Source organism: Streptomyces sp. NPDC004031 (assembly GCF_053604375.1).
Genome location: NZ_JBSGHL010000002.1, coordinates 1 through 56,666 on the forward strand (window position 1 = coordinate 1; position 56,666 = coordinate 56,666).

Annotated in this window: 50 protein-coding genes and 3 pseudogenes (1 of these 53 running past the window's edge); 28 read left to right on the forward strand and 25 right to left on the reverse strand. The window is 72.9% G+C overall.

Annotated features, from left to right (window positions below; translation table 11 throughout):
- Positions 1-454 precede the first annotated feature (454 nt).
- Together ACWERV_RS01230 and ACWERV_RS01235 are read right to left on the reverse strand one after the other, a co-directional pair.
- On the reverse strand, positions 455-964 hold the full coding sequence (locus ACWERV_RS01230; RefSeq protein ID WP_452927195.1) for an HIT family protein: 510 nt from the start codon (positions 962-964) through the stop codon (positions 455-457).
- Positions 965-974: 10 nt separating this feature from the next.
- Positions 975-1,502 carry a GNAT family N-acetyltransferase gene (locus tag ACWERV_RS01235; RefSeq protein WP_452927197.1) on the reverse strand — a complete coding sequence of 176 codons (528 nt, stop codon included), beginning with the start codon at positions 1,500-1,502 and terminating at the stop codon, positions 975-977.
- A gap of 769 nt (positions 1,503-2,271) precedes the next feature.
- On the opposite strand from ACWERV_RS01235, the gene ACWERV_RS01240 reads away from it, so the two are divergent.
- A complete protein-coding gene (locus ACWERV_RS01240) occupies positions 2,272-3,048 on the forward strand; it encodes an AfsR/SARP family transcriptional regulator (RefSeq protein WP_452927587.1) in 777 nt (258 codons plus the stop codon).
- A 44-nt stretch (positions 3,049-3,092) separates the two neighbouring features.
- On the opposite strand, the gene ACWERV_RS01245 is transcribed toward ACWERV_RS01240, so the two are convergent.
- From ACWERV_RS01245 to ACWERV_RS01255, 3 genes are all read right to left on the reverse strand, one after another.
- Positions 3,093-3,842 (reverse strand): flavin reductase family protein, encoded by a 750-nt coding sequence (locus tag ACWERV_RS01245; protein ID WP_452927200.1) that lies wholly within the window; start codon positions 3,840-3,842, stop codon positions 3,093-3,095.
- 57 nt (positions 3,843-3,899) lie between these two features.
- Positions 3,900-6,014, reverse strand: coding sequence for a tetratricopeptide repeat protein (locus ACWERV_RS01250; RefSeq protein WP_452927203.1), 2,115 nt, complete (start codon positions 6,012-6,014; stop codon positions 3,900-3,902).
- Positions 6,015-6,110: 96 nt separating this feature from the next.
- Positions 6,111-7,484, reverse strand: coding sequence for a hypothetical protein (locus tag ACWERV_RS01255; RefSeq protein WP_452927205.1), 1,374 nt, complete (start codon positions 7,482-7,484; stop codon positions 6,111-6,113).
- Between the two features lie 501 nt (positions 7,485-7,985).
- Between ACWERV_RS01255 and ACWERV_RS01260 the strand changes: the two genes are divergently transcribed.
- The 3 genes from ACWERV_RS01260 (at position 7,986) to ACWERV_RS01270 (ending at position 9,480) form a co-directional block, all read left to right on the forward strand.
- Positions 7,986-8,429 (forward strand): RICIN domain-containing protein, encoded by a 444-nt coding sequence (locus ACWERV_RS01260; protein ID WP_398192893.1) that lies wholly within the window; start codon positions 7,986-7,988, stop codon positions 8,427-8,429.
- A 209-nt stretch (positions 8,430-8,638) separates the two neighbouring features.
- Positions 8,639-8,932 (forward strand): hypothetical protein, encoded by a 294-nt coding sequence (locus ACWERV_RS01265; protein ID WP_452927208.1) that lies wholly within the window; start codon positions 8,639-8,641, stop codon positions 8,930-8,932.
- Positions 8,929-9,480: a DinB family protein gene (locus ACWERV_RS01270; protein ID WP_452927211.1), complete on the forward strand. Its 552-nt coding sequence runs from the start codon at positions 8,929-8,931 to the stop codon at positions 9,478-9,480. Before ACWERV_RS01265 ends, ACWERV_RS01270 begins: the two co-directional genes overlap by 4 nt.
- Here the strand turns inward: ACWERV_RS01270 and ACWERV_RS01275 are convergent.
- Complete coding sequence (locus ACWERV_RS01275) at positions 9,455-10,312, reverse strand: class I SAM-dependent methyltransferase (protein WP_452927214.1); 858 nt, start codon at positions 10,310-10,312, stop codon at positions 9,455-9,457. The two genes, ACWERV_RS01270 and ACWERV_RS01275, sit on opposite strands and share 26 nt — an antisense overlap.
- Positions 10,313-10,523: 211 nt before the next feature.
- On the opposite strand from ACWERV_RS01275, the gene cutA reads away from it, so the two are divergent.
- Positions 10,524-10,844 (forward strand): divalent-cation tolerance protein CutA, encoded by a 321-nt coding sequence (gene cutA, locus ACWERV_RS01280; RefSeq protein ID WP_452927217.1) that lies wholly within the window; start codon positions 10,524-10,526, stop codon positions 10,842-10,844.
- Between the two features lie 400 nt (positions 10,845-11,244).
- Here cutA and ACWERV_RS01285 read toward each other — a convergent pair whose 3' ends face one another.
- Positions 11,245-11,889 carry a hypothetical protein gene (locus ACWERV_RS01285; protein WP_452927219.1) on the reverse strand — a complete coding sequence of 215 codons (645 nt, stop codon included), beginning with the start codon at positions 11,887-11,889 and terminating at the stop codon, positions 11,245-11,247.
- Positions 11,890-12,096: 207 nt separating this feature from the next.
- On the opposite strand from ACWERV_RS01285, the pseudogene ACWERV_RS01290 reads away from it, so the two are divergent.
- Positions 12,097-12,441 (forward strand): annotated as a pseudogene (locus tag ACWERV_RS01290) (ATP-binding protein); the annotation flags it as partial.
- 353 nt (positions 12,442-12,794) lie between these two features.
- A pseudogene (locus tag ACWERV_RS01295) lies at positions 12,795-13,442 on the forward strand (IS630 family transposase); the annotation flags it as partial.
- A gap of 28 nt (positions 13,443-13,470) precedes the next feature.
- Here ACWERV_RS01295 and ACWERV_RS01300 read toward each other — a convergent pair.
- Positions 13,471-13,965: a hypothetical protein gene (locus tag ACWERV_RS01300; protein ID WP_452927221.1), complete on the reverse strand. Its 495-nt coding sequence runs from the start codon at positions 13,963-13,965 to the stop codon at positions 13,471-13,473.
- Between the two features lie 158 nt (positions 13,966-14,123).
- Here ACWERV_RS01300 and ACWERV_RS01305 point away from each other — a divergent pair.
- Positions 14,124-14,792, forward strand: a pseudogene (locus ACWERV_RS01305) (transposase).
- Positions 14,793-14,813: 21 nt separating this feature from the next.
- On the opposite strand, the gene ACWERV_RS01310 reads toward ACWERV_RS01305, so the two are convergent.
- Positions 14,814-15,605 (reverse strand): hypothetical protein, encoded by a 792-nt coding sequence (locus tag ACWERV_RS01310; RefSeq protein ID WP_452927222.1) that lies wholly within the window; start codon positions 15,603-15,605, stop codon positions 14,814-14,816.
- Positions 15,606-15,749: 144 nt separating this feature from the next.
- On the reverse strand, positions 15,750-16,073 hold the full coding sequence (locus ACWERV_RS01315) for a hypothetical protein (protein ID WP_452927225.1): 324 nt from the start codon (positions 16,071-16,073) through the stop codon (positions 15,750-15,752).
- A 334-nt stretch (positions 16,074-16,407) separates the two neighbouring features.
- On the opposite strand from ACWERV_RS01315, the gene ACWERV_RS01320 reads away from it, so the two are divergent.
- Positions 16,408-19,608 (forward strand): GH92 family glycosyl hydrolase, encoded by a 3,201-nt coding sequence (locus ACWERV_RS01320; protein WP_452927228.1) that lies wholly within the window; start codon positions 16,408-16,410, stop codon positions 19,606-19,608.
- 75 nt (positions 19,609-19,683) lie between these two features.
- On the opposite strand, the gene ACWERV_RS01325 is transcribed toward ACWERV_RS01320, so the two are convergent.
- The 4 genes from ACWERV_RS01325 to ACWERV_RS01340 form a co-directional block, all read right to left on the reverse strand.
- Positions 19,684-21,354: a glycoside hydrolase family 43 protein gene (locus ACWERV_RS01325; protein ID WP_452927230.1), complete on the reverse strand. Its 1,671-nt coding sequence runs from the start codon at positions 21,352-21,354 to the stop codon at positions 19,684-19,686.
- A 163-nt stretch (positions 21,355-21,517) separates the two neighbouring features.
- Positions 21,518-22,432 (reverse strand): carbohydrate ABC transporter permease, encoded by a 915-nt coding sequence (locus ACWERV_RS01330; protein WP_452927233.1) that lies wholly within the window; start codon positions 22,430-22,432, stop codon positions 21,518-21,520.
- The gene (locus tag ACWERV_RS01335; protein WP_452927235.1) at positions 22,429-23,364 is read right to left on the reverse strand and encodes a carbohydrate ABC transporter permease; all 936 of its coding nucleotides are present in this window, start codon (positions 23,362-23,364) and stop codon (positions 22,429-22,431) included. The genes ACWERV_RS01330 and ACWERV_RS01335 overlap by 4 nt, the downstream gene beginning before the upstream one ends.
- Positions 23,361-24,674, reverse strand: a complete 1,314-nt coding sequence (locus tag ACWERV_RS01340; protein ID WP_452927238.1) for an extracellular solute-binding protein — start codon at positions 24,672-24,674, stop codon at positions 23,361-23,363. Before ACWERV_RS01340 ends, ACWERV_RS01335 begins: the two co-directional genes overlap by 4 nt.
- A gap of 232 nt (positions 24,675-24,906) precedes the next feature.
- Here ACWERV_RS01340 and ACWERV_RS01345 point away from each other — a divergent pair, with 232 nt between their 5' ends.
- From ACWERV_RS01345 to ACWERV_RS01390, 10 genes are all read left to right on the forward strand, one after another.
- Entirely contained in the window at positions 24,907-25,974 is a 1,068-nt protein-coding gene (locus ACWERV_RS01345) for a LacI family DNA-binding transcriptional regulator (RefSeq protein WP_452927589.1), read from the forward strand.
- Between the two features lie 234 nt (positions 25,975-26,208).
- Complete coding sequence (locus ACWERV_RS01350; protein WP_452927240.1) at positions 26,209-27,855, forward strand: endo-1,3-beta-xylanase; 1,647 nt, start codon at positions 26,209-26,211, stop codon at positions 27,853-27,855.
- Between the two features lie 374 nt (positions 27,856-28,229).
- Complete coding sequence (locus ACWERV_RS01355; RefSeq protein WP_398187690.1) at positions 28,230-28,751, forward strand: ATP-binding protein; 522 nt, start codon at positions 28,230-28,232, stop codon at positions 28,749-28,751.
- 18 nt (positions 28,752-28,769) lie between these two features.
- Positions 28,770-29,993: an ROK family transcriptional regulator gene (locus ACWERV_RS01360; RefSeq protein ID WP_452927243.1), complete on the forward strand. Its 1,224-nt coding sequence runs from the start codon at positions 28,770-28,772 to the stop codon at positions 29,991-29,993.
- A 236-nt stretch (positions 29,994-30,229) separates the two neighbouring features.
- Positions 30,230-31,561: an ATP-binding protein gene (locus ACWERV_RS01365; RefSeq protein WP_398187696.1), complete on the forward strand. Its 1,332-nt coding sequence runs from the start codon at positions 30,230-30,232 to the stop codon at positions 31,559-31,561.
- The gene (locus ACWERV_RS01370) at positions 31,558-31,983 is read left to right on the forward strand and encodes a roadblock/LC7 domain-containing protein (protein ID WP_398187699.1); all 426 of its coding nucleotides are present in this window, start codon (positions 31,558-31,560) and stop codon (positions 31,981-31,983) included. The genes ACWERV_RS01365 and ACWERV_RS01370 overlap by 4 nt, the downstream gene beginning before the upstream one ends.
- A complete protein-coding gene (locus ACWERV_RS01375) occupies positions 31,980-32,393 on the forward strand; it encodes a DUF742 domain-containing protein (protein WP_452927246.1) in 414 nt (137 codons plus the stop codon). Before ACWERV_RS01370 ends, ACWERV_RS01375 begins: the two co-directional genes overlap by 4 nt.
- Complete coding sequence (locus tag ACWERV_RS01380) at positions 32,371-33,090, forward strand: GTP-binding protein (RefSeq protein WP_452927248.1); 720 nt, start codon at positions 32,371-32,373, stop codon at positions 33,088-33,090. The genes ACWERV_RS01375 and ACWERV_RS01380 overlap by 23 nt, the downstream gene beginning before the upstream one ends.
- On the forward strand, positions 33,087-34,352 hold the full coding sequence (locus ACWERV_RS01385; protein ID WP_452927251.1) for a cytochrome P450: 1,266 nt from the start codon (positions 33,087-33,089) through the stop codon (positions 34,350-34,352). Before ACWERV_RS01380 ends, ACWERV_RS01385 begins: the two co-directional genes overlap by 4 nt.
- Before the next feature lie 34 nt (positions 34,353-34,386).
- Complete coding sequence (locus ACWERV_RS01390) at positions 34,387-34,698, forward strand: 4a-hydroxytetrahydrobiopterin dehydratase (RefSeq protein WP_398187710.1); 312 nt, start codon at positions 34,387-34,389, stop codon at positions 34,696-34,698.
- Between the two features lie 31 nt (positions 34,699-34,729).
- Here the strand turns inward: ACWERV_RS01390 and ACWERV_RS01395 are convergent, their stop codons facing one another.
- The gene (locus ACWERV_RS01395; protein WP_398187713.1) at positions 34,730-35,734 is read right to left on the reverse strand and encodes a Gfo/Idh/MocA family protein; all 1,005 of its coding nucleotides are present in this window, start codon (positions 35,732-35,734) and stop codon (positions 34,730-34,732) included.
- A 101-nt stretch (positions 35,735-35,835) separates the two neighbouring features.
- Between ACWERV_RS01395 and ACWERV_RS01400 the strand changes: the two genes are divergently transcribed.
- Genes ACWERV_RS01400 through ACWERV_RS01410 form a run of 3 tightly spaced genes read left to right on the forward strand, consistent with a single transcriptional unit; the run spans position 35,836 to position 38,504 of the window.
- Positions 35,836-37,140 carry a multidrug effflux MFS transporter gene (locus ACWERV_RS01400; RefSeq protein ID WP_452927253.1) on the forward strand — a complete coding sequence of 435 codons (1,305 nt, stop codon included), beginning with the start codon at positions 35,836-35,838 and terminating at the stop codon, positions 37,138-37,140.
- A gap of 25 nt (positions 37,141-37,165) precedes the next feature.
- Complete coding sequence (locus ACWERV_RS01405; RefSeq protein ID WP_031523883.1) at positions 37,166-37,360, forward strand: hypothetical protein; 195 nt, start codon at positions 37,166-37,168, stop codon at positions 37,358-37,360.
- Positions 37,326-38,504: a serine hydrolase domain-containing protein gene (locus ACWERV_RS01410; protein WP_452927255.1), complete on the forward strand. Its 1,179-nt coding sequence runs from the start codon at positions 37,326-37,328 to the stop codon at positions 38,502-38,504. The genes ACWERV_RS01405 and ACWERV_RS01410 overlap by 35 nt, the downstream gene beginning before the upstream one ends.
- On the opposite strand, the gene ACWERV_RS01415 is transcribed toward ACWERV_RS01410, so the two are convergent.
- The 4 genes from ACWERV_RS01415 to ACWERV_RS01430 form a co-directional block, all read right to left on the reverse strand.
- Positions 38,471-38,851: a MerR family transcriptional regulator gene (locus tag ACWERV_RS01415; RefSeq protein ID WP_452927258.1), complete on the reverse strand. Its 381-nt coding sequence runs from the start codon at positions 38,849-38,851 to the stop codon at positions 38,471-38,473. The two genes, ACWERV_RS01410 and ACWERV_RS01415, sit on opposite strands and share 34 nt — an antisense overlap.
- A 27-nt stretch (positions 38,852-38,878) precedes the next feature.
- On the reverse strand, positions 38,879-39,808 hold the full coding sequence (locus tag ACWERV_RS01420; RefSeq protein ID WP_452927260.1) for an aldo/keto reductase: 930 nt from the start codon (positions 39,806-39,808) through the stop codon (positions 38,879-38,881).
- 83 nt (positions 39,809-39,891) lie between these two features.
- Positions 39,892-41,106 (reverse strand): YVTN family beta-propeller repeat protein, encoded by a 1,215-nt coding sequence (locus ACWERV_RS01425; RefSeq protein WP_452927262.1) that lies wholly within the window; start codon positions 41,104-41,106, stop codon positions 39,892-39,894.
- Positions 41,103-41,870, reverse strand: coding sequence for a polysaccharide deacetylase family protein (locus ACWERV_RS01430; protein WP_452927265.1), 768 nt, complete (start codon positions 41,868-41,870; stop codon positions 41,103-41,105). Before ACWERV_RS01430 ends, ACWERV_RS01425 begins: the two co-directional genes overlap by 4 nt.
- A gap of 693 nt (positions 41,871-42,563) precedes the next feature.
- Here ACWERV_RS01430 and ACWERV_RS01435 point away from each other — a divergent pair.
- Positions 42,564-43,295 (forward strand): CDP-alcohol phosphatidyltransferase family protein, encoded by a 732-nt coding sequence (locus ACWERV_RS01435; protein ID WP_452927268.1) that lies wholly within the window; start codon positions 42,564-42,566, stop codon positions 43,293-43,295.
- On the opposite strand, the gene ACWERV_RS01440 is transcribed toward ACWERV_RS01435, so the two are convergent.
- Positions 43,270-43,713, reverse strand: a complete 444-nt coding sequence (locus tag ACWERV_RS01440; RefSeq protein ID WP_398187737.1) for an adenylyltransferase/cytidyltransferase family protein — start codon at positions 43,711-43,713, stop codon at positions 43,270-43,272. The two genes, ACWERV_RS01435 and ACWERV_RS01440, sit on opposite strands and share 26 nt — an antisense overlap.
- 258 nt (positions 43,714-43,971) lie before the next feature.
- Between ACWERV_RS01440 and ACWERV_RS01445 the strand changes: the two genes are divergently transcribed.
- The 3 genes from ACWERV_RS01445 to ACWERV_RS01455 all read left to right on the forward strand — a co-directional run bounded on the left by ACWERV_RS01445 (position 43,972) and on the right by ACWERV_RS01455 (position 48,457).
- Positions 43,972-45,222 carry a glycosyltransferase gene (locus ACWERV_RS01445; RefSeq protein WP_452927591.1) on the forward strand — a complete coding sequence of 417 codons (1,251 nt, stop codon included), beginning with the start codon at positions 43,972-43,974 and terminating at the stop codon, positions 45,220-45,222.
- Entirely contained in the window at positions 45,219-46,892 is a 1,674-nt protein-coding gene (locus ACWERV_RS01450; RefSeq protein ID WP_452927270.1) for a lipopolysaccharide biosynthesis protein, read from the forward strand. Before ACWERV_RS01445 ends, ACWERV_RS01450 begins: the two co-directional genes overlap by 4 nt.
- A gap of 254 nt (positions 46,893-47,146) precedes the next feature.
- Positions 47,147-48,457 (forward strand): hypothetical protein, encoded by a 1,311-nt coding sequence (locus tag ACWERV_RS01455; protein WP_452927593.1) that lies wholly within the window; start codon positions 47,147-47,149, stop codon positions 48,455-48,457.
- Here ACWERV_RS01455 and ACWERV_RS01460 read toward each other — a convergent pair.
- Positions 48,426-49,898, reverse strand: a complete 1,473-nt coding sequence (locus ACWERV_RS01460) for a hypothetical protein (RefSeq protein ID WP_452927272.1) — start codon at positions 49,896-49,898, stop codon at positions 48,426-48,428. The genes ACWERV_RS01455 and ACWERV_RS01460 overlap by 32 nt on opposite strands.
- A gap of 181 nt (positions 49,899-50,079) precedes the next feature.
- Between ACWERV_RS01460 and ACWERV_RS01465 the strand changes: the two genes are divergently transcribed.
- Positions 50,080-51,273, forward strand: coding sequence for a glycosyltransferase (locus ACWERV_RS01465; protein WP_452927275.1), 1,194 nt, complete (start codon positions 50,080-50,082; stop codon positions 51,271-51,273).
- On the opposite strand, the gene ACWERV_RS01470 is transcribed toward ACWERV_RS01465, so the two are convergent.
- The 4 genes from ACWERV_RS01470 to gmd all read right to left on the reverse strand — a co-directional run bounded on the left by ACWERV_RS01470 (position 51,212) and on the right by gmd (position 56,276).
- Entirely contained in the window at positions 51,212-52,069 is an 858-nt protein-coding gene (locus tag ACWERV_RS01470; RefSeq protein WP_452927596.1) for a glycosyltransferase family 2 protein, read from the reverse strand. The genes ACWERV_RS01465 and ACWERV_RS01470 overlap by 62 nt on opposite strands.
- A 17-nt stretch (positions 52,070-52,086) precedes the next feature.
- A complete protein-coding gene (locus ACWERV_RS01475) occupies positions 52,087-52,845 on the reverse strand; it encodes a hypothetical protein (protein WP_452927276.1) in 759 nt (252 codons plus the stop codon).
- A complete protein-coding gene (locus ACWERV_RS01480; RefSeq protein ID WP_452927279.1) occupies positions 52,842-55,064 on the reverse strand; it encodes a LamG-like jellyroll fold domain-containing protein in 2,223 nt (740 codons plus the stop codon). Before ACWERV_RS01480 ends, ACWERV_RS01475 begins: the two co-directional genes overlap by 4 nt.
- A 198-nt stretch (positions 55,065-55,262) precedes the next feature.
- Positions 55,263-56,276 (reverse strand): GDP-mannose 4,6-dehydratase, encoded by a 1,014-nt coding sequence (gmd, locus tag ACWERV_RS01485; protein ID WP_452927281.1) that lies wholly within the window; start codon positions 56,274-56,276, stop codon positions 55,263-55,265.
- Between the two features lie 122 nt (positions 56,277-56,398).
- On the opposite strand from gmd, the gene ACWERV_RS01490 reads away from it, so the two are divergent.
- Positions 56,399-56,666: the 5' end (the start) of a GDP-L-fucose synthase family protein gene (locus ACWERV_RS01490; protein ID WP_452927599.1), read on the forward strand. It continues 800 nt past the right edge of the window; 268 of the gene's 1,068 nt are visible here — the first part of the coding sequence; the start codon lies at positions 56,399-56,401; its stop codon lies off the right edge, out of view.

Below are 56,666 nucleotides of genomic sequence, written 5' to 3' on the forward strand. Positions count from 1 at the left end.
TGGTGATGCGCGAGCTTCTGCTTCTTCGCGGCGATGTCGGCGTTCACCCGACGCATCCCCGGCGCCTGCGACACCGACGGCGCCACCGGAGCCACGTACCGCTGCGCCACCAGCCGTGAAACCGCCGCATTCCCCGCCGCACCAGCCAGGAGTTGGACGGTCTGACGGCTCATCCCCTGCCCGGAGGGCGCCGGGAGCGAGGGCGCGGGCTCCTGAGGGGCAGGGCTGGGCGCGGGCGGGCGTAATCGGGCCTTGTCGGGGGCCCTCTCGGGGGTGCCCTTCACCGCACCACTCCCGTCGCGCGCTCACCCGGCGTGTGCCTCCTCAGGGTCAGAGGGAGGGGACGGCTCCGGGAGGGGCGCACGGGCAGCACATCGGCGCGGAGAAGGGCGTCCGTTCGGGAAGGCCGAGAGGGCAGCGCGGCCCGGCGGCTCCCCGGCGGGAGAGCGCAGGATCAGCCCGGAAGCCCGCGTGCGGCGATCGCGGCGCGCAGCCGTACGGCCATGGCAGCGGCTTCCTCCGGCGGCACCGCCAGCACACCGTTCTCCGTCATCAGGGCGTGGAACTGCTGCGAGCCGTACGGGACGCCGGGCGGCAACCCGGCGATGTGCCAGTGGAGATGGGCGTTGCCCTGCTGGCTGCCGAGGGAGTAGAGGTACGTGCGCTCGGGTGCGCAGACGTCCTCGACGGCGAGGGCGACGTGCCGTACGACGAGCATCAGCCGGGTGTACGCGGCGGCGTCCAACTCGCGGACGGCGTGCTCGACATGGGCCTTCGGGGCGACCAGGACCTTGCCGGGGACGGTGGGCCAGCGGTCGAGGAAGGCCACGTGGTCGTCGTCCTCGTAGACCGTCTCGTGGACGTAGTCCGGGTGCCCGGAGACGAAGGCGCATACGAAGCAGGGGCCGCGCCGGGCCCGTTCGGTGTACGCGGCGAGGTCGATGTCGTGCCGGTCGGAAGGCAACGCCCCTCCTTCAGAGGCTGTTGAACGGTTCGGCGTAGGCGAAGGGGCCGCGCAGGGCGGGGGAGTACGCGGCGAGGGTGCGGATCTGGAAGTACGCGCCCCAGGCCGGGTCCGGCGGGGTGACGCCGAGGTCCGTGGCCGTACGGAAGCCGAAGCGGCGGTAGTAGGCGGGTTCGCCGAGGAGGGCGACGAGGGGTTCGCCGAGGGCGTCCGCGGCGCCGAGGACGGCGTGGACGAGGGCCAGGCCCACGCCCCGGCGCTGGTGGCGGGGGTGCACGCTGAGGGGGCCGAGCCCGAGGGCCGGAACCGTACCGACGCGGCCGCGCGTGCACAGGACGTGGCCGACGACCTCGGAGCCGGAGTCGTCGATCGCCACGAGGGACAGTTCCGGGATCCAGGCGTCGCAGACCCGCAGCGCGTCGAGGAGCCCGGCCTCGACGGGCTCGGCGTCCGCGGGGGCGTCCGCCTTGGCGAAGGCGGCGGAGGTGAGGGCGCGGACGGCGGGGACGTCGGCGGGTTCTTCGCGGCGGATCAGCACCGCCACATTCTGCGGGCGGACCGCCACCCCCGCAAAGCGATTCGGCCCGGCCGCGCGCGGCCCCGACCGGCCGTCGCACCGCCGGTCAGGCCGATGTGTGCCCGTCCCCCGGGGCCGGGCCCGCTCCCGTCTCGCACCAGCCGTCGGAGCAGGTGCCGCAGTGCCCCTCGACGCCCCAGCGCAGCTGGCCCCCGTCGACGAACTGCCTGACGTCGCGGACCAGTACGCCTCCGCAAACGGCGCACGCCGCAGTGATTGTCGCTCCCTGGGTGGCGGTGATCACCGTCGTCTCCTACATGGGATCCGGTCCGTCCGTCCCCGCCATGGTGCCCTTCGGGCCGCCCGCGCAATCGTCCAGCGCGGAATGGCTGGAATCATGATTTGTCTTGAATTCTGCTTCAAGCCTGGCTGTCGGTGTGGCAGAGTCCATCCACATCAGCTGGCAAGGGAATACCGCATTCCGGACGGGTGCTCAAGGGCGCCTCCGGATCCCTTCGGGTGTCGCCGGGGTCCACCGTGGCCCGTCGCGGCCCACCCGGGACAGCGTGTGCGGTGTCGCGGCGCGGGAGTACGGCCCGTGTGGTGCGGCACCGCGCGGATATCGATCGGATCAGCACCCGGATCAGCACCGCCGTCACGATCAGACCGATGCCTCAGAATTCGGAGACCTGCTGTGGTCAGTCAGCTCTCTTCCGCGTCGCAGGAGCAGAAAAGCGTTGCCGAAGGGCTTTGTGGGGAGCCGCGCTATTTCGTGCTGGGGCCGGTGAGCATGCACAGGGACGGCAGGCCGTGCACGCCGAGCGCGCTGAAGCAGCGGGCGCTGCTCGCGCTGCTGCTGCTGTCGGCCAACCGGCCCGTGCCCAACCACCGGCTGGTGGAGGGGCTGTGGGGCGCGCGGCCGCCGCGGGCCGCCGCGGCGACGTTGCAGATGTACGTCACCGGGCTGCGGCGCGCGCTCGACCCCGCGCACGGCGCCGCGCGGCGCGACCCGCGGCACCATCCGCTGCTGGCCACCGAGGCGACCGGCTACCGGCTGCGGGTGGCGCCCGGCGAACTGGACCTCGACCGCTTCCGCGCGCACGCCGCCGCCGGGCGCCGGCATCTCGCGGAGGGACGGTGTCGGCAGGCGGGGGAGGCCTTCCGGCGGGCGCTCGCGCTGTGGCGCGGGCGCCCGTTCGCCGATCTGGAGGGCTCCGGGCAGTTCGGTGCGTTCGGGGTGCGGCTGGAGGAGGAGCGGCTGGCGCTGCTCGGCGAGCACCTGGACACCGTGCTGTGCCGCGGTGAGAGCCACGAGGTCGCCGACGCGGTCGGCCAGCTCCACGAGTTGTGCGCCGCGCACCCGCTGCGGGAGTCCTTCCAGGAGCAGTTGGTACGGGCGCTGGTACGGGCCGGGCGGCGGGCCGAGGCGCTGGCCGTCTTCGCGAAGGTGCGCGGCATGATGGTCGCGGAGCTGGGGATCGAGCCCGGTCCGAGGCTCAGGGCCGCGCAGCTCGTCGCCCTGGAGGCCCGCGAGCCGTACGCGGCGGCGCACCGCAACTGCACCTGAGCCCGGCGGGGGGCCCGGCTCCCGGGGCGGGGCCGCCCGCGCCGTCACCGCAGGACCACCGCCGCGCCGGAGGGACCTTGCACGAGGCCGGGCTCCGGCACCGGACCCGGCTCCTCCGCCCGGCCGGGCCTCTTCGCCGGGCCCGGCCTCTTCGCCGGGCCCGGCTCCTCCGCCGGGGCCGCGAGCTGCCAGCCGAGCCGGCGCCGGTAGTAGACCAGCGGCTCGCGCCCGCTCCCCGCGTCCCGGACGCACCGCACGACCTCGCCGATCACGACCGCGTGGTCGCCGTGCGGGAAGACGGCCGCGGCCACGCACCCCAGGTACCACGGCACTTCCGCGAGCCGCGGCACCGGGCCGTCCCAACTCCACCGCACCGACGCGAACTTGTCCGCGCCGCTACGCGCGAAGGCCTCCGCCGTACGGGAGTCGGCGCCGCCCAGCACATGCACCCCGAAGGGCGCCCCGGGCGTGAACGCCGGGTACGCGCGGGCGGACGCGGCGACGGTGAGCAGGACGGACGGCGGCGCGACGCTGTACGAGCACACCGACGACACCAGCAGCCCGCACGGCGCCCCGTCGTCCTGCCGCGCGGTGACCACGGCGACGGCGGAGGCGAGGTGCGCCATGCTCTCGGTGAAGACGGCGGCCAGGTCCGGGCGGGCGCCCGGGACCGTACCGGCGCCGGGGCCCGCGTCCGTACCGCCCGCGTCCGTACCGCCCGCCGCCGGAGGTGTCACCGTACCGCCGCCCGGCGCCGTACCGCCCGGGACGGGACGGGCCTCCGGGGGCGCCACCGGTCCCCGCCCCGCCGCCGCCACCGGGGCCGGCGGCGCAACCCGCGGACCCACCCCCTACACCCCGGCCCGCTCGCCGCGCAGGCACGACGCGTGGTGGGTGCGGGCGTCCTCGTCGTCCGTCTCGGCGAGCACCGCCGCGAAATCGTCCGCGGCCTCGGCGAAACGCCCGGCGGCCTCGTGGACCAGGCCGCGGTTGTAGCGGATGGCGACCGAGCCGCCCAGCTCCACCGCACGGTCGAAGTCGGCCACGGCCGCGGTCAGATCGCCCGCCCCGAAGGCGAGTTCGGCCCGCAGCGCCCATGCCTCGGCCAGGTCCGGTTCGGCGGAGAGGGCCGCGTCGAGCGCGTCGCGCGCCGCCTCCGACTCGTCCTGCTCGGCCAGCAACCGGCCCTTGAGGCACAGCAGATGGGCGTGGCCGGGGGCCAGTTCCAGCCCGGCGGCGATGTCGCCGAGCGCGGCCCGCGGGTCGCCCAGTTCGGCGTGGATCCCGGCGCGGTTGAGGAGTGCGTCGACGTTGCCGGGCTCCAGCACCAGCACGCGGTCGAACTCCCGCAGCGCGCCCTCGATGTCGCCCAGCTCCAGCCGCGCGTCACCGCAGTTGTAGTGGGCCTCGGGGAAGGGCGGTTCCAGGGTGAGGGCGTGCTCGTAGTCGGCGAGGGCGTCCTCGGTCCGGCCCATGCGGCGCAGGATGTTGCCGCGGTTGAAGTAGTGGTCGGAGAAGTCGTCGTCGATCTCCATGATGTGCGCGTAGTCGTCGAGCGCGTCCTCCAGGCGCCCGCTCATCGCGTTGACCTGGGCGCGGTTGTAGCGCAGGCCGACGCGGTGCCAGCTGCGCTCACCGAGGCCCATCTCCTTGTCGAGCCGCGCGATGCCCTGGTCGAGCAGCCGCAGCGCCTCGTCCATGCCGCCGGTGCGGGTCGCGATGAGGGCGAGACCGTTGCGGTTGAAGACGGAGAAGAACGTCCGCTCGGCCGGGTCCTCCAGCAGCGACGCGATGGCGATGGCCTGGTTGACCCAGGCTCGGGCCAGTTCCGGGTCGCGTTTGGCGGGGGCGTGGTGGCGGGCGTAGAGCATCGCCGTCTCGTAGGCGAGCTTCATGTGGACGGTGGGGTCGAGACTGGTGCGCCGCGCGGCGTCCTGGAGTTCGCCGGATTCGTCGGGGCGGCCGCCTGCGGCGAGCGAGACGCCCGTACCGCGCGTCAACTCCCACCATTCCTGCGGCTGTTCCACCGGATCGACGAGCGCGAGCCCGCGCCTGCCGTACTCGACCGCCGTGCCGTAGAGCCCCAGGTACTTGCAGCGCTCGTGCGCCCGGATCAGCGCCGCGACGCCCGCGGTGCGGCGCTCGCTGCCCCGCTCCAGGTGGTACGTGAGCGCGCCGAGCCGCAGCGACGGCTCCGACTCGGCGCGGACGGCGAGGAGTTCGGCCCGCGCGTCGTGCAGGGCGGCGCGCTCGGCGTCGTCCAGCGCCTCGTAGGCGGCCAGGGCCGCGGCGTCGTCCCGTACGCCGTCGGAGTCGACGTATGCGCGGGCGAGGTCGGCGGCGTCCGACTCCCCTGCGGCGGGCTCGGGTTCGCTCTCCCCGGCGACGGGCTCGGTGTACGCCGCGAGCGCCGCGGGCAGCGACTCCGACACCGGGCCCGGCGTCTCCTCGACCCCGCCGGGGGCCGTCTCCACCACGACGGTCAGGACGTCCGCCGGGATCCGCCGCAGCAGCACCGCCAGGAACTCCCGGTCGGTGGCGTCGGCGTGCTCCACCTCCGTGACGACGAGCGTGCGCGGCCCGCCGCCCAGCCCCGCGAGGTGGGCCTGGAGGAAGTCCACCAGGCCGTGCGCGACCCGCAGCGAGTGCAGCCGCGCCGGGTAGCGGCTGATCGCGACCGCGCCGCCCTGCGCCGCGGCCTCCAGCGGCCGCTGGATCGCGGGCACCAGACCCAGCAACTCCGGCGTCGTCTCCTGGAGTTCGATGCGGTGCCGGTACGCGAGCGCGGGCTCGCGGCGCAGCGCCTCCGGGGCGATCTGCCGCATGAGCGTGCCCACCGCGGTGTACGGGCCGCGCAGATTGCGGTGCGCGCTGACGCGCGCGAGCGGCGGCGGCAGCGGCAGACCGGCACGCACCCGGTCGCGGTCGGCCCGAAGCGGCGCCTGAATCCAGTAGTGGGTGCCCATGTGCCTGCCTTTCGACGCTCGTTGCTCGTCTCGACGGTGGTGCGGGGTCGTACGAAGTGGCGCGGGTCGTACGCGTACGGGTCGTTGTTCCGTGTGTCAGGAGGTCAGCGCGCTGCGGGCGGTCCCGGCACGGCGGCGGCGGGCCCGGTCGCGCAGCGCGATCCACAGCGGCAGCAGCATCTGGCCGAGCAGCAGCGCGAGGAAGCCGACCGCGTCCAGCAGCCGCAGCACGCCCGCGTCGCCCGAGGTGAAGCGCCGCACGGAGCCCGCGGTCATGTCGACGAAGACCGGCAGCAGCGCGAAGAGCGTGGTGGCGAGGCTGACGGTGTAACCGCCCAGCACCAGCCACGCGTACCAGCGCGCCGCCTTGAGATCGACCGGGTGCGCACCGCTGACGTCCCGCACCCGGTCGCGCCGGCCGAGCAGCCGCCACAGCCGGTTGCGCAGGGTGCGCAGGGCCACGCCGTGCAGATCGACGTTGCCGAGCACGGTGGTGATCAGCACGTAGATGTCGGTGCGCAGGTAGAAGAAGAACTGCCACAGCAGCCGGGTGAAGGTCGCGAAGGCGACGCCCAGGCACACCCGGGCGGCCACCGGCGGGGCGGCGTCCGCGGCGCCGAGCACGTACGCGAGGACGACGAGGCCGCACAGCACGAGCACGTCGGCGAGCATCCCGGCGAGGATCGGCAGGATGCGCTTGCGGCGCGGCACGGCGGCCAGACCGTCGAGGGCGGTCTCGACGACGAGGAAGTAGAAGCGGTAGGACATCGAGACCCTGGAGCGGATCGCGAGCCGCCGCCCGGCGAGCGCGTGGAAGATCTCGTGCAGCGCGATCAGCGGGGTGACGGCGACCAGCAGGGTCAGGTTCACCACCGTGTAGTACGAGCTGAACACCATGTCGTGGGAGTGCGGCAGCAGCGTCGGCGAGCGCAGCGTCAGTACCGCCGCCGTCACCACGAGCGCCGCGTAACAGGCCCACGCGAGAGGGGAGAAGGCCGCCCGGCCGAGCCGCTGCCAGCGCAACGGGCCGTTCTCGGCCGGGGCTTCGTCCGCCTCCCGGGTGAACCCCAGCTCGTCCAGGGCCTCCAGCACGTCGGCGACGTCGGCGCGCTCGCCGTACTCCGCCTCGTAGCGCCGCGCGGCCTCCGCGGGGGTCGCGCCCGCCTCCAGCCAGCGCACCAGCTCGGCGCCGTCGGGCGGGAAGATCGCGTACGAGTCGATGTCGGCGCGGCCGATCGTCACGCCGTCGGCGTCGTCGAGGTAGACCAGCGGGTGGAAGTGGACCGGCTCGTCGGCGCGGTGGTGGACGGCGGCCTGGTCGGCCGGTGCGATGTGTCCGGCCGCGTCAGCCGTGCCGGTTTCCCCGGCTGGCCCGGTCTCGTCGGCCTCCCCGGCTGCCCAGGCCTGCCCGGCCTCGCCGGCTTCGTCGGCCTGTTCGACGTGTTCGGCCTGCTCCGTCTGTTCCGGCACCGCTCGACCTCGCTTCCCGGGCCTGCGCCGTACGTGCGCGCGTCGTCTCGTGCTGCCGCTACGGGCGGCGGATGCGCCGCCGTCCGGCAGCGAAGTGGCCGCTGCCGGACGGCGGTTCTACCGGATTACCCGGCTGCCTCGGATCAGGCGGCGGGGTAGACGTGGCAGCCGGAGGTGGTCAGACGGACCGGGCCGGCCTTGCGGATCACGATCTTCTTCATGGCTGCCTCCTTGAAGGGGAAACGGAACGTGCGACCACCACACTCGGCGCCGTCCCCAGAAGGTCCCCAAAGCCCGCCCAAACCCCTGCCCCCGCAGGGGCGGTCGCGGGCGCGTGCGCGCACGCCGGGGCGTGTCCGTGGCGCCTATTCGGCCGGGCGGGGCGATCTCACCACGAACGAGTGACGAAGTGTCACGCTCTCGTAAATTCTGGGACATACGGCCGATATTGTTCGAGTGTGATCGGCCCCCAAGTGGCCGATCGGAACAGGAGGTTCACCCATGCGTATGGGTACGGTGCTGGGCACCATCGGGGCCGCCGGCGCCCTGGCACTCGCGATGTCCGTCCCGGCCAACGCCGCCACGTCGCGCTTCGTGAACGTGTCCACCGGCTTCTGCCTGGACAGCAACGGAAGCGGCAACGTCTACACGCTGGGCTGCAACGGCGGCAACTACCAGAACTGGGACGTCCAGAGCGTCGGCGGCGGCGCCGTCCAGCTCAAGAACGTCTCCACCGGCTTCTGTCTCGACAGCAACGCCAGCGGGAACGTCTACACGCTCGGCTGCAACGGCGGCAACTACCAGCACTGGCTGAAGCAGGACGTCGGCGGCGGCGCGGTGCAGTTCAAGGACGTCTCGACGGGCTTCTGCCTGGACAGCAACGGCAGCGGGAACGTCTACACGCTGGGCTGCAACGGCGGCAACTACCAGCACTGGAAGTCCTGACCCCTGCCCGGTGATCTCCCGGCCCCCGTGCTCCGCGGGGGCCTTCTTGCTGCCCGGGGCGCCGCGCGCGGACAATGCACGGCATGACGACATGAAGAGCACCGGTGGTAGTGGTATCGGCACCGGCACCGGTGCCCGCCGGACGCACGGCCTGGCGCCGTGCGCGCCCCGGCTGGGCCGTCCGCGACGGCGGGCGGTGGAGCTGCGCGGTGTGCGGCGAACCCCTGCGCACCTACCGGTACCGCCTCCACCCGCCCGGCTCCCCGGCGTTCGAACGCTGCGCCGGCCTGGCGTGGTGCTCCAGCTGCCGCACCTACCGGGCCGACGTCGTGCACGTCCCGCGCGCGGAAGCGCTGCACGACGCGCTGGCGCCGCTCCCGGCCGACGAGCGCGACCGGCTGCTTCGCAAGGAGACGGCGCTGGTCCACCACCTCGACCGCTCGGGGGAGGGCGACCGCACCGGTCGTACTGTTCGTGCCGTCCGCCAGGGTCTGCGGCCATGACCGGGACCACACCGGAAGAATGGCCGGAACCCCCGCTCGCCGGGGACGAGGCCGCAGCCGTCCTCGGCGCCCTCGAACGCCAGCGGGCCACGCTGGCGTGGAAGTGCTCCGGCCTGGACGCCTCCGGCCTGCGCACCACACTCGGCACGTCCGCGATCACGCTGGGCGGCCTCCTCAAACACCTGGCCCACGTGGAGGACAGCCACTTCGCCCGGCTGTGGCTCGGCACACCCACCGGTGCCCCCTGGAACGGGATCGACTGGGAGGCCACCCCCGACTGGGACTACCGGTCCGCCTCCGCGGACACCCCCGAGCAACTCCTCGCCCTCTGGCAGGAATCGGTCGCCCGCTCCCGCGCCGTCGTCGCCAAAGCACTCACCACAGGCGGACTCGACCAGCTCGGCGCCTACACCACCCGCAGCGGCGAACGCCCCAACCTCCGCCGCATCCTCCTCGACCTCATCGAGGAGTACGCCCGCCACGCCGGCCACGCCGACCTCATCCGCGAATGCGTCGACGGCCTCACGGGCGAGGACCCGCCGAGGTGACCCCCGCGTCCCCGTGACCGCCCCTCCCGGCCGCACGTCCCACGGCCAGCAGGTGCGAGCTGGCGGCCAGCAGTTCGGGGTAGGGCTCGGCCAGGCGGGCGGCGGTGAGGGCGGATCGGACGAGGGCGTCGGCGGGCGGGGCTCCCGTGGCGTGCTCCACGGCTTTGAGGAGTGACCAGCTCGGGCCCTCGATGCCGAAGACCTGGACGTCGTGCAGCCCGGCGGCGCGCAGCTCGGCCGCCAGCTCCTCCGCGCGGTGGAAGTAGGAGACGGTGAAGCCGCGACGGTCGTCGTAGCTGGCCGTGGCGAGGATGTCGGAGATCGAGTCGCGCAGCCGCGGGGTGTGCAGGTGGGCGAGCGCGGTGTGCTCGAAGACGGACGCGTAGCGGTTGATCCCCGCCGCCGCGACGAGCCCCCCGGGCCGCACGACCCGCGCGGCCTCACGGAGCGCCCGGAGCCGGTCGTCCCGCTCCGGCAGGTGGTAGAGCGGCCCCAGCAGCGTGACGACGTCGAACGCCCCGTCCCCAGCGGCGAGTTGCCGCGCGTCCCCGAGCGATGCCGCGCACACCCGGCGGGCCTGCTCGACGTGCCGCGGCACGGGATCGACGAGCTCCACCTCGTATCCGTCGGCCACCAGCCACCGCGCGTGCACGCCCGTCCCGCCCCCGACGTCGAGCACCCGAGCGGGCGCCCTCGGCAGGAACCGCCGCAACAGCTCCTGCGTGCGCAGAAGTTCCAGCCGCCCGTCGGCGGAGGACGTCAGCCGGGCGTCTTCGTCGAAGACGTCGGTGTAGAAGGCGGTGACCTCGGGGGAGAGTTGGGGGGACGGCATGCCGGAAGTATCCCTCCGCGGAACCTCTCAGGCGTGCATGTGGTGGAGCTCGACGTCGGCGAGGTTGAGGGTGAGCCAGGGGTTCTCGTAGACGGTCTTCTCACCGTGGGCATGTATGCGCTCCGTTCGAGATCGGCTGCCTCGGTGGCTGGGACGCCGGAGTGTCGGCCCGGCCGGTGGGCGGGTGGGGCTGCGTGGCTAGGGTCGAGGCATGACCGACTTGGTGCAGGTGTCGACCGCGGCCGCCACGCGGGAGCAGGCGGTGCGGCTGGCGGAGTCCGCGGTACGGGCGAGGCTCGCGGCGGGGGCGCAGGTGGTGGGGCCGGTGGTGTCGGTGTTCTGGCATCAGGGGGAGTTCGGGACGGGTGAGGAGTGGCAGGTGCTGCTCAAGACCACCGCTACGCGGTATCCCGCGTTGGAGGCGCATCTGCTGGAGCAGCATCCGTGGGAGAAGCCGGAGGTGGTCGCGGTGCCGATCGTGGCCGGGTCGGAGGCGTATCTGCGGTGGGTCGCGGACAGCACAGAGGCGTAGGCGTAGGCGTCAGACCGCTGCGGCTTTTTCCAGCACCGTGTCCACGGCGGGGAGGCCCCGGTGTGCGTCCAGGTGCTTGAGGAGGGGTGCCAGGCGGGCGCGGGGGCGGACGGAGGCGACGCCGTGTGCGAGGTCGAGGGCACGGACGGCTGTGGTGGCGGCTTGTTCGACTTCGCCTGCGGTGAGGTAGGAGTCGCCGAGCCAGGAGAGGTAGAGGGCTTTGTCGCGGGCGTTGGTGTCGTCGTAGGCGGCGAGGGCGGTTTCGGCTGCGGAGAGGGCGTGCTCGCATTCGGTGGCGCGGCCTGCGACGGCGCGGCCCAGGCGAGCCGTTCGTGGAGCAGGGCGCGTACTCCGGCGGGGGCGTCGGGGCCGATCGTGGCGCAGGAGCGGGCGGCGATCTCTACTCCTGCTTTCTGGTCGCCACTGACGGCTTGGTAGGCAGGAAAGCCAGTGCGTTGCCTGCGAGGTCGGCTTCGGTGGCGGCGCTGTGGCTCTCTTCGTAGAGGCTGCGCGCGTCCGCGGCCCGGCCTCCGTCGAAGGCAGCCCAACCCGCTTGCTGGGCCTGCTCGGCAAGCACGGACAGCAGGCCGTGGCGGGTCTGCTCGGCGTACGTCGAGTCGCGCAGCAACGCCTTGGTGGCCTGGCATTCGCCGAGGTAGACGCGGTAGGTGTCGCCTCCGCCAAGCACCTGGTCCAAGCGTCGCAAGCGTGCGGCGCGTCGGCGTAGCTGGTTCGGCAGCTCCGAGCCGAGGCGTCGGCCCGCTGTGGGGCGGGACAGTTCGGGCAGCGCCGCTGCCAGCCCGGCACCGGTGCCTGCTCGGAGAAATCGCCTGCGCTCCACGGGACTGTCGTCCTCCTCGCTCGTACGGTCACGTGCAGGAACGGGTTCGCTCTTCTCCCAGGGGCGGGGTGCGAGTCCGAGCATGTGGCCGGGGACGCGCAGGGCGTCCGCGACGCGGGCGATCTTCGAGTACCTGATCCCGCCCAGCTCGCGCGCGAGGCGGAACACCGTCCCGATGTCGTGGGCGGTGATCGCGGCTCGCATGTCCGCTCGTTCGAGGATGGCGCGCGGTAACGCGGTCGCTGGTCGGTATCCGGTCATCGCGCTGTCCTGTCCTGCCAGTTCAGCCGAGTGTGCGGTGCGCAGGCCGGAAAAAGCGTACCCATCATGGGTATACCCGCGCCGGGGAAGCCACCTCGCCTTCACCCCCGCACAGTTGATGCTCACCTTACGTAGTGAGAGGAGCACCCGATGTACAAATTCCGGGTCGAGGCGGAGGAGCGCTGTGTGCCGCAAGCTCGGCACAGGATCCGCGCCCTGATCCACGGCTGGAAGGTTCCCCTGTCGGACGGGCAGGTCGCCGAGGTCGAACTACTCTCGACCGAGCTGATCGCCAACGCCGTGCGGCACACCGGAGCCGCCTGCACCGTGGTCGTGCGGTGGACGGGGGAGCGGGTGCGGGTCGAGGTCGCCGACGGCAGTGGGGTGCGGCCCGAGGTGCGGCGCTGTTCGGTGGACGCGGAGGGTGGGCGGGGGCTCGTGCTCGTGGACGCGCTCGCGGCGGACTGGGGGAGCGTCCGCGAAGGCGCCGGGAAGGTCGTCTGGTTCGAGGTCGGGACCCGGAAGCAGCCCCAGCCGTGGAGCACACCGGGGACGTGGACGATCACCACCACCGACGGCACCGTCCGCGCGGGCTACCTGCCAACGTGGGCCGAGGACGACCCCACCGAGACCGGCGTACCGCCGGAAGAGCTGGACCGGCGGCTGGCCCTCGTCAACCACCGCACCTTCTTCGAGGGGCCGTTGGCGCCCGTCACCGCGCCGGATCTGTGGGACGGCGCAGAGGACGAGCCCCTTTTCGAGGGCAGCATCGAGTGCAGCCCGTACGACCCCGACGCCCGTATGCGCCTCCCCGTCGTCAACCTCCGCGTCGCCGAGGGGCGTTGGAAGAGACATTCAAGTTCTCCACCGACCCGGAGTTGGAGGCGAAGGTCCGCGACGTGGTCGGGTTGTATCTGGCCCCGCCGGAGAAAGCAGTGGTTGTCTGTGTCGACGAGAAGTCGCAGATCCAGGCGCTGGACCGGACCGCCCCGATGCTGCCGGTCCGGCCGGGCCCGGCAGAGCGGCGCACCCCATGACTACGTCCGCCACGGCACCACCACCCTGTTCGCCGCCCTGGACGTCGCCACCGGCAAGATCACCGCCGACGCCTGCTACGACCGGCACCGCGACGACGAGTTCCTACGCTTCCTCAAGCAGGTCGCCAAGGCCTACCCGAGGGTGAAGCTGCACGTGGTCGCCGACAACTACGCCACCCACAAGCACCCACGGGTAAAGACGTGGCTGACGAAGAACCCGCGGATCACCCTGCACTTCACCCCGACCTCCTGCTCCTGGCTGAACGTGGTCGAGATCTTCTTCGGCATCATCACCCGGCAGGCGATACGCCGCGGTTTCTTCCGCTCTGTGCCCGAGCTGACCGACGCCATTCGCCGCTTCATCGACGCCTATAACGAACGCGCCCAGCCGTTCGCCTGGACCAAGACAGCTACCAGATCCTGGCCCACGCGCGACCTCGGAGCACGGGCGCGATCTGAGCGGTTCGAGCCGGTTCCGCCCATCCGCTCACGCCTCAGCGCCCTGGGCGACATCAAGGGCTCGGTACTCGTGCCGCCGCCCAGGGACTGCAGTCGGCCCGGCAAACCACAGGGTTCGAGCCGTGCCGGGGGCAATCCTTTCGGCAGAATCGCCCGATGCCGAGCCATGGCGGTTCGCTTCGATACGCGCGTGTGCGCAGACCACGAAGCCGTCCGGCTGAGACGAAGCGAGGATCAGGCACAGTGGTGGCTGGCGCTGTAGATCGTAGATGTCGGCCGCCGACCAGGCGAAGATCCTCTCGCGTTCGTTCGGGTCGGCGGCTCGGACGGTCAGCGGCTCGAACCCCTGGTGCAGATTCGTGGCCGCGACGCCGTCGAACCAGGCATCGACAGTGTCATCTCCAGCGAACCGGGCGATGCTTCGAAGCAGCAGCATTTGGTGGCTGACGGAGTAACGCCAAACCCTGAAGCGCCTGGCCACGCTGAAACTCGCTGCCCAAACGCCCTCACCCTGTTCGCTCATCCGTACATGCTGATTGGTCAACGCAGCCCGAGCAAGCCGCGCCGGAACACTGTCTCCCACCCGGAAGACGAACAGGCCCCAGCGTCTGAAGACTTAGTTCACGAGACACTAGGGTCTGTTGTGAAAGTGGATTTTTTGTTCGTTCATGATCATGTCTTGTGGGGCGTGGTGATCTGACGCATGGCCAGTGGGGCCGGCTTGAGCCGTTGCTGCCGCAGGGCATCAAGGCGGGCCGCCCGCGGGTGTGGACGCGGCGGCAGCTGATAGACGGCATACGGTGGCGGACCCAAACGGGTGCTCCGTGGTGTGACGTGTCGGAGCGTTATGGACCCTGGGACCGTGTCTACGATTTGTTTCGGCGCTGGCAGCGCGACGGCACCTGGGCGAAGATCCTCACCCGGCTCCAGGCTGACGCTGACGCCAAGGGCCTGATCACCTGGGACGTGAGCGTCGGCTCCACAGTCTGCCGGGCCCACCAGCACGCCGCAGGCGCGGCGAAAAGGGGATCTCCAGAAGGAACCGCCCGGCGGCGTCTTGGTCGAGCCGGCCGACCACGCCGCGAAAGCGGCCGGATCGGGTGCGGGCCGACAAGGCGTACGACTCCCGCGACAACCGCTTCTACCTGCGCAGACGTGGGATCAAGGCCACGACCCCGATCCCGGAGGACCGGGTCCGCAACCGCCTCAAACGCGGATCGCGTGGCGGACGGCCGCCGAAGTTGGATCAACCGCATCAAGCGACACCGGGCCGTCGCCACGAGGTACGACAAACTCGCCGTCCGCTATGAAGCGACAGTGCTGGTCGCGGCCATCAACGAATGCCTGTGAACAGCGATTTCACAGCTCGACCTAATGAAGATTGACGTGAAAAGGGTGACAGTGATCCGTCTGACAGGCGAAGATCCTCAACTCGCCCCACCGTCCGACTACCACCGCGGACTCGTCATCGCTCGCGATGGTGAACACGAGCGGCATCACCACTCCGCACGCCTCGCAGGTGATCGGCGTCGGCTGTGACAAGTGCCAGGTGGGCCAGCCCCCCAGCTTCCAGCCCGGGAGACGGGTGATGGTGTCCTTGCCCTCGTCGTCGGTCTCCTCGATCAACCGCTGCAAGCGCGGCTGGAGGTCGACGGGGAGTTCCTCACGGTATGGGAAGTCAATCAGCCGCTTGGTTGTGAACATGCACGGCTCCGGGAGGTAGCCGAACTCGTAGTGGCGTACCGGGTGGGGAGGGCCCACAAGGTGCTCATCCACATCGGCCACCTGTCGCCAGCGCAATTCCACGATCGGGCTGACGTCGGCCTGGTTCGCCGGCGCGTCCCAATGCTCGTTGGGGCACCACAGCACCTGCAGGAGATCCATCCCGGCCGGCCACCACGGACCCGGTACGTCCCGGGCGTAGATCTGCGCGACCGGCACCATCGCGACCGCCAGAACGCCTGACGGCTCCTCCTCGTCAGGTTCGGAGCAGACCGGCCACGGCTCATCGGCAGGCCAGAGCAACGGGCCGCCGATGGAGCTGTCTCTCACCCCCGGGTGGCCACGTGCAGGATCGAGTAGGACAGCCTCTCGGCCGAAAGACGCGAGCTCGGGCAGCGCGGCCAGTATTTCCGCGTCTGATGGCCGCTCAAGGAATGTCATGACACTTTTACTCTCCAACGGGCAGGGCGACTGCAGAGTACCGCCCGCCCACGGCGCCATCTCCAACTGGCTGGGCAATACAGGCTGCACTCACAACCACCGCAGGAGCAGCCAAACAGTGACCAGCACTTTCCCCAACAGGCCCTAGAGCACGTTCGCCCACCCGAAGGCGAAGACGTAGGAGCGGCGTACCGCCTCCGTGCCGCGGATGCCGCGCAGGAGGGTCACCGTGAGCGTCGTGAGGAAGAGGGCCGCGAAGGCCGCGGCGACGGCCGCTCCGGCGAGTGGGCTCGCCAGGATGGCCACCACCGTGCTCACGGCGGCGACGATCGCCAGGCCGACGTGGGCGGCGGGCAGGTCGGCGCGGAAGTGCGCGCGGACGGCTCGGCGGGACGCCCGTACGTCCGCGGTGTAGCGCTCGCGGGCCGCCTGCTGGTCGGCGGCGGGGCCCTCGGGCCATTCGCGCATGCCGTGCCTCCCCCCCGGAAGTCCGGTCGGGGGAAGTCTAGTGCGGCGCATCAGCGCGTACGCCCCCGGCGGTACGTCCTCCGGCCGGTCGCCCCCCGGCCGGTCGCCCCCCGGCCGGTCGCCCGGCGGTGGTGAACGGCGGGAGGCCACAGCAGGCGGCCACGGAGCGCAGCGCCGTCCCGACCTGCGCCCACGCGAAACCGCCCCGAGGGTTGACGTGTGCACGGCCTCAGGGGAAAGCTCGGGCACGGAGGGGGTGACAACGTTGTCAGGGGAATTTGTTGACAGCCGTCGCCGCCTCCGGAGAGCCGCAGGGTGACAAGGGAGGTCACACGTGTTCCGTCAGAGGCACCAGCATCAGTCGCCGCGCCAACGACCATGGCGCCGCGGCGCGGTCGTCGGGGCCGTGCTCGCCGCCGTGGGGGCGCTCGCCGTGCCCGCCGCGGGGGCTGCCACCGCGGGCGGGCGGCACGGGGGAGGGGCCGCGCTCGTCGCGGACCCGACCTCGTACGTCAACAGCTTCATCGGGACGCAGAAGGGCGTCGACTGGGAGAACACCTTCCCCGGTGTCACCGCGCCCTTCGGCATGATGCAGTTCAGCCCCGACACCACCAACGCGCCCACCGGGTACGGGTACACGGACGACGCGATCAAGGGCTTCAGCCTCGACCACTTCTCCGGCGGCTGCTCCTCCTTCGGGGACATCCCGCTGCTGCCGGTCACCGGCGACATCGGGGCCGACCCGGCGGGGCGCACCGAGCACTTCTCGCACGACGACGAGCAGGCGGCCCCGGGGTCGTACGACGTCCACCTCACCGATTCCGACGTGCAGGTCGACATCGGGGCGACCACCCGCACCGGCATCGCCTCCTTCGCCTACCCGGCGTCGGCGGGCAGCACCGCGCAGGTGCTGGTCAAGTCGGGGACGAACCTGGGCGGCGACTACGCGGCCGAGGTCAACGTGCTGAGCGACCGCGAGATCTCGGGTACGACCACCCCGCACGGGCTGTGCAACAACAGCAAGTACACGATGTACTTCGACATCACCTTCGACCGCCCCTTCACCGCCCACGGCACATGGCAGCGCGGCGGCGGCACCGGCAGCGGCGCGACCGCCGTCACCCCGGGCGCGGACAGCGCGGCCGGTTCCGGCTCCGGCGCCTACCTCACCTTCGACACCGCCAAGGGCCGTAACGTCACGGCCAAGATCGGCATGTCGTACGTGAGCACGTCCGGTGCCGCGGCCAACGCCAAGGCGGAGATACCGGGGTGGAGCGTGCCGAAGGTGCAGGCGCAGACCCGGGACGCGTGGCGGGACGCGCTGCGCAAGGTGTCGGTCGGCGGCGCGGCCAAGGACCAGCTCACGGTCTTCTACACCTCGCTCTACCGCTCGCTCCAGTCGCCGAGCGTCTTCAACGACGTGGACGGCCGCTACATCGGCTTCGACGACGTCGTGCGCAAGGTGCCGCGCGGGCACACCCAGTACGCGCACTTCTCGGACTGGGACATCTACCGCTCGCTCGCCCCGCTCCAGACGATGCTCTACCCGCGTGAGGCGGGCGACATGGCCAACTCGCTGCTGCGCGACGCCCAGCAGCAGGGCGGCTGGTGGCCCAAGTGGCCCTCGCAGAACATGACCGGCAACGTCATGAACGGCGACAACGGGGTCCCGCTCTTCGCGCAGTACGTCGCCTTCGGCGCGACCGGCGTGGATGTGAAGGACGCGCTGCCGATCATGAAGAAGGGTGCGACGGTCTCGCAGAAGGTCGGCTGGGGCTGGGTCGAACGGCCCGGTGTCGAGGACTACGTGCGCCTCGGCTACGCGCCCAACAACGCGACCTCGCAAGGCGATCACGGCCTTCAGGGCGCGTCGGAGACGCTGGAGTGGGCCACCGACGACTTCGCCATCTCGCAGCTCGCCGCGACGGTCGGGGACCGGGCGACCGCCGCCGAGTACGCCCGGCGCGGCAACAACTGGCAGAACATCTTCGACCCGGCGACCGGCTATCTCCGCCCGCGCGACGACAACGGCTCCTTCCCGGCCGGTCCGGGCTTCCAGGCGCCGCCCGCCGGTGCCTTCGGCCAGGACGGCTACGACGAGGGCAACGCGGCGCAGTACAACTTCTCGGTGCAGCAGGACATCGCGGGCCTGGTGACCGCGATGGGCGGCCCGGACAAGGTCGTGCCGCGGCTGGACGACTACTTCAGCCAGCTCAACGCGGGCGGGAACGCGCCCTACGACTGGGCGGGCAACGAGATCGACACCACCACCCCGTGGATGTACGACTACGTGGGCCAGCCGTGGAAGACCCAGGAGGTCGCCCGGCGGTTCGAGACGGAGCTGTTCACCACCGCCCCCGACGGGCTGCCCGGCAACGACGACAACGGCGCGCTGTCGTCGGAGTACGTGTGGGCGGCGCTCGGCATGATGCCGGCCACCCCCGGCACGCCCACCCTCGCGCTCAACTCCCCGCTCGTGCAGCGGGCGGTGATCAGCCTCGGCAACGGGCACCGGATCACCATCGACGCCCCGAAGGCCGCCACGGACGCCCCGTACGTGACCGGGATGCGGCTGAACGGCGGGCGTTTTGAATCCACCGCGCTGCCCGCCTCCTTCGCCACCCGTGGCGGGGACCTGCACATCGACCTGTCGACCCGGCCCGACACCCACTGGGCGACCGGCGCGAAGGCGGCCCCGCCGTCCTGGCGTACGGGCGAGGTCCCGGCGGTCGGCTACTTCACCCCGACCGGTGCCCAGGTGATGGCGGGCGGCAGCAGCGTGCCCGCGACCGTCGGCGTCTCGTCGCTCGCGGGCAAGGCCAAGACGGTGCGCTGGACGGCGAGTTCGGACGTGCCGGGCGTGACGGTGACCCCGTCGTCCGGCACCCTCGACCTGCGGCACGCGGACAGCGCGGCCGTGCCGGTCACCCTCGCGGTCGCGGACGGCACCCCGTCCGGCTACCACCCGGTGCACGTGGACTTCCGCGCGCAGGACGGGACGCGGCTGCCCGGCGGGGCCGTCGTGGTGACCGTCCCGGCGGCGGACGGCACGGCGACCGCGTGCGACACGCTCGGCGCGACCGACACCGAGTGCGGTCTGCGCTTCCGCGACAACGGTGACGGCCACACCGTCCCGGTGACGCTCGACGGCCGCAGCGGGCGTTCCACGACGGACGGTTCGCCGTTCGAGTACTTCGACGTCGACAACACGATCGTCCCCGGGGCGGCGGCCGGCACGTCCTACCGCGCCACCGTGACGATCGACTACTTCGACCACGGCACGGGCACCTGGAGCCTGCACTACGACTCCGCCTCGGCCGCCTACAAGCAGTCGGAGTTCGTGCAGAAGACGGGGACGGACACCTGGAAGACGGCCACCTTCACGCTCGACGACGCGGTCTTCCGCAACGGCGAGAACGCGGGCAGCGACTTCCGGGTCGCCAACAGCGGTGACACCGGCACGCTCGGCCGGGTCGCCGTCACCGTCAGCGGCGGCAACGTCCTGGCGCTGCACCTGTGCCCGGACGCCGGCTGACCGGCGGGCACGGGAAGAACGGAAAGACCGGTGGCCCGGCGGGATCTCCCGCCGGGCCACCGGCCGTCGGCACACTCAGTGCTCGCGGTACTCGGCCCAGTCGAAGTCGGCGTAGCCGCCGTCCGCGCCGATGTCCTGCACCCACAGGCCCAGGAAGGCGCCGGTGAAGGCGGGGCTGGCCGCGCGCCCGTCGGTGTCGTGCTTCTCGCCCGCGTACTCGTCGGACAGGATCGTCGCGTCGAGGGGTTCGCCCAGCGGCGTCCACTCCCCGCCGGGCAGGCGGTACGCGAAGCGCACCTCGGGCAGTTCCATTGTGACGCGCAGCTCCACCGGCCCGCTGCCCAGCGGCAGTTGGGGGCCGACGACGCGTTCGCCATCGTCACAGCTCAGCACCGCCAGCACGGTGACGCCCGCGTCGTCGCAACCGACGTACGCGTAGTGCCAGTTGCGGCTGTCGTAGTAGGCGGTGAGGCCCGCGAGCTGCCGTACGTCGGCGGGGGAGGAGGCCTCGACCGAGGCGGTCAGGGAGCAGTGCGTGCTGCCCGCCCGGCGGGCGACCAGGCTCGGGGAGCGCAGGCCGCGCGGCGACTGCCCGCCGTGCAGCCGCAGGTGGGACGGCCGGGTGGCGAGGTCCGCCCATTCCGCCGTGGCCGGGCGGCGCAGGGTCGCCCAGTGCGGGCCGAGGCGGTCGCCGTCGAAGTCGTCGCGCGCGGGCTCCGGGGGCCACGGATGCGGGGCCAGCGCGGGCGCGGGCACCTGCTCGGCGGGGACACCGCCGGGCACGCGCGGCCAGCCGTCCGGGCTCCACTCCACGCGCTGGATCGCGCTCTCCCGGCCGAGCACGCAGCGCCCGAGCGGGGTCGCGGGGCGGCCGGTGAGGTGCGCGAGGTACCACTCGCCGCCGGGGGTCTCGACGAGGCTGCCGTGCCCGGCCTTCTGGAGCACCAGGTCGGGGCGGCCGCGCGAGGTGAGCACCGGCCCGGCCGGGTCGGGCTCGTAGGGGCCGAGCAGGTCGCGGGAGCGGGCGACGGTCACCTGGTGGTCGTAGGAGGTGCCGCCCTCGGCGGTCATCAGGTAGTACCAGCCGCCGACGCGGTAGAGGTGCGGGCCCTCGGTGACACCGGCCTCGGTGCCGTCGAAGAGCATGTGCACCTCGCCGGTGAGCCGCCCGGCGGCGCAGTCCCACTCCTGGGCCTGGATCCCGGCGAAGGGGGTGCGGTTCGGGCGCCAGTCGCCGGTCAGCGCCAGCATCCAGCAGCGGCCGCTGCCGCCGTCCTCGACGGCGTCGTCGTGGAAGAGGGAGGGGTCGAAGCCGCGCGCGTGCACCGGCACCGGGTCGGACCACGGGCCCTCGGCGGAGGGCGCGGTGACGACGTAGTTCTGCGCGTCCCACCAGCCCCCGTGGTGGTTGTCGACGCGGGTGAAGACCAGGTGGAACAGGCCGTGCGCGTACGACAGGCAGGGCGCCCACACACCGCCGGAGTCGGGCACGCCGGACAGGTCGAGCAGCCGCCGCTCGTCGAGGACGCCGGGCAGCGGCCGCCAGTGCACGAGGTCGCGGGAGTGGTGGATGCGCACGCCCGGGTACCACTCGAAGGTGGACGTGGCGAGGTAGTAGTCGTCGCCGACCCGCAGGATCGAGGGGTCGGGGTGGAAACCGGTCAGGACGGGGTTGGCGATGACGGCGGCGCCGTCGCCCGGTCCGGCCGCCGGACGGACCGGCGAGGTGGTGGCTCCGGTGGACATGGATGCCTTTCGGAAGTGCGAAGGGTGCGGGGCCCGTTGACCGGGGCCCACCGGGCTCACGGGGTTCACGGCGCCCGACGGCCGGGCTTTCGGCGGCCGGGCCCGCCGCGGGCGGGAAGCCCGCGGCAGGCCGGACGCGTACCGAAGTCCGCGGCGGGGGCGGCTACTTGCCGAAGCCCGCGGTGAGCCCGCTGAGCAGGTGGCGGCGGCCGAAGAGGTACGCGGCGAGCAGCGGCAGCAGCGAGAGCAGCACCGCGGCCATGGTCGCGGGGACGTTCACCCCGCCCTGCTGGCCCTGGTAGTTCCACAGACCGAGGGTCACGGTGCGGCGGGCGTCGCTCTGGGTGAGGACCAGCGGGAAGATGAAGCCGTTCCACGCGCCCAGCGACGTGTAGATGCCGATCGTGACCAGTCCGGGCCGGGTGAGCGGCAGCACCAGCGAACGCAGCGTCTGCATCGCCGCGGCGCCGTCCACCGTCATCGCCTCGTACAGCTCGCCGGGGATGTCCCGCATCGTGGAGGTGAGCACCAGGATCGCCATGGGCAGCGAGAACGCCGCCGTCGGCAGGATGATCGCCAGCAGGGTGTCGTAGACGTGCAGCCGGGTGATGATGAGGTAGACCGGGACGATCGTGGCCTGCGCCGGGATCGCCAGGCCCATCAGCATGACGGAGAAGCCCACCGACACGAAGCGGCTGCGGCTGCGGACGATCGCGTACGCGGCGGGCAGCGCGAGCACCAGCACGAGGGCGACGGTCGCGATCGTGACCAGGATGCTGTTCCACAGGTAGGTCGCGAAGCCCGAGTCCAGCACCGTGCGGTAGTTGGAGAAGACGACGTGGTGCGGCAGCGTCAGCGGCCCGGCGTCCAGGTAGTCGCTGCGGTCGCGCAGGCTGGAGGCCACCACGTAGTACAGCGGCACCGCGACGATGACGAGCCACACCGCGGCGGCCAGCCCGCCCGCCCAGTCCGGGCGGCGGAAGGGCCGCCGGGGGCGGCGCTTCTTCGACGGCCGGGGCGCGGTCGCGGCGGTCGCGCCGGGACCCTGCTCGCGGGTGAGGATGTCGGTGGTGCTCACAGGCCCTCCCGCTCGCTGGCCATACGCCGGAAGCCGGTGACGCGGACGACCAGCAGGGACAAGGTGGTGCCGGCGACGAGCAGCAGCACGGCGAGAACGCTCGCGTAGCCCATGTCGAAGCTGCTGAAGCCGGTCAGGTACATGTGCAGCGGCAGGATCCGGGTGGACGTGCCGGGGCCGCCGTTGGTGAGGATCAGCACGATGTCGAAGTACGTCAGCGAGCCGACCAGGATCAGCACCGAGGACGTGACGACGGTGTTGCGCAGCTGCGGCAGTGTGATGGAGAAGAACTGCCGCCACCGCCCCGCGCCGTCGATCGTCGCGGCCTCGTACAGCTGGGCCGGGACCTGGCGGGCGGCGGCCTGGTAGAGCAGCGTGTGGAAGGGCACGAACTGCCAGGTGATGACGGCCATCACCGTCCACAGCGCCTTGTTCGGGTCACCGATGAAGTTGCCGTCGTCGACACCGATCCACGGCCCGACGGTGTGCGCCAGGCCGAAGTTGGGGTCGAGCAGCGCGCTGAAGAGCAGGGCCACGGCCGCGCTGGACATCAGCAGCGGCACGAAGAACAGGGTGCTCAGCACCGCGCGGGAACGCTGCGGCCCCGCGCACCACACGCCCAGCGGCAGGCAGATGAGCGTCTGCACCGCCCAGGTGACGACCGTGAGCGCGAGCGACAGCCGCAGCGACTGGCCGAGCTGCGGGTCGTGCAGCAGCCGCCGCCAGTTCGCCCCGCCCGCCCAGTGCGGGCTGCCGAGGCCGCTCCAGCTGGTGAAGCTCAGCGCCACCACGAGCGCCATCGGCACGACGGCGAAGAGCGCGAAGTAGAGCAGGGCGGGGACGGCCCAGAGGGCACCGGGCCGTCCGTCGCTCCGCCGGGAGAACGCGCGCGGCGCCCTGCCGGCTGCCGCGCGCGGGGCCGCGACGCTCACTTCGCGTCCATCGCGGAGACGAACTGCTCGGGCGTGGACTGCTTGTTGAAGACCTTCTGCAGGTTCGTCAGCATCTTCTGCGCGGTGGCCGGGTCGAGCGCCTGGTCCCAGGACTGCGTGAAGGACGGGGCGTTGGCGACGAGCCCGTAGATGAAGCTGGTGTAGTCCGCGTTGGGGCTGCTCTTGATCTGCGCGTCGATGCCCGCGACCGCCGGGACCTGGCCGATGGACAGCAGGTCGGAGACGTAGGAGGGCTCGGTGACGGTCTTCTTGATGAAGTCCACCGCCCCCGTCCTGTCCTTGGAGGTGGCCGAGACGGAGAAGAAGTTCGACGGGTTGCCGACGATGCTCTTCGGGTCGCCCTTGCCGTTCGGGACGGTCGGGAAGGACGTCCAGCCGAGCTTGCCGTCCTTGACAAACTTCGGGGCGGTGGCGAGCTGGCCCGCGTACTCCCACGAGCCCATCAGCTCCATGCCCGCCCGGCCACGCGACAGCAGCGCGTCGGCGCCGCCCGCGTCCTGGTTGACCGAGCCGTAGTTGGTGCCGAAGGCGCCGCGCGCGACGAGGTCCTTGATCATGCCGAGCGCGGTCGCGACGGCCGGGTCGTCCCACGCGCCGGGCTTGCCCGCCTGGATCGAGGCGAAGACCTCGGGGCCGCCGACCCGGTCGAGCAGGTACTCCATCCACATCAGCTCGGTCCAGGCCTGCGAGCCGGCCAGCGCGATGGGGGTGATCTTCTTCGCCTTCATCTTGTCGATGTCGGTGAGCAGGTCCTGCCAGGTCGCGGGCGGCGCGGTGATGCCGGCCTTCGCGAAGACGTCCTTGTTGTAGAAGAGCGCGACGGGCTGCACGCCCTCCATCGGGACGCCGTAGACCTTGCCGTCGATGGTGCCGCCCGCGAGGACGCTGGGCAGGAACTTCGCCTTGAAGGTCGCGTCGAGGTCGGCGCTCAGGTCGGCAACGCTGCCCGCCTTGACGTACGTGGAGAGGTTGCCGCCGCCCCAGTTGAGGAAGACGTCGGGGGCGTTGGGGGAGCCGAGGGCGGTCTGCAGCTTCTGCTTGTAGGGGTCGTTGACGAAGGTCTGCATCGACGCCCGGGTGTCCTTGGACGCCTTGTTGTACGCGTCGACGGACTTCTTCTGCACGGGGTTGAACGCGGTGTCCTGGAGGGTCCACACCGTGACCTTGCCGCCGCCCCCGCTGCCGGACGACCCCGGACCGCTGCTGCCGCACGCCGTGGCCGTCGTGGCCAGTGCCGTCACCGCGCACAGGGCGATGAGGGTCCTGCGGGTCAGAGCACTCTTCATCATCGAACACGCTCCTCGGGCTGAAACATTGCAGCCCTACTTGCCGAAAGTTACGATAGTTTCCGCTTCGCAGGAAGGTAGAGTTTCCGGCGGTCGGCGTCAACGCGGGACCGGGTCACAGTGCGGTCACATCAGCCGGGCACCGGCTCGTACCGCCGTGTGAGCGGGGATCCAGCAGGAAAGGCACGGGCGGTCCCATAGGCTGCCCGCGACGACTAGCAGTGAGGTGACCGAGGTGGCACAGGACGGCACGCGGGCGTCAGGACCAACCGCGTCAGGGCAGGCCGCCCGCGCCCCGCGCGTGACGATCGCGGACATCGCCGAGGAGGCCGGGGTCTCCGTGGCCACGGTGTCCAAGGTCCTCAACGGCCACGCCCATGTCGCCGACACGACCCGGCAGAAGGTCGAGGAACTGCTGTCCGGGCACAACTACCTGCGCCGGCGCAGCCGTCCGTCCCGCACGGTCGGCCTCATCGACCTGGTCATCAACGAACTGGACAGCCCCTGGTCGGTCGAGGTCGTGCGCGGCATCGAGGAGACCACCGCCCAGCACGACAGCGGCCTGGTCGTCACCGCCGTGCACGGGCGCTCCGCCGACACCAGGCGCTGGCTGGACAACCTCATCAAACGCGGCAGCGACGGCGTCATCCTCGCGGTCACCGCGCTCGCGCCCGCCCAGTGGCGCAAGGTCGAGGAGCTGGGGATCCCGCTGGTCGTCGTCGACCCGATCGGGCACCCCGACCCCACGATCCCCTCGGTCGGCGCCACCAACTGGCACGGCGGGCTCGCCGCCACCCAGCACCTGCTCGCACTCGGCCACCGCCGGATCGGCATCATCACCGGGCCCGAGGACATCCTCAGCGCCCGCGCCCGGCTGGACGGCTACCGCGCCGCCCTCGAAGGCGCCGGGCTCGGCGTCGAACCGGCGCTGGAGGTGCGCGGCGACTTCCACCACGAGACCGGCTTCTCCGGCGCCCGGCAACTGCTGGCGCTGGCCGAGCCGCCCACCGCGATCTTCGCCAGCAGCGACCTCCAGGCGCTGGGCGCGTACGACGCGGTGCGCCGCGCCGGGCTCCAGGTCCCGCAGGACATCAGCATCGTCGGCTTCGACGACCTGCCGGTCGCCGGCTGGGCCTCGCCGCCGCTGACGACCGTCCGCCAGCCGCTCAGCGACATGGCCGCGATGGCCGCCCGCATCGTGCTCCAGGGGGTGGACAACGTGCTGCCCGGCGACATGCGCCGCGCCGAGCTGGCCACCGCGCTCGTCGAGCGGGAGAGCACCGCCCCGCCGCGCACCGGCTGACCCGTACGGCCCCCTCCCCCCGCCCCGCCCGGCACGCTGCGCCGGGCGGGCCCTCGTGCTGCCCGCACGCGGGACGGCGTCGCGCCGGGCGTGCGGAGTGATCCCGTCCGATCCATTGACGCGGCGGCCGCGGACTCCTACGGTTCCGCATCGGAAGGGCCGGAAACACTGAGATAGTTTCTGCTCTTCCGGCGGGTAGTTTCGGGCATCACCCCCCACCAAGGAGAGTCCGCAGTGAGACGTCGTACCGCCCTCGCATCGGCCGCCGCCGCGATGGCCGCCACCCTCGCCCTGCTCGCCGCGGGCCTGACCGCGGGCAGTTCCACCGCCGCCGCGGCCGGGCTGACGGCACGCAACCTGCCCGCCGACGGCAAGATCCTGCCCGTCATGGGCCAGGACTCCGACACCCTGTCGGACTACCGCACGCAGGTGCTCGACAACACCGCGCTGAACGCCCCCGCGCCCGGCGGCGTCACGCTCTACACCAACCTCGTCGAGGGCGGCAGCCCCGCGCCGCTGTCCGGGATGTTCTCGCCCGCCAACTGGGGCAGCGGCACCGTGGACTTCGCCAAGACGATGTCCCAGTACCCCGGCGCCGCCCTCGCCGTCGGCCTCTACCTCTCCGACGCCACCGCGGGCTGCGGCAACCAGCCGCTGCGCGCCATCATCGGCCGTACCGACGCGGACATCACCCCGCAGCTCACCCAGCAGTACCGCAGCGACATCGACCGCATGATCACCCAGTTCAAGACCTGGAACCGGGCGGTCTTCCTGCGTATCGGCTACGAGTTCGACGGCCCGTGGAACTGCTACAACACCGACTTCTACAAGCAGGCCTTCCAGTACATCAAGGGCCGCATCGACGCCCTCGGCGCCACCAAGGTCGCCACCGTCTGGCAGTCCGCCGCCTGGCCGCTCAACTCCTCGCCGGACCACCCGGAGTACGGCTACACCGTCACCGACCCCAACCACCTGAACCCGTGGTACCCCGGTGACGCGTACGTGGACTACGTCGGCCTGTCCGACTTCTACAACGCCGGTTCGCTGGCCACCCAGTGGGGATGCAGCAGCTACGACGTCAACCCGGTCACGCTGCAGAACCGCGTCCTGGACTTCGCCCGCTCGCACGCCAAGCCGGTCATGATCGCCGAGGCCTCCCCGCAGGGCTACACCACCTCGGGTCCGACCAAGAGCTGCATCATGAAGAAGAGCCCGCAGTCGACGAGCGCGGCCTCGGTGCTGAGCGAGTGGTACGCCGGGTACTGGAACTGGATCGAGCAGAACAGCGACGTCATCCGGGTCGCCGCCTACATCAACACCGACTGGGACAGCCAGACGCAGTGGCAGTGCGCGGACGGCGCCTCCGCGGGCGGTACCGGCTGCGCCAACGGCTACTGGGGCGACGCCCGCATCCAGGCCAACGCCACCGTCCGGGACGCGTTCCTGAACGAGCTGCGCAAGTGCGTCTTCGTCGGCGGCGCCACCGGCACCTGCTCCGGGACCACCACCGGCGGAACCACCGGCGGCAGCACGGGAGGCGGCACCACCCCGCCGACCACGCCCCCGACGACCCCGCCCACCACGCCTCCCACCACCCCGCCGGCCTCCGGCGACTACACGCAGGGCGTGGCGACCGGCAGCGGCGGCCAGGACACCATCTGGTTCCGGCCGAACGGCACCACCGAGACCTTCGTCGCCGTCCACTACACCCTGGACGGCGGGAGCCAGCTCAATTACATGGCCACGTACAACAGCTCCGCGGGCCGCTGGGAAGTGCCCGTGACGGTGCCCGCCGGGCACACCCTGAGCTACTTCTTCGACTACCAGCCCGTCACGCAGACCTATCAGGTGACCACTCCCCGCTATTCGTTCAGCGGCTGACCGCGGATTTCCTCCGCCCCCTAGACCACCCCCCTGACCTGCTGCGATGTCGGAGTCGACGGCCATGACACCGCATGTCCGGAAATTCCGGCAGTCAGGGGGGTGCCTTTTTCGCAAATCGTCGTATTGTGGTGATCGACAACAAATAGGCCGCAGGCGGGCGCGGAGTGCGCGCCTTCCGTCCGGAACACCGGAGCAAGTCCGGCGAGCCGGAGATCCGCGGCCCGTGCCGCACCCCCGCCCGTCAGCACGTCCGCGCGCATGCGTGCCCGTCCCCTGCCCGGCGGCGCAGTCCGGCTCCGACGCGAGGCGCGTCATCCCCGGTCCCACCGGCCCCACGGCAGGCGGGCCTCCCCCGACGCCCAGGTAACGACATGCGCATCCTCAGCCCCGAATCAGCTCTCCCGGTCTTCCACCCGCCGCGGCAGCCGCAGCGGGCCGACCGGGGCCTGCCGCGCACCCCGTGGTTCGCGGGCCCGCAGGACAGCGGGCCGCACCGCGTCGCCGGGTGCCTGCCGCTGCCGCACCGCCCGGAAGCCGGACGGCAGGCGCGGCACAGCGCGGAGGTCCTGCTGGAACGCTGGCAGGTGCCCGCCGAGACCGCGGACGACGTGGTGCTGGTCGTCTCCGAGCTGGTCACCAACGCCCTCAACCACGCACTGCCCGCGGTGTGCCTGCACCTGTCACGGCTGCCGTGCGGCATCCTGCGCGTCGAGGTCGCCGACGGCGGCCCCTGCGGGGTGCCGCTGGAACGCGACCCGGACGCGGGCGGGCGCGGGCTCGCCCTGGTCGAGGCGCTCGCGCAGGCGCACGGCCGGCTCGCCGGCCCGGCCGGAACCCTCGCCTGGGCCGAGTTCGCCGGCTCCGCGCTGCCGGGACCCCGCTCCACGGAGTGACCGCACGAGGAGGCCGCCATGTCCGCAGGGCAGAATCCGGGGGCGGGACAGGGGGCGCCGCACACCGAGGCGCGGCAGCACCACCTCGGCCAGGTGCTGCGCCACGTCCACCTCTCGGGGGGCGTGACGCGCTCCGAGCTGACCCGTGTCACGGGCGTCAACCGCAGCACCACCGGGGTGCTCGTCGCCGCCCTCACGGAGGCCGGGCTGGTGCGCGAGGAGACCCCGCAGACCCACCCCTCCGCCGGACGGCCCTCGCCGCTCGTGCTGCCCGTGCCCGAGCGCGCCCAGGCCATCGCGCTGGAGGTCGGCGTGGAGCGCATCCGGGTCGAGCGGGTGGGCCTGGGCGGCAGGGTGCTGGAGCGCCGCACGCTGATGCCCGAGGCGGACGAGCCGGTCACCTTCGACGGCACGGTCGCCCGGCTCACCGGCCTCGTCGAGTCGCTCGGCACCCCCGCGGCCGCGGGCGGCACCGTCGCGGGCATCGGCATCGCCGTGCCCGGCCTGGTGCGCCGCGCGGACGGCCTGGTGCGCTTCGCGCCCAACCTCGCCTGGACCGACGAGCCGCTCGCCGCGGTGCTCACCGAGCGGCTGGCGCCGCCGTGGGACCGGCTGCCGGTCGCCGTCGGCAACGACGCCGACCTCGGCGCGCTCGGCGAGCACGCCCGCGGCGCCGCGCGCGGCTACCGCGACTTCGTCTACCTCTCGGCGAACGTCGGCGTCGGCGGCGGGCTGTTCTGCGGCGGGCGGCCGGTGCCCGGCCAGGGCGGCTACGCGGGCGAGATCGGCCACATGATCGTCAACCCGGACGGCAACCGCTGCCGCTGCGGGGCGCGCGGCTGCTGGGAGACCGAGATCGGCACCGACGTCATCATCGCCGCCGCCGGGCTGCCCGTACCGCCCGACCACGCGCTGACCGGCGTCGTCGAGGCAGCGGAGGCGGGCGACGAGCCCGCCGCGCGCGCCCTGGACGAGGCGGCCCGCTGGCTGGCGATCGGACTCGGCAACCTCGCGGTCGTGCTCAGCCCGCAACTGGTCATCTTCGGCGGCGGGTTGCAGGACATCCACGAGGCCACCGCCGAACGCATCGCGCACTACGGCGCCCTCACCGGCCTCGCCCACGCCCGTGCCCCCTACGCGCTGCGCCGCTCGGCGCTCGGCTACCGCGCCCCGCTCGTCGGCGCCGCCGAACTCGCCTTCGCCCCGCTGCTCGACGACCCGCTCGGACACACCCGGAGCTGACGTACCGTCAGGCCCACGGTCACCACCGACATCGCAGGTGAACGCCCCGATCCGCACCGGATCCGCACGCCGACCAACGGTGCGTCACCAAGCGTCGGCCGTCCGTTCTGTCCGTACACGCTGTCAGACTTTCGGAAGTGCGCGAATCTGGAACGAATTTTGCCCCCAGAACCTTGTGGCGCGATCTCGCCACGGCATAATCACGCTCCAAGACTGTTGCGGGGTGGGATCGCGTCGTGCTCGTTGCTTTCGTCATCGTTCTGCTGCTGGCCATCGTCGGCGGCATCTGGTCCGGCCTCAGACATGTGCGGGACGCACAGCTCGTCCGCATGGCACGCACCACCGTGCAGACGGCCGAGGTGCGCGCCAAGAACGCCGAGGAGCAGCTCCGGATCGCCATCGAGGAGCTGCGCTTCCTGGCCGCCGACCGCATCCCGGCCGCCGTCCTCGCGCTCACCCACGAACACGCCCCCGTGCCCGGCCTGCTGCACCCGCAGGAGGCCAACGCCCAGCTGGCGAAGGCGATGCGGGACGTGCTCTCGGCGACCGAGAACGCCGCCGCCGGGGAACGCGACCGGGTCGACGCCGCCGCCCGCTCGGCGATGCGCGGCGCCACCGCGAAGGTGCAGTCGCTGCTCTACCAGACGCAGAGCGTGCTGCACGACCTCCAGCACGAGCTGGACGACCCGCGGCTGCTGGAGCTGGACTTCCGCAACGAGCTGGCGCTGCGCCGCATCCAGGCCACCGCGGTGCTGTGCGAGGCCTGGCCGGGCCTGGCCCGCAGCGACTCGCCGCTCGCCGAGGTCGTGATGGGCGCGCAGTCCCGGGTGGCCGGCTACGCCCGCATCAAGATGGCCAACCACCTGCGCGAGCAGCGCCTCGCGGTCGTCGCGCGGGCCGCCGAGCCGCTCGCCATCGCGGTGGCCGAGCTGCTCGCGAACGCCACCTCGTACTCCCACCCGGACACCGCCGTGCCCGTCACGATCCAGCAGAGCGGCGGGCGCGGGGCGCTCGTGGTGGTCGACGACGGCGGCATCGGGATGGACGACGAGACGCTCGCGCACGCCCGGCGGCTGCTCGACGGACCCGAGACGCTGCTGCTGACCGAGCTGGGCAACCCGCCGCAGGCCGGCTTCGCGGTGATCGGGCGGCTGGTGCGGCAGTACGGCTTCTCCGTGCACATCGAGTCCTCGCCGTACGGCGGCATCCGCGCGATGCTGCGGGTGCCCGCCGAGCTGCTGACCGTACTGGACGACGAGCACACGCTGTCGGTGCTGGTGCCCGCGCCCGCCGAGACGGCGGCGCCGCCGCGGCAGCCGGAGACACCGCAGGAGGACACCCAGGTGACCGAGGCGACGCCGCTGCCCTCGCGCCGCCGCCGCAGCCCCAAGGCCGCCGCCGCCCGCCCGGTCGCGCCGGTCCCGCCGTCCGAACCGGCGGCCGCGGCACGCACACCCGAGCAGGCAGGCGCGCTGTGGGGCGCACTGCAGGACGGCACCCGCAGCGGCAGGACCGCCGCGGCCGGGACCGCCGTCACCGGTGACGAGCAAGGAGACCACACGTCATGACCACCCGCCGACCCCTGGCACAGGACCTGGCCTGGGTACTGGACCCGCTGCTCGAACTGCCGGGTGTCCAGCACGCGCTGATCGCCACCGGCGACGGCCTGCTGGAAGGGTCCTCACCCAGCCTGGACCGGGCCGCCGCGGAGCGGGTGGCCGCGATGACCGCCACCCTGCACGCCTCGGCGCGCGCCTTCACCACCGCCTTCACCGACCAGGAGTCGCCGCAACTGGCCCAGACCGTGGTGGAGTCCGACCTCGGCTTCGCCGTCGTGGTGCCCGCCGGGCAGAACACCTCGCTGGCCGTCTTCGCCGCGCCCGACACCCAACTGGGCAACATCGCCTACCAGATGCAGGTGCAGGTGGCCGCCCTCGCTCGGGCGATGGCCGCACCCGCCCGCGAGCCGGACGCAGCCGGCCGGCCATGACACCCGGCCGGCTCGGCACCTCAGGAGCGGCGGCCGCGCCCGACGGCGGGCCGCCCGGCGGACGGGGGCGCCGCCTGATACCCGCGTACCTGGCCACCGGAGGCCGGGAACGCCCGCGCGGCACGGCCGGCTTCGACCGGCTGACGCTGCTGGTCGCCACCGACCAGCAGCCGCCGGAACCGGACTTCGGCCCGGAGCACCGCAGACTGTGGACGCTGCTGCGGCCGGGCGCGCTGACGGTGGTGGAGTGCGCGGCCCATCTGGGGCTGCCCGTCAGCGCCACGATCTTCCTGGCCGCCGACCTGGTCGGCGGCGGCCATCTGCTCGCCCGGTCCCCGGTCCCCAAGGCCGAGGAGATCGACCGAACGCTCATCGAGAGGCTGCTCGTTGGACTCCGTGCCCTCCCCTGACACGGCGACCCCGCCGGTCGCCGAACCGCGGCCGGCCCAGGGGCCGGGCCAGGTCCGCTATCTGCCCGCGACCGGGCAGACCCTGATGAAGCTGATCGTCACCGGCCCCTTCGGCGTCGGCAAGACCACCTTGATCCGCACCCTGTCGGAGATCCCCACCCTGCACACCGAGGAGGTCATGACCCGCTCCAGCGTGGGCCACGACGACCTCCACGGGCTGCCGGAGAAGACCACGACCACGGTGGCCGTCGACTTCGGACGGCTGACCGTACCCGGCGACATGGTGCTCTACCTCTTCGGCACCCCCGGGCAGGAACGCTTCTTCCCGCTGTGGCAGGACATCGCCCGCGGCGCGCTCGGCGCCCTGGTGATGGCCGACACCCGGCGGCTGGCCGACTCCTTCCCGGTGATGGACATGGTCGAGGAGCAGGGCCTGCCCTACGCCGTGGCCGTCAACCGCTTCCCCGGCGCGCCCGCGCACACCGACGAGACGCTGCGCAGCCACCTCGACCTGGCCCCCGGCACCCCGCTCGTGCAGTGCGACGCCCGCAACCGCCGCGACAGCATCGGCACCCTCGTCGCGCTCGCCGAGCACGTGCTGAGCGGCCTGCCCGACGACGCCGACGACGCCGACGACGTCGGGGACACCGGCGCCCGCGGGCACGCCCGCGCGAACGAGAACGAGGACGTGTCATGACCGCCCGCCCCCTGCCCGCGCTCTACGGCGAGGACTTCGCCGCCGACCCCGAGCGCCACTACGCCGCCCTGCGGGCGACCGGCCCGCTGGCCCGCGTCGAGATCGCCCCGGGCGTCGAGGCGATGCTGGCCACCGACTACGAGACCGCGCTCGACGTGCTGCGCGACACCCACACCTTCGGCAAGGACCCGCGGCCCTGGCCCGACACCGTCCCCGCCGACTCCCCGGTGCGCTCGGTGCTCGCCTACCGGCCCGCCGTGACCTTCGCCGACGGCGACACCCACGCCCGCTACCGCAAGGTCATCGGCGACAGCCTCGCCCTGATCGGCCCGCACCTGCTCCAGCGGCAGGTCTCCGACGCCGCCGCCGAACTCATCGGCCGCTTCGCCGGGGCGGGCCGGGCCGACCTCGTCGCCGACTACGCCCAGCAGATCCCGCTGCGGGTCTTCAGCCAGTGGTTCGGGCTGCGGCTCGCGGAGGGCGAGCGGCTCGCCCGCACCCACAGCACCATGTTCGACCTGGGCGAGGACGCGCACGCCGCGCACGAGGACCTCACCGGCGCCATCCGCGACCTGGTCGCCGACCGCCGCGCCCACCCGCGCCGCGACCTGACCTCGTACCTCCTCCAGCACCCCGCCGGGCTGGACGACGCCGAGACCGTACGGCAGATAGCCGTCGCCTTCGGCAGCGGGCACGAGCTGACGGCCAACCTGATCGCCAACACCCTCCAGCACATGATCGCCGACCCGCGCTACGACCGCTCCGTCTACGCGGGCGCCATGACCGCGCACGAGGCGATCAACGAGGTGCTGTGGCGCAACCCGCCGCAGGCCACCTCCACCGGCTACTACGTGCGCTACGACACCACCTTCCACGGCATCGGCCTGCGCGCCGGGCAGCTCGTCCTGGTCTCCTACGCCGCCGCCAACACCTCCTCGCGGCCCGGCGGCGCCACGACCGACGCGTGGGGCGCGAGCGAGAGCGCCCACCTCGCCTGGGGCGCGGGCCCGCACAGCTGCCCGGCCCGGCAGCCCGCGCTGCTCATCGCGATCACCGCGATCGAGGAGCTGACCAGCAGGCTGTGCGACATGGAGCAGACCGTGCCGCCCGAGCAGCTGCGGTGGCGCCCCGGCCCGTTCTTCCGCGCGCTCGCCGCCCTGCCGGTGGCCTTCACCCAGTGGGCGCCCAAGGCCCCGGCCCCGCCGGACGAGTCCGGCGCCCGGACGTCGGCGGGACGGCGCGGGGCCGCGGTGGGACGATGAGGGCAGGAGCCAGAGCGCTGGAGGGAGACCCGGCATGCCCTACGCGGATCCGCTGGATGCCCAGGAGATCGACGCCCGGCTGGGGCGGCTGCCCGGCTGGGAGCTGAGCGAGGACGGCCGGACGCTGCGCCGCACGTACCGGCTCGACCACCTGCCCGCCGCGATCTTCGCGCTGCACATCGCCGGGATCCAGGCCGAGCTGGACCACCACTCGGACCTCACGCTCGGCTACGACACGCTGCGCGTCGAGATCACCACGCACGCGGCGGGCGGCCGGCTCACGGCCAAGGACTTCGACCTCGCCGACCGCATCGCCGCCGTCGCGGACGGGCACGGAGCCGCCTGACCGGCCCCGCGCCCGCCGCGCAGCCCCCGCGTCAGTCGACGCCCGGGTAGCGCACGCCCGTACGCTCGCGCACGGTGTCCATCGTGCGCATCACCGCGAGGGAGCCCTCCAGCGGCACGAGCGGCGACTCGGTCAGGCCCGCGCGCAGGCAGCGGCCCACCTCGATGGCCTCGTAGCGCATGGTGCCGCGCTCCAGGCCGTCGTCGGTGACGTCGGCGAAGGTCACCGTGTGCGGGGTCTCGCGCTGCCGGTGCACGACGTAGCGCTCGGGGTTGAAGAAGCCCTCGGGGATCTCGATCCGCCCGCCGGTACCGCTGATCGTCGCGGGCGCGCCGGTGTCGGCGGCGAAGGTGCAGGTCAGCGTGGCGACGGCGCCGCTGTTCCAGCCGAGCAGCATGCCCGTGGTGTCGTCCACGCGCTCGGGCGTCAGATGCGCCCACGCGTCGATGCTGTCCGGCTCGCCGAGCAGCAGGTGGGCGAAGGAGACCGGGTAGACGCCGAGGTCGAGCAGCGCGCCGCCGCCCTGCTGCGGGTCGCGCATCCGGTGGGTGGGCGGGAAGTCGCCGTGGAAGCCGAAGTCCGCGTGGATCGCCCGGACCTCACCGATCACGCCGTCCGCGAGGGCCGCGGCGAGGTGGCGTACCAGCGGGTTGCAGTACGTCCACATGGCCTCCATCAGGAACAGCCCGCGCTCCCCGGCGATCTCCACCAGTTCGCTCGCCTCGCGGGTGTTGAGGGTCAGCGCCTTCTCGCACAGCACCGCCCGGCCCGCCTCCAGGCACAGCCCGGCGGCCTCGCGGTGCGCCGAGTGCGGGGTCGCGACGTAGACGACGTCCACGCCGTCGTCGGCGGCCAGTTCCGCCCAGCTGCCGTACGCGCGCGGTATGCCGTACCGCTCGGCGAACTTCTCCGCGCTGTCCAGACTGCGCGAGCCCACCGCGACGACCTCGGCGCCCGGCACGGTGGCCAGTGCCTCGGTGAACGTCGCGGCGATGCCGCCGGTCGCCAGCACGCCCCAGCGGATAGTGCGGTCCACGTCACTCCTCCATGCCCCAGAAAACCTGGTCTCGCGGTCCCCGATCACTGAAAGAATAGGCAACGTTTCAACCACTTGATCCGTCCCCCTTCCTCCCTCTCATGGAGAGTGCCCCCGTGCACGACGCCGGGCCGAGACTTGCCGCGCAAGTCCCCACCCCCGTCCCTGTCCCCGCTCTCACCCCGCACACCCGGCGCCAGGCACACGTCGGCCTGCTCGTCACCCTGGTCCTCGGCGGCCTCACCGCGCTGCCGCCGCTGTCCATGGACATGTACCTGCCCGCGCTGCCCCAGGTCACCGACGCCCTGCACAGCACCGCCTCCACCGTGCAGTTCACCCTCACCGCGTGCCTGGCGGGCATGGCCGTCGGTCAGCTGCTCGTCGGCCCGCTCAGCGACCGCTTCGGCCGCCGCCGCCCGCTGCTGATCGGCATGGTCGTCTACGTCGTCGCCACCGCCGTGTGCGCCCTGGCGCCCAGCGCGCCGCTGCTCGTCGGCTTCCGGCTGGTGCAGGGCCTCGCGGGCGCCGCGGGCATCGTCATCTCCCGGGCGATCGTCCGCGACCTCTACGACGGCGTGGAGATGGCCCGCTTCTTCTCCACCCTGATGCTGATCTCCGGCGTCGCCCCCATCGTCGCCCCCGTCATCGGCGGCCAGATCCTGCGGCTGACCGACTGGCGCGGCGTCTTCGTCGTCTGCACCGTCATCGGCGTCGCCCTCACCGCCGTCGTCTGGCGCTTTCTCGGCGAGACGCTGCCGCCCGAGCAGCGCCACTCCGGCGAGCTGCGCGGCACCTTCGGGGCCTTCCGCGGCCTGCTCGCCCACCGCGCCTTCAGCGGCTACGTCCTCGCGGGCAGCTTCGCCTTCGCGGCGCTCTTCACGTACGTCTCCGCGTCGTCCTTCGTCGTGCAGGACATCTACGGCGCCTCGCCGCAGACCTTCAGCCTGCTCTTCGGCGTGAACTCGGTCGGCCTGGTCGCCGTCGGCCAGCTCAACGGCAAGGTGCTCGTCGGCCGGGTCGACCTCGACCGGGTGCTCGCGGTCGGGCTGCTGCTCATCACCGCGGCGGGCACGATGCTGCTGCTCTTCACCTGCGGTGTCTTCGGCCGGGCCTCGCTCTTCGAGATCGCCGCCGCGCTGTTCGTGATGATGGCCTCGATGGGCCTGGTGATGCCCACCACGAACACCCAGGCGCTGCTGCTGACCAAGCGGAACGCCGGCGCGGCCTCGGCGCTCATCGGCACCTCGTCCTTCCTGGTCGGCGCGATCGTCTCGCCGCTCGCCTCCGTCGCCGGCGACGGCACCGCGGTGCCCATGGCGATCACCATCGTGACCTGCACACTCGTCGCGTGCGCGGCTTTTGCCGGGCTCTGCGTCCCCGGCCGACGTACCGTGGAGGGACGATAGGCGTCGAGCCCGTACGGAGGAAGCGATGTCTGATCCGGACGAACGCACCTGGGCGTTCAAGACAGCCGACAGCTCGCTGAGGACGGGGTCCGAGACCCCCGTCGATCCCGAGGACCTGGTCATGGCCTCGGGCCGGGAATGCACCCCGGAGCGCATCGAGAAGGCCCGCAGAGAGCTGGAGGAACATGGCGCCGCCGCTGTCGAGAGGTACCTGCCCTGAGGCGGGCCTCGACGCTGCCGAGATCGCCCGGATCGTCCCGGGCCTGAAGTCCGTCCTGGAACTGCCGGTCCCCTCGCCCCGTACCGGGCCGCCCGACACGGCGGCGTACGCGGCGGGGCCGGCCGACGGCCACCCCTGGTGCGCCGGGGCTGTCGTGCTCGCCGGACGCGGGGACGTCGTCGCGCTGCACGAGGCCGTCGGCTGGGCCGTGCGCTACCGCGGGTACGACGAGCACACCGGCCGCGGGACCGAGCTGCCCGCGGCCGAGCGCGTCCCCATGACGCCCGGCACCGTCTTCGACCTCGCCTCGCTCACCAAGCTCTTCACCGCGACCGCCGCCGTCCAGCAGATCGAGGCGGGCGTCCTCGACCCCGAGCGCCCGCTCACCGCGTACGTCCCCGGCCTGGTCGCCGACCCGCGCACGACGCTGCGGCACCTGCTCACCCACACCTCCGGCCTGCGCCCCGAGCTGCCCCTGTACGAGCTGCCGGACGCGCCCGCCCGCGCCGCCCGGCTTGCCGCCGAGCGGCCGCTGACGCCGCCGGGCGAGCAGCGCACGTACTCCGACCTGAACCTGCTGCTCACCCAGGCGCTGCTGGAGCACGTCACCGGACGCCCGCTGGACCGCCTCGTCGCCGACGGCATCACCACCCCGCTCGGCATGACGTCCACCCGCTTCGCCCCGCCCGCCGACTGGCGCCCGCGCATCGCCGCGACGGAGGACCAGCGCCGCCCGTGGGGCAAGCTCGACCGCGGCATGGTGCACGGCACCGTCCACGACGAGAACGCCTACGCCATGGACGGCGTCGCGGGCCACGCCGGGCTCTTCTCCACCGCCTGGGACCTCGCCCTCTTCGCCCACGCCCTGCTCACCGGCGCGCTCCCGCTGCACCCCGACCTGGGCTTCGAGACGGCCCGCCCGTGGTTCATGGGCCCCCTCGCCGAGCACGGCGCGATCGGCCACACCGGCTTCACGGGCACCAGCATCGTGCTGGACCCGAGCTCCGGCGCCTTCCTCGTCCTGCTGGCCAACACCGTCCATCCGGTGCGGCACACCCAGGGCAGCGGGCCGCGCGCCGCGGCGGCGGAGTGCCTGGCGCGGGCGCTGGATCAGGGCGTGCCGGTGGAGGCGGCCCGCCCGTAGTACGTGATCTTGTCGTCGAGGACGCCGATGGCCCGGCGCAGCGCCGCCACGCGCTGCTCCAGGTCGGCGCGCCGCCCGCGCAGGAAGGCGACACGGTCCTCGGGCGTGTGCTCGGCCCGCAGGATCGCGACGAACGCCCGCACGTCCGCGATGCCGAGCCCGGCCTCGCGGAAGCACGTGACCAGGCCGATCCAGAAGACGTCGTCCTCGGTGTACTGCCGCCGCCCGCCCGCGGTCCGCCCGATCGGCCCGATGAGGCCCTCGCGCTCGTAGTAGCGCAGGGTGTCCAGGGAGACCCCGGTCCGGTCGACGGCGTCCGCCGGGGTGAGGGTCGTCGTACCGGTCATGTGGTCCTCCTGTCGTCCCGCCCGCGGTCACCGTGCGGCGGCGAAGCGCTCCATGTGCGCGTCGGCGAGCCGTACCGGGACCGCGGCGAGCGCTTCCTGGACCTGCTCCACCCGGCTCACGCCCACGATCGGGTCGATGCCCTGCCGCATCAGCCACGCCAGCACGACCTGGTTCGCGGTCGCCCCCAGCTCCCCGGCGACGTCCGCCAGCACCGCGAGCACCCGCGCCGTACCGGGGTGATCATACGTATCCGGCAGCGCCCTGTCGGCCCGCACGTACGCCCCCCACAGCAGCGAGCTGTACGACCAGACGGCCAGCTCCTCCGCGCGGGCGAGGTCCAGGTCGTCGGGGACGAGCATGCGGTGCCCGGCCTCGGGGACGGGCGTGAGCGGACGCGGCAGCACCAGCGAATGCCGCAGTTGCAGCGCCGTCCACGGCTCGACGCCCTGCGCGCGGGCCAGCGCCCGCGCCCGCTCGACCCGCCAGGACGCGTGGTTCGCCGCCCCGACCCTGCCGACCGTGCCCCGCGCGACCAGCTCCCCGAAGGCCCCCACCGTCTCGGCGAGCGGCACGGTGCGGTCCTCGGCGTGCGCCCACAGCAGATCGACCCGGCCGGTCCCGAGCCGCTCCAGGCTCTCCGCGAAGCCGGTACGGATCGCGTCGGCGGACAGCCCCTCCGCGCTGTCCGGCCACACATGCGGGACGAGCGGATTATGCCGGACCTTCGTGGCGATCCGCACCCGCTCCCGTACGCCCGGCCGGGCCCGCAGCCACGCCCCGATGACGCGCTCGCTCGCCCCGCCCACGCCGCTGGGATCGGACCAGAAGGTGTAGCAGTTGGCGGTGTCGAGCCAGACCCCGCCGCCGTCGACGAAGGCGTCGAGGAGGCGGAAGGCGTCGTCGGGGGCGACGCGGGTGCCGAAGTCCATGGTGCCGAGAACGATGTTCGCTGTCATGGCAGCCATGCTCGGACCTGGAGCGCGCACCAGGTCAAGCGCGGATTCCCGGGGGCCGGGTGCGGCGGAGGTTCAGCGGCGGTTCAGCGGAAGATGCCCGTGTGGCCCAGGCTGTAGCGGCCCGGCTGGGGGTAGACCGCGAGCCCGTGCGGGCCGGAGCCGACCGGGATCTTGGCGAGGGTGCGGCCCGTCGTCGTGTCGAGGGCGTAGACCTCGGCGTTGTAGCGGCCCGTCAGCCACAGCACCTTGCCGTCCGCGGAGACGCCGCCCATGTCGGGGGACCCGCCGCCGTCGATGTGCCACTTCGCTGTCAGCTTGCCGGTGGCGAAGTCCAGGAGCGAGACGGAGCCCTCGCCGCGGTTGGAGATGTACAGGAAGCGCGAGTCCCGCGAGACGTACAGGCCGTGCGCGCCCGCCCCGGTCGGCAGCAGCTTCGGGGTGGAGAAGGTGTCGCCGTTCATCGTCCACACGCCGTTCGCGACCATGTCCGCGATGTACCACGTACGGCCGTCCGGCGAGATCTTCACGTCCTGCGGCATCGACCCCGGGTACGGGATCTTCTGCTGCGCCACCACCTTCATCGCCGCCGTGTCCACCTTCAGCAGCTCGCCGGAGAACTCGCACGAGACGATGAAGTAGCGGCCGTCCGGGGAGAAGTCGGCATGGTTCACGCCGTAGCAGCTCACCGGCACGGTCTTGGCCACCGCCATCGTGTGCGCGTCCCGGAAGACGAGCTGCCGGTCGAGCGAGGCCATCACGATCGCGTACTTCCCGTCCGGCGTGAAATACAGGTTGTACGGGTCGTGCACGGCCACGGGCGTGCCGACCTTGCCCGTCGCCGGGTCGATCGGCGTCAGGCTGTTGCCCACGTCGTTGTTGACCCACAGCGTCTTCAGATCCCACGACGGCACGACGTGCTGCGGCTGCTGCCCGACCGGGATCGTCCGGACGACCTTGTACGTCTTCGGGTCGATGACCGACACCGTGTTCGACTCGCTGTTCGGGACGTACACCAGGTTCGGCATGGCGCGGACGACCGGGGAGAGGTTGTTCGGCCGGTCGGCCGCGTAGACGTCGCTCTTGTCGATGAGCGGCGGCATCCCGGGCAGAGCCGGATGGGCCTTCGCCTCCCGCTGCTGCGCCTTCACGGCGGCAGCCGCTGCCGCCGCCTGCGACGCGACCGCCGCCTCCGCCGGGGAGGGTGCGAGGGAGCGGTCACCGCGGTCGCCGCACCCCGCGGCGAGCAGCGCGGTGAGGGCGAGCAGGGCGGTGGCGGTGAGTTCTTTGCGGCGCTTCACGTCAGGAGCTCCGAGGTCGTGACCGCACGCAGACCGCGGCGGCGCAGGTCGTCGAGGATGCCGGGCAGTGCGGCGACCGTGCCCGCGTGCCCGAAGTGCAGCGACACCACCGAGCCCGGCCCGGCCTGCTCGGCGACGGCCGCGCGGACCGCCGCGGGGCCGGGGTCGGTGTAGTCGAGGGTGTCCACGTCGTACGCCAGCAGATGCGGATAGCCCGCCCGCCGGGCCAGCGCGACGACCCGCGGGGTCGTCAGCCGGGCCTGCGACGGCCGGAACCAGCGGCCCTGGCTGCCCGTCAGCCGCCGCAGCCGCGCCGCGCACTGCGTGATCTCGGCGGAGGCCGCCGCCTCGTCCATCGCGCCGATGTCGCCGTGCGTCTGCGTGTGGTTGCCCAGCTCGTGCCGGCCGCTCAGCACGCGGGCGGCGAGCTGCGGATACGCGTCGAGCCACGTCCCGACGGCCAGCACGGTGACCCGCGCGCCGCCCTTCTCCGCAGCGGCGAGCACGGCCTCCGCCTCCGCGGGGGTGCCCTGGCCGTGGAACGTGAGGGCGAGCTGCGGGCGCGTGCGGGGGCCGTGCTCGATCTGGGCGGGGAGGGGTGGGGCGGGGTGCGGGGAGGTGCTGGTCGCTGCGCGGGCTGAGGGCGCGGTGGGCGCGGTGGGGTGCGCCGCGGCGGCGTGCGGCTGCTGGGTGGTGGCTGAGCAGCCGGTGAGCAGGGCGCCGGTGGCGCCGAGCTGGAGGAGGGTGCGGCGAGTGGTCGGCATCAGCGCCGAGCTTAAGTGGTATGAGGTGATTTGTCTGGGTGGGTGGGGTGGGCTGTTCGGGCGATGCGGTGCGCTGCGCGGCTTTGCGGTGGGTGGGGGGTTGCTCGCGCCGTTCCTCGCGCCCCTTTGCGCGGCGCCGCCGTTGGTGGGTCGGGGGCCGCCACGGGGCACCTCCTCGGAATGCGCCTTCACCCCCCTACCTGGTCGGTGAGCCCCTCCCAGCGCATTCCTGCGGGGGCACCCCGCACCGTCCCCCTCCGGCCGGACTGGCGGCTGCCTGCCGGTGGGGATGAGCGTTTTCAGGAACGCGGTGGGCACGGGCGCGTGCGTGGGTTCCCGTTTTTTGAGGGGCGCGGTGGGCACGGGTGCCTCGGGGGGCGAGCGTTTTAGGGGTGCGGTGGGCATGGGTGCGTCGGGGGGCGAGCGTTTTTAGGGGCGCCGGTGGGCACGGGTGCGTGTGAGGGTTCCCGTTTTTAGGGGCGCGGGGAACTGCGCGACAAGCCCCCACCGGGCGGATGGCGAACTGCCACCGCAAGTGGCAATCACGTAGGGGCGGGCGCGCTGACGCAGCGGCTCGCCCGGGTGAGCGGCGAGTATCCGGCCGAGAACTTCGGCACGTTGCTGTCGGGGCGTGGGTCGACTGAGCCGGTTGCGGGCGCGTACTCTCCCCCCGGGGAGAGGGGGAGTCACGTGGTGGTCACGGAGAGTGATGCGGGGGAGCCGCGGCGGGTCGGTGTGGCGTTGGGGCGGTTGCGGGCGGCGCAGAAGAGTGCGAAGGGGGTGTCGCTGTACTCGCGGTACGTGAACCGGCCCGCCGGGCGGGTGCTGGCGGCGGGGGCGTACCGGGTGGGAATGACGCCCAATCAGGTCACGCTGATCAGTGCGGTGTTCAGCTACGGCGGGATCGCCGCGCTCGCGGTGGGGGAGCCGTCGTGGGGGCTCGCGGTGGGGGTGTACGCGGCGCTCGTGGTGGGGTTCGCCCTGGATTCCGCCGACGGGCAGCTCGCCCGGTTGCTGGGGACGGGGGGTCCGGCGGGGGAGTGGCTGGACCATGTCGTGGACGCCGCGAAGATCACCGGGGTGCACGCGGCCGTACTCGTGTGCTTCTACCGGCACTTCGCGCTGCCGGGCGACGGGTGGCTGCTGCTGCCGCTGGGGTTTCAGCTGGCGGCGGTGATGGTCTTCTTCGGGGGGCTGCTCAAGGACAAGCTGGCGCCGGGGGGTCCGGCGGGGGGTGCGGCGCCGTCGCGGTGGCGGGCGGTCGCGCTGCTGCCGGTGGACTACGGGGTCTTCTGCGGGGTCTTTCTGCTGCTGGGGAGCCAGAGCGCCTTCCGCTGGGGGTACGCGGTGCTGTTCGGGGTGAACGCGCTGTTCCTCGTGGGCTTCCTGGGGAAGTGGTTCAGAGAGCTTCGGGCGGTGCGGTGACCGCGAGGACGTCGAGTGCGCGGCGTAACTGCGTGCTCGACGTGTGGACGGTGTACGGGAAGTACACGACCTCGACGCCGACGGCGGCGAAGTCCCGTTCGAGCCTGCGGCCCTTGTCGGTGCCGCGCCAGTCGTCGCCCTTGAAGATGACGTCGAAGCGGACCTGGTGCCAGGTCTCGACCTTGTCCGGCACGGTCTCGACGAAGGCCGCGTCCACGAAGCGCACGCTGCGGACGATCTCCAGGCGTTCGACGAGGGGCACCACGGGGTCGCGGCCCTTGGCGAGCCGCGCCATCTCGTCGGAGACGACACCGGCGACGAGGTAGTCGCACTGGCTGCGGGCGTGCCGGAGGATGTTGAGGTGTCCGACGTGGAAGAGGTCGTAGACCCCTGGTGCGTAGCCGACGCGATGTGTCATGACATGCCCCCCAGCGTCACGGAAAACCCGTACAACACACCCCGTGCGTACGGGAGTTCAGACGATAGTCCGGGCGCCGTGGACTCCGGCGGGGAATTGCGAAAGTACGACGCCGTGCAAGACGCGGCGGGATGCCCCGGTGAACGGCTAGTGTGGCGGAATCAGCGGGATCGGGGGGTTCCGGCGGTCGTGCGGGACCGGGGGAAGGGGCATGTCGTGGGGGATTCCGCCGGGGTGGGCGGCGTACGCCGGGTGCTGCTGGTGTCCACCAACTACGCGCCGGAGCACGCCGGGATCGGCCCGTACGCGACGCAGGTCGCCGAGCACTGGGCGGCGGGCGGCGCCGAGGTGCACGTGCTCGCCGGGATGCCGCACTACCCGGCGTGGAAGGTCGAACCGGAGTACGCCGGGGTGTGGCGCCGGGAGGAGACGCGCGGCGGGGTGCGGGTGCACCGGCGGCGGCACACGGTGCCCGCGCGGCAGAGCGCGTTACGCCGGGCGGTGTTCGAGGCCTCGCTGCTCGGGCACGGCCTGGTGGCGCCGCCCGCGATGGCGCGGCCCGACGCGGTGGTGGCCCAACTGCCCAGTCTGGCGGGCGGGGTGCTCGGTGCGCGGCTGGCCCGGCGGCACGGTGTGCCCTATGTGCCGGTGGTGCAGGACCTGATGGGCGCGGCGGCGGCGCAGAGCGGTATCCGCGGCGGGGGCAGGGTCGCCTCGCTGGCGGGCGCGGCGGAGGGGTATGCGCTGCGGCGGGCGACGCTCGTGGGCGTCATCCACGAGAGCTTCGTGCCGAAGGTCGCCGCGCTCGGGGTGCCGCCGGAGCGGATCCGGGTGGTGCCCAACTGGTCGCACGTGTCCGGCCCTTCGCGTCCGCGTGCGGAGTCGCGGGCCCGGCTGGGCTGGCGTCCCGGGCAGACCGTGCTGCTGCACAGCGGCAACATGGGCCTCAAGCAGGGCCTGGAGGTGCTCGTCGAGGCCGCGCGGCTGGATCCGGGCCTGCTGGTCGTCCTCATGGGCGACGGCAACCAGCGGGAGCGGTTACGGGAGTCGGCGGGGACGCTGCCCAACCTGCGCTTCGAACCGCCCGCCGCGGAGGCGGACTTCCCCGACGTGCTGGCCGCCGCGGACGTGCTCGCGGTCACCCAGCGCGCCTCGGTGCTCGACATGAGTGTGCCGTCCAAGCTGACCTCGTACTTCGCCGCGGGCCGCCCGGTCGTCGCCTCGGTCGCCGCGGCGGGCGGCACCGCCGAGGAGGTCGAGCGTTCCGGCGCCGGGGTCGTCGTACCGCCCGAGGACCCGCGCCGGCTGCTGGACGCCGTGCGCGCACTGGCCGATGATCCTGACAGGGCCGACGCGCTGGGCGCGCGCGGCCCGGTGTACGTCCGCGAACGCCTCAGCCGCGCCGCGGGACTGGCACGGATGGACGCGCTGCTCGCGGAGGCGCTGGGCAACACCCCGGACGGTACGGGCAAGGGCGGCGTGGACGACGAAGGGACGCGGGGCCAGTGACCGACGCGACGCGCACCGAGGCACAGCCCGACGAGGGCGACCTGCTGCGTGACCAGTTCCGCCAGTTGCTCCGCTACCGGGCCCTGCTCGTCGCAGGTGTGCTCGTCGGCCTGCTCGGCGGCGCCTTCCTCGCCTTCAGCGGCGCGGACTCGTACACCGCCACCAGCGAGGTCATGGTCCGGGCGGCGACCGAGGACCCCTTCGCGAGCGGTGCGACCGCCGACAAGAACATCAACATCGGCACCGAGCGGCAGACCGCCCTCAGCAGCACCGTCGCCGACACCGCGGCGAAGAGCGCGGGCGCGTCGGTGGCCCCCATGTCGCACTGCCTCCAGGTGACCAACCCGCCCAACACCCTCGTCCTGCGCTTCACCTGCACCACCACCTCCGCGCAGCGCGCCGCGGACTGGGTCAACGCCTTCACCAAGGCCTACCTCGACGACCGGCAGGCGCAGACGAAGGCCACCATCGAGCGCATGGTGGCCAGTTACCAGGCCCAGCTCGACCCGATGGTCGCCCAGCGGGGCGACATCCTCGACCAGATCCAGCAGGCCAAGAACAGCCAGATCGTCGGCACGCTCGTCTCGTCGCAGACCAGCCTGCTCAGCCGGATCACCGAACTCACCTCCGACATCGCGGGGTTGCGCGCCCTCGACACAACCCCCGGCCTCGTCATCAAGCCGGGTGTCGCACCCGGCGCGCCCGCCGGGCCGGGGCTGCCGATGATGCTCGGCCTCGGCGGCGCGGTCGGCATCGCCCTGGGTCTGCTCGGCGCCTGGGTGCGGCTGGTCTTCGACCCGACCGTGCGCAGCGACGCCGAGGTCACCCGCGCGCTCGGCGCCCCCGTGCTCGGCACGCTGCCCCGGCTGCGCCGCCGGTCCGCGGCCGCCGCGGTGGACGGCGCGCCTGGTCTGCTGACCGGTGGGCGCGCCGACGTGCGGCTCGCCGAGGAGTACCGCGCGGTCGCCTTCCGGCTCACCCACGACAAACGCTTCGCCGAGCGGCGCAGGCTGCTCGTCGTCGCCCCGCGCGGCAGCGGCGACACCCCGGCGGCGGTGGCCGCCAACCTCTCCGCGTCCTTCGCCGAGATGGGCATGGAGGTGCTGCTGGTCGAGGCCGACCTGCGCGCCCCCTCCCTCGCGGCGCGGCTGACCACGGTCGACGGTGTCCGGCCCGGCTGGGCCCGTACCCCCGCGCCGGGCGAGGGCGGCTGGCCCGCCGGGCTCCAAGTGCCCATCGACGCGGGGGAGTCGGGCTCCTTCGACCTCGTGCCGGGGCGCCGGGTGCGCAACGTCGCCCGCGCGCTGACCTCCTCGCCCGCCGGGCGGCTCTTCGCCGAGGCGGACGAGCCCGGTTCGGCCGTCGTGGTCCTCGCGCCGCCGGTGCTCACGTACGCCGACGCGGTCGCGCTCGCCGGGCGCGTGGAGGGCGTCGTCGTGGTGTGCGACCCGCGCGCGGTGCACCGCGCCGACCTGGAGCGCGTCCGCGAACTCATCGACGCAGCCGGCGCGCACGTCCTCGGCGTCGTCCTGCACGCCGCCGAGCCCGGTGCCCGCGGCCGTTTCGGCCTGCGCCGCACGCCCCGTACGGCCGTGCCCGCGGCCCGCCTCGACGCCGACCGCCCGCGCCCGGACACGACCCCCACCGCGGAGCGCCACCCGGTCCCTTGAGCGGCCCCGACCCGCGGCTCACCCCCGCGCGCCCCGGGGCCGCCCCCGAACTCCCGCCGGACGCCGACGCGTTCGGCCCGTACGGTACGCCCGGCGACGTCCACGACGCCCCGCTCCGCGACGCCTACGGCGACCCGTACGGCCTCGACGCCCCGCCCCCCGCCGGGGAGTTACCCGGCCGGCGGTACGAACCGCCGCCCGGCGACCTGTACGGCGAACCGTACGGCCGCCCCCCGTCCCCGGAGGACGACCCGGTGCCCGCCGCGTCCGGCTCCCCGGGGCTCGGGGCGAAGGCCGCCATCGCCGCCTCCGTCGCCGACCAGGGCATCGCGGCCCTCACCAACATCGTCGTGCTGGTGGTCGCGGCCCGGCTGTCGAGCGCCGCGGGCTTCGCGGTCTTCTCGATGGTCTACATGGTCTTCACCGTGCTGCTCGGGGTCGGCGTGAGCTACGTCGGGCAGGCGCTGGTGCTGGAGCGCGGCACCGACCGGGTGCGGGCCGCGTGCCGTTCCGCGGCGGCCTTCACCGCGCTCGCCTCGACCGTCATCGGCCTCGGCATGGCCGCGGGGTTCGGGCTCGCCGCGCACGGCGGCATGGCCCGGGGACTGGCCGTCCTCGGGCTCGTACTGCCCGTCGTGCTGACGCAGGACGGCCTGCGCTACTGCTTCTCCGCGCTGCGGCTGCCGCACTACGCGCTCGCCGGGGACACCGTGCGGCTGCTCGTCGCGGTGCCCGCGCTGGCGGTGCAGCCGCACGGGGCCGGGCCGGAGCGGCTCGTCGCCGTCTGGGGGGTGTCGGCGCTGCCCGCGCTGCTCGTGGCGTGGGCGCTGCTGCGGCGGCGGGTGCGGGGCGCGCCGCTGGACGTGCGGCGGTACGTGCGGCGCGGGCACCTCGGGCGGCGCTTCGTGATCGAGTTCGGCGTCGGCAACGCCACCAGCCAGCTCGCCGTCGTCGGACTCGGCCTGTTCGCGGCGCCGCTCGCGGTGGGCGCGCTGCGCGGGGCGACGACGCTCTTCGGGCCGATGAACGTGCTGTTCAACTCCGCGACGGCCTTCGGCCCGCCGCTGCTGAACCGGGTGCGGGGCGCGGCCGCCAAGGTGCGGGCGACCGCCGTGCTGGCGTGCGCGCTGGCCGCTGTCGCCGGGCTGTGGACGCTCGTGCTGATGGTGCTGCCCGGCCGGGCCGGGCGCCAGCTGCTCGGGGAGACCTGGGACGCGTCCTCGGCGCTGCTGGCCGCGTCCGGCAGTCAGTACGCGGCGATCGCGCTCGGCACCAGCGCGCTGCTCACGCTGCGGGTGCTCCAGCCGAGGGCGACGCTGCCGATCCAGGTGGTCTTCTCGCTCGCGTCGGTCGGCTGCATGCTCGCGGGCTACGGCCTCGACGGCGTGTACGGGGCCGCGTGGGGGCTGTGCGCGGGCTCGGTGCTCAAGGCGGTCGCGCTGTGGCGGCGGATCGCGGTGCTGCGCCGCCGCCCGGCCCCGGAGGGGGACGACGGGGAGGACGGCGCGGGGGACGCGCACGCCCACGGCGCCGTCAGCGCAGGATCCTCCGGCGGTCCTGGCTGAAGGTCGTCACCAGGGCCAGGCACAGCGCGCCGATCGCGATCCGGCCCGCCGCCTGGAGCAGCGGGCCGCGCAGCAGGATGAAGGAGTAGCCGCACACCAGCGGGATCACGACGGCCGCGATCGTGCCGGGTCTGCCGTCCTCCTGGGTGCGCTGCGCGTAGCGGCGGTCGGCGCGCGCGGCCGCGTAGCCGACCGCGAGGAAGCCCGCGGTCATGCCCAACGGGCCGAAGTCCAGCCAGAGTTCGGCCCACAGCGGGGAGGACAGGTTGGTGTTGGTCATGCCCATCCACTGCCCGACGCGGACCCCGGAGTCGACCGGCTTGCCGTGCCACACCGAGCGGGGCACGAAGAAGAAGACGTCGGCGGCGAGCTGGCGGCCGTCGGTGTGCCCGGCGCCGGAGTGCACGTACGTCAGGGTGTTGGCGAACATCCCGACCTGGTCGTAGTCCTTGACCGTGAGCGGCTCCAGCACCGAGGTGGTCTCCACGGGGTGGTAGCCGCCGGAGTCGTAGCGGAAGCGGTCGAGGAAGGGGAAGAGCAGCAGCGCGGCGACGACGCCGGTGACCAGGGCCGTGCGGTACATCACCGGGCTGCGCGGGAAGGCGGTGAACAGCAGCGCGAAGACGACCGTCAGGAACCAGTACCGCGGGTTGGAGACCGGGTTGTTGACGATCGCGTTGAGCACCACCAGCCCGCCGAGCGCGGTGATCGCGGGCAGGCTGCGGCGGGCCGCGCGCGAGGTGATCATCCAGCGGGTGAGGAAGAGCAGCGCGAGCAGCGCCGGCACGGTGCCGAAGCCGCGGACGAAGGCCGAGCCGACGTGGCTCTGCCCGCCGTCGCCGCCGAGCCCGCCGGACCGCACGGACTCGCTGATCGCCTGCCTGCTGTCGAAGAAGACGGCGGGGCCGCCGAGTTTGAGGATCGAGTACGCGCCGCCGACGTAGGCGACCGTGACGAGCACCCACAGCCGCCGCCGCGACACCTGCGCCACCGCCCGCCCGCCGCGCGCCCGCGCCGCCGGGCGGTGCCGGGCCAGCAGCGCCCCGACGTCGAAGGCCGCGCACCCGGCGATGACGAGCGCGAGCGCGGCCGTGGTGTCCCCGCGCGGCCCGACCACCGGGGTCGGGACCTGCCCGATGACCTCCTGGGTGAGCGGCGCGACACCCATGGCGACGTACACGAAGAGCCAGAACGCCCCCTGTACCAGCCGCCGGCGCCGGGCCAGCACCATCGCAGCGAGCCGTCCGCCCGCGTACACGGTCAGCGTCAGCTGGAGCCAGTACGCCCCGTCCCGCGGCCCGCCCCCGCCGGGCTGCGCGATGACGTATCCCGGCAGGAAGCCGACGAGGGCGACGACCAGCGGCACCGCGAGCGCCCGCGACAGCGCGGCCCGCGGCACCGAGGCAGCCCGCGGTGTCCCCACCGCCGCGTCCACGGCCATCCGCCCACCCCCTGGGGGGAGTTTACGGGCCGGAACCCCCCGGTCGCGGGGTGTTGCGGGGAGCGGCGTGCAGGGCCGGGGCCAATCCGCCCAAAACGGGGCGGTGTTCGCCCCCTCGCGGGTAGGCTGCGGAGCAGGCCGGGAGGGGTGCCGGGAGCGCCCGGCGAAGGGGGACGGGACGATGCGGGTCTTACATGTCGTGACGCTGCACACGCCGACGAACGACTTCGGCGGGCCCACCCGCGTCGCGCTCAACCTCAGCAAGGGGCTGCGAGCCAAGGGGGTGGACGCGCGGATCGCCACGCTCGGCGACAAGTTCACCGGGCCGCTGCCCAGCGAGGTCGAGGGCGTGCCCTCCTTCGTGCGGCAGGCGCGGCACGTGCTGCCCGCGTTCGAGGTCAGCGGGATCACCTCGGGGGCGCTGCTGGCGCGGGCGCGGCGGATGGTGAAGGGCGCCGACGTCGTCCATGTGCACCTCATGCGCGACCTGATCACGCTGCCCTTCGCGCTCGTCGCGCTGGAGACGGGCACCCCGCTGGTGGTGCAGACGCACGGCATGATCGACCCCACCGAGAAGCTGTTCGCGAAGGCCGTGGACGTGCTGGGCATGAAGCGGGTGCTGCGCCGGGCGGGCGCGATCCTGCACCTGACGGAGATGGAACGCGAGGGCGTGCAGGCCGTGGTGCCGACGACCCCGCTGCGGACCTTCCGCCGCCTCGTCAACGGTGTCGCCGTGCAGGAGATGCGCCCGCCGCGCGGCGACCGGCCGCCCACCGTCCTTTACTGCGCGCGCGTCCAGCAGCGCAAGCGGCCCGAGGACTTCGTCCGCGCGATGCCGTACGTCCTCGCCCGGCACCCCGGTGCCCGGTTCGTGCTCGCCGGGCCCGACACCGGTCAATTGACCGCGCCCATGCGGGCGCTGGCCGACGACCTGGGGGTCGGCCACGCGCTGGAGTGTCCGGGCCCGCTCGGGCACGACGCGGTGCTGGCGGCGCTGCGCGCGGCGGACGTGTACGTGCTGCCGTCCGTCGTCGAGCCGTTCGCCGTGTCGGTGCTGGAGGCGATGTCGGTGGGGCTGCCCGTCGTGGTCGCCCGCACCGGAGGGCTGTCGCCGGACGTGGCGGCCGCGGGCGCGGGCCGGGTCACCGACAGCCTGCCGGACGCCGACAACGGCGAGCTGGTCGGCCGGGCGGTGCTAGAACTGCTGGAGCCAGAAGCCAACGAGCAGGCGTCGCAGGCCGCGTGGCGGCTGGTCCACGACCGCTTCTCGATCGACGCGGTCGTGGACACCCTGCTCGGCGTCTACGGCGACGTCATGTCCGACCGGCCCGGTCGCCCGACTGCCGCCCGGCGGCGCGCAGTTCACGCGTCTTGAGACCGATCTGCCAGCGGTAGAAGCTCATCGCGAGCGCGTAGTCCAGCCCCGCCCGCCCGTCCAGGAAACCGCGCCGGTAGACGTAGGCGTAGCCGAAGGACACCAGCGGCTTGAACGGCACCTTGTGGAAGAGCTGCCCCTGCCGGGTCTTGACCCGGCGGATGCTCTCCTTGACCTCCGGATGCAGTTCGAGCCACGCCTCCCAGTCCGAGTAGCGGTTGTGCCGGTCGAACCAGGTGCGGACCGGGTCCAGGTCCTCGTGCTCGATGGGGGAGCGCAGCCGGGCGGCGGATTCCGCGACCGGCTGGTAGTGGCCCTCCTGCTCGCCCATGCCGGGGGCGCCGAGGTCGCCGACCTCCGGGAAGCGGCAGCGGGTGCGGTCCATGAGGGCGCGTTTGACGATGGTGTAGCCGTGCCGCAGCCGCCGCCCGGCGAACCAGTAGCCCAGCGGGATGTCGAACGCGGCCACCGACGGCGGGCCCGCGGCGAACACCGACCGCAGCTCGCCGAGGAGTTCGGGGCTCGGCGTCTCGTCGCCGTCCAGGAAGAGCACCCACGGGATGTCGGGACGCACATGGTCCAGGCACCACTGCTTCTTCTTCGGGTAGCGCCCGTCCCACGCGTAGAGCACGGTCTCGGCGCCGAGACCGGCGGCGATCGCGCACGTGTCGTCGGTGCTGTGCGAGTCGACGACCACGACGGCCCGCACGTGGTCGACGACCGAGGAGACCGTCCGGGCGATGTTCTCCGCCTCGTTCTTCGTCGGTATGACCACGACCAGCGGCAGAGTGTCCAGTTCGTCCAAGGGTGACGTCAGCTCCTTGTCCCGGGGGAGGCCAGCCAGGCGTAGCACCCGCTGGAGGTGATGCCGCGCGCGTCGGCGGGGACGATGAGCGCGGCGGGGCGGTCCGCGCCGGTGCCGCGGCCCGAGGCGAGGACGCTGCCGTCCGCGCCGGTGGCCCGCCACGAGCAGGACGCCGACGGGTGCGGCGCCCGGTAGACGCCCGGCACGACCACCGTGCCCGGCACGGCCTTCGCGCCGACCGTGTACGTGCCGTCGGCGAAGCCGCGGCGGGCCGCGTCGACGACGCCCTGCTGGTCCGGGCACAGCCCGCCGACGGCCGCGGCGGCGCCGTCGTAGGAGATGTCGCCGGTGACGATCGCGGTCGCGGCGGCGTCCTTGTCGATCGCCGCGGTGCGCGTCAGGCGCTCGCAGATCTCCTGCCCGCCCTCCAGCACCGCGACCGGATCCGTGCCGCGCGGCACCCGCCCCGACAGGTACTTCTTCTGCTGCGCGGTGAAGGTGCCGCCGCCCGGCGGGGTGAGCTGGGTGTCGGGCACCTTCGGCGCGTCGGCGGCCGACCCCGGCTGCCCGGCCCCGGAGCCCGGGGACGCGCCCGCGGAGCCGCTCGCGGTCGGCGCCGCCGGGGCCGCGGACGACGGCGCGGTGGCCGTGGCCGGGTCCCTGGCGCGGTCGTGGCCGCCGTCCGATCCGCAGGCCGTGAGCAGCAGCGCTGCCGCCGCCGTCAGGGAGACGGCGGCGGCAGCGCCGGCGCGGTGGCCGCGGCTCATCCGGCGGTTCCGAGCGTGTAGTGCTGCGCGATCTGCGCGGGGGTGAGCACCGCCGGGTAGACGGCGGCCTCGTCGATCGAGCCCGCGAAGTAGGAGCTGGTCGGCGCGGACGGCCAGCCGCCCAGGCTGTCGTAGCCGATGTGCCAGTAACCGGGATAGTCCTGGCTGGTGGTGACCGAGCCGTCCGCGGCCCGCAGCACCCCGTCGACGTACAGCTTCATCCCGTCCGCGCCCTGCGTGGCCACCATGTGGTGCCAGGCGCCGTCGTTGTACGCCGCCGGTGTGGTGACGGTGCGGGTCGTGCCCGTGTAGGCGCCGAAGATCAGCCGTCCGTTGTCGGTCATGTAGACATGCTTGTCGTAATTGCCGCTCGGGTGGGTGGAATTGGAGCCGAAGCCCATGATCTTCCCGCCGCTGGTGGTCGTCGTGCGGAACCACGTCTCGATGCTGTACTGCGCCGGGGTGGGGTGCAGCCGGTCGCTGTAGGTCCACTGCGTCGAGCCGTTGAAGGTGTACGCCTTGGAACCCGGCACCGCGCCCGGCGTCACCGCGTGCACGGGCCCGCCGACGCTGATGCCGCTGTCGTCGCCGTCGGAGGAGTCGGCGTTGTACGAGCCGGAGGCGGCGTCGTAGCGCCAGTACAGGGTCGCCCCGTCCGCGAGCACCTGGGTCGGGTAGGCCTCGGCCGAAGTCGGCACCGTGGCCGACGCGTTGGGCGACAGTGCGCTGGTGTTGACGCCGTCGCTCGCGGAAACCCGGTAGGTGTACTTCACGCCCGGGGTGACGTCGGTGTCGGTGTACGTCAGCTGCGGGCGCACCCACGGCAGCGAGGAGCCCGTCACGGTGTAGACGGGCGTGGCGCCGCCGTTGCGGTAGACCCGGTAGGTGAGCACGCCGTCGTCGTTGTCGGTGCTGGACTGCCAGCTGACCTTGACCGCGCCCGGCGCGATGCTCGTCACGGACGTCTGCGGCAGCGTCGGGGCGCCGGTGTCCGGGCCGCTCGCGAACCGTGTGAGGCCCTGCTGCGCGACACCGTTGACGGTCGTGAACTCGCCGCCGACCCACAGGTAGTCGGTGCCCGCGGACGACGCCAGTGCCATGACGCGCGGGCCGATCTTCTCACCGATGCCGTCGTTGGTGTCGGGGAACCACGACAGCAGGTGCGGGTCGTCCACGGACTCGGCGAGCAGGTGCTTGCGCACCGAGTCGGGGTATTCGCCCATGCTGGAGCAGTCGTGCGCGTGGCTGCCGCTGTAGAGCACGGTCTGATAGACCGTCAGTGACTGTGTGGCGCCCAGGCAGTTGTCCCGCCAGACCTGCGAGAAGTCGGTGAGGCTGAAGCGGATCCGGCCGTCGAACACCCCGCCGCCGGTGCCCTCGTTGGCGGTGTAGAAGCTGTTGCTCGCCGCGTCCATCACGATGTCCTTGGTCACCGAGGTCGCGTCGATGAAGCCCGTCGGATAGGCCTTCACCAGCGCCCCGGTCGCGGTGTCCACGACGGCGAGGGAGTGCGAGTTCACCCCGTCCACCGTGTTGAAGTCGCCGCCCAGGACGGCGTCCTGGCCGTCGGGGGTGAGGGCGAGCGCGCGGGCCGGGTTGTCGGCGTCGGGCGCCCACGGCAGCAGTGCGCCCGCCGTGCTGACGGCCGCGTACCGTCCCCGGTGCTGGCCGCCGACCGAGGTGACGTCGCCGCCGAAGAAGACCGTGTCGGCGGTGGCCTGGATCGTCCGTACGGTGCCCGCGACCGCCGGGTGGAAGGTGCTGCTGACCTGGCAGGTGGCCAGGTCGATCGCGGCGAGGCTGCTCACGCCCACCCCGTTGACCTGCCCGAAGAAGCCGCCCGCGTACAGCGTGCCGCCGTCCGGCGACACCGCGAGTGCCCGCACGGTGGCGTTGTTGGAGCCCACCGTGAAGTTGAGTTGGCAGCCAGCCGGTTGCCCGGTCGCCGCGTCGAAGGCGGCGAAGTTCGCCACCGCCGTCTCGCTCGTGCCGGCCGCCGCGCCGGACGGGCGGATCGCGGAGAAGGTGCCCGCGGTGTAGACGATGCCGTTCGCCTGGGCCATCGCCCACACGATGCCGTTGGTCTGGTAGGTGGCGAGGCTGTCCGCCGTGAGCGCGACGGGCGCCTGGAGCGCCGTGGCGGGCGGTGCCGCCGGTAACGCCCCCAGTGCTGCCGCCGCCAGTGCCAGCACTCCGGTCAACGCCGACCGTTTACGCATGTGTGCCCCCGGTCCCCTTCAGGTGCGGCAGCCGTGGCCGGCCGTCGCGGTCCTGGGCAGAGTAGGGCGTTCCACTTGCCATGGTGCTGCTTTTTGCCGAAACCGTCGGACGTACCCGGACGACGCCCGACATCGGGTCATGTGTCGCCCGCGAACGACCCCTCGGCCTACGCCGGTTGCAGCGCGCCGCCGAGCCGCTCACCGGTCGATCCGTACCGTCGCGCCCGCGAGCTGGTCGGCCACCTGGCGGATGTCGGCCTCGACCATGATCCGGGCGAGGTCGCGGACCCGCACCCGCGGCTGCCAGTCCAGCAGGTCGCGGGCCTTGCTCGCGTCGCCGATCAGCGCGTCCACCTCGCTGGGGCGCTCGTACTTCGGGTCGTAGCGCACATACCGCGACCAGTCGAGCTCGGCGTGCGCGAAGGCCGTCTCCACGAACTGCCGTACGGTCGCGGCCTTGCCGGTCGCCACCACGTAGTCGTCGGGCTCGTCACGCTGCAGCATCCGCCACATCGCCTCCACGTACTCCGGGGCGTAGCCCCAGTCGCGCACCGCGTCCAGGTTGCCGAGGTAGAGCCGGTCCTGGAGGCCCGCCTTGATCCGGGCGACCGCGCGGGTGATCTTGCGGGTCACGAAGGTCTCCCCGCGGCGCGGCGACTCGTGGTTGAAGAGGATCCCGTTGACGGCGTACATCCCGTACGCCTCGCGGTAGTTGACCGTCGCCCAGTAGCCGAAGACCTTCGCGCAGCCGTACGGGCTGCGCGGGTGGAAGGGCGTGCGCTCGTTCTGCGGCGGGGGAGCGGCGCCGAACATCTCCGACGACGAGGCCTGGTAGATACGCGCCCCGCTGCCGCTGGCCCGTACCGCCTCCAGCAGCCGCAGCGCGGACAGGCCCGTCACGTCCCCGGTGTAGAGCGGGGCGTCGAAGGACACCCGCACGTGCGACTGCGCGCCCAGGTTGTAGATCTCGTCCGGCCGCACCTCGCGCAGCAGGTTCACGAGCGCCACGCCGTCGGTGAGGTCCGCGTGGTGCAGGACGAAGGTGCGGCGCGGGCCCTGCGGATCCTGGTAGATGTGGTCGATGCGCTCGGTGTTGAACGTCGACGAACGGCGCACGATGCCGTGCACGGTGTAGCCCTTGGCGAGCAGCAGCTCGGCCAGGTAGGAGCCGTCCTGCCCGGTCACTCCGGTGATGAGCGCGGTCTTGCCCACGCGGTCCCCCAGTGGTGGTCGTGGTCGTCCGGCACGCACAACTCCCCATGCAGCATGCGGAATCGGCACCCGGAAGGGTGAAGTGTGCTGACACAATGCGGTTCATGACGCGACATGCGGATATGGCGGCGGAAACCCCGGCGGACACGGCCGGAGCGGCGTACGCGCGGGCACGGCCCGGTACGGCGGGAACGCGGTCACTGCTCCCCGACCGGGCCAGGATCTTCGTCGCGGGCCACCGCGGGCTCGTCGGCTCGGCCGTCGCCCGCCGGCTGGCCGCCGAGGGCCACGAGGTGCTGGCCCGCACCCGCGCCGAACTGGACCTGCGGGACGCCGCCGCCACCGCCGGGTGGCTGCGCGCGGCCCGCCCCGACGCGGTCGTGCTGGCCG

Bases quoted from the DNA above. Each gene is read 5' to 3' on its own strand.
- ACWERV_RS01260 (WP_398192893.1), top strand. From the start codon at position 7,986: ATGCGTATGGGTACGGTGCTGGGCACCATCGGGGCCGCCGGCGCCCTG.
- ACWERV_RS01405 (WP_031523883.1), top strand. From the start codon at position 37,166: ATGTCTGATCCGGACGAACGCACCTGGGCGTTCAAGACAGCCGACAGC.
- ACWERV_RS01400 (WP_452927253.1), top strand. From the start codon at position 35,836: ATGGAGAGTGCCCCCGTGCACGACGCCGGGCCGAGACTTGCCGCGCAA.
- ACWERV_RS01460 (WP_452927272.1), bottom strand. From the start codon at position 49,898: ATGGCCGTGGACGCGGCGGTGGGGACACCGCGGGCTGCCTCGGTGCCG.
- ACWERV_RS01315 (WP_452927225.1), bottom strand. From the start codon at position 16,073: ATGCGCGAATGGCCCGAGGGCCCCGCCGCCGACCAGCAGGCGGCCCGC.
- ACWERV_RS01440 (WP_398187737.1), bottom strand. From the start codon at position 43,713: ATGACACATCGCGTCGGCTACGCACCAGGGGTCTACGACCTCTTCCAC.
- ACWERV_RS01375 (WP_452927246.1), top strand. From the start codon at position 31,980: ATGACACCCGGCCGGCTCGGCACCTCAGGAGCGGCGGCCGCGCCCGAC.
- ACWERV_RS01480 (WP_452927279.1), bottom strand. From the start codon at position 55,064: ATGCGTAAACGGTCGGCGTTGACCGGAGTGCTGGCACTGGCGGCGGCA.
- ACWERV_RS01310 (WP_452927222.1), bottom strand. From the start codon at position 15,605: ATGACATTCCTTGAGCGGCCATCAGACGCGGAAATACTGGCCGCGCTG.
- ACWERV_RS01250 (WP_452927203.1), bottom strand. From the start codon at position 6,014: ATGGGCACCCACTACTGGATTCAGGCGCCGCTTCGGGCCGACCGCGAC.
- ACWERV_RS01420 (WP_452927260.1), bottom strand. From the start codon at position 39,808: ATGACAGCGAACATCGTTCTCGGCACCATGGACTTCGGCACCCGCGTC.
- ACWERV_RS01385 (WP_452927251.1), top strand. From the start codon at position 33,087: ATGACCGCCCGCCCCCTGCCCGCGCTCTACGGCGAGGACTTCGCCGCC.
- ACWERV_RS01285 (WP_452927219.1), bottom strand. From the start codon at position 11,889: ATGCGAGCCGCGATCACCGCCCACGACATCGGGACGGTGTTCCGCCTC.
- ACWERV_RS01270 (WP_452927211.1), top strand. From the start codon at position 8,929: ATGACCGGGACCACACCGGAAGAATGGCCGGAACCCCCGCTCGCCGGG.
- ACWERV_RS01300 (WP_452927221.1), bottom strand. From the start codon at position 13,965: ATGAGCGAACAGGGTGAGGGCGTTTGGGCAGCGAGTTTCAGCGTGGCC.
- ACWERV_RS01390 (WP_398187710.1), top strand. From the start codon at position 34,387: ATGCCCTACGCGGATCCGCTGGATGCCCAGGAGATCGACGCCCGGCTG.
- ACWERV_RS01370 (WP_398187699.1), top strand. From the start codon at position 31,558: ATGACCACCCGCCGACCCCTGGCACAGGACCTGGCCTGGGTACTGGAC.
- ACWERV_RS01240 (WP_452927587.1), top strand. From the start codon at position 2,272: ATGCACAGGGACGGCAGGCCGTGCACGCCGAGCGCGCTGAAGCAGCGG.
- ACWERV_RS01360 (WP_452927243.1), top strand. From the start codon at position 28,770: ATGTCCGCAGGGCAGAATCCGGGGGCGGGACAGGGGGCGCCGCACACC.
- ACWERV_RS01325 (WP_452927230.1), bottom strand. From the start codon at position 21,354: ATGTCCACCGGAGCCACCACCTCGCCGGTCCGTCCGGCGGCCGGACCG.
- ACWERV_RS01465 (WP_452927275.1), top strand. From the start codon at position 50,080: ATGCGGGTCTTACATGTCGTGACGCTGCACACGCCGACGAACGACTTC.
- ACWERV_RS01430 (WP_452927265.1), bottom strand. From the start codon at position 41,870: ATGCCGACCACTCGCCGCACCCTCCTCCAGCTCGGCGCCACCGGCGCC.
- ACWERV_RS01340 (WP_452927238.1), bottom strand. From the start codon at position 24,674: ATGATGAAGAGTGCTCTGACCCGCAGGACCCTCATCGCCCTGTGCGCG.
- ACWERV_RS01415 (WP_452927258.1), bottom strand. From the start codon at position 38,851: ATGACCGGTACGACGACCCTCACCCCGGCGGACGCCGTCGACCGGACC.
- ACWERV_RS01475 (WP_452927276.1), bottom strand. From the start codon at position 52,845: ATGAGCCGCGGCCACCGCGCCGGCGCTGCCGCCGCCGTCTCCCTGACG.
- cutA (WP_452927217.1), top strand. From the start codon at position 10,524: ATGACCGACTTGGTGCAGGTGTCGACCGCGGCCGCCACGCGGGAGCAG.
- ACWERV_RS01355 (WP_398187690.1), top strand. From the start codon at position 28,230: ATGCGCATCCTCAGCCCCGAATCAGCTCTCCCGGTCTTCCACCCGCCG.
- ACWERV_RS01410 (WP_452927255.1), top strand. From the start codon at position 37,326: ATGGCGCCGCCGCTGTCGAGAGGTACCTGCCCTGAGGCGGGCCTCGAC.
- ACWERV_RS01275 (WP_452927214.1), bottom strand. From the start codon at position 10,312: ATGCCGTCCCCCCAACTCTCCCCCGAGGTCACCGCCTTCTACACCGAC.